This window comes from Treponema berlinense (assembly GCF_900167025.1).
In the GTDB taxonomy this organism is placed as follows: Bacteria; Spirochaetota; Spirochaetia; order Treponematales; family Treponemataceae; genus Treponema_D; species Treponema_D berlinense.
Window position 1 is genome coordinate 80,027 of record NZ_FUXC01000008.1, and the last position, 49,718, is coordinate 129,744.

The following is a 49,718-nucleotide window of genomic DNA, read 5'->3' on the forward strand; positions in this document are numbered from 1 at the left end:
CCAACCGTAGAATGTATCAAAATTCCTGATATGTCTCTTGCGGTTGCAGAACAGTTTGCTTTGCAGAATAAGGACGTTCTTGTTCTGCTTACAGATATGACTTCTTATGCAGACTCTATGAAGGAAATTGCAATTACTCAGGAGCAAGTTCCTTCAAACCGTGGTTATCCTGGCGATTTGTATTCTCAGCTTGCTGCCCGTTATGAAAAGGCCGTTGACTTTAAGGGAAGCGGTTCCATTACAATTCTGGCAGTAACAACAATGCCTGGTGATGACGTAACTCATCCGGTTCCAGATAACACAGGTTATATTACAGAAGGTCAGTACTATCTTAAGGGCGGTCGTATTGAGCCGTTTGGTTCGCTTTCACGCTTAAAGCAGAATGTAAACGGCAAGACAAGAAAAGATCACCGTGCGCTTATGGATGCTATGATTCGTCTGTATTCATCTTACAAAGACACCCTCGAAAAAAAGTCCATGGGCTTTATGATGTCAAAATGGGATGAAAAACTTTTGAAATACGGTGAGCTTTTTGAAAAAGAAATGATGGACTTGTCCGTAAATATTTCTTTGGAAAATGCACTTGATTTAGGATGGAAGATTCTTGCTGCCTGCTTTGACAAAGACGAAACAGGTATTAAATCTGAATTGATTGCAGAATTCTGGCCGAACAAATAATTCCTGCTTGGAGATAAAATTTAATGGCAAAAATTAAGCTGACTAAAAATGAGCAGAAAGCACAGAAAGACGCGCTGAAAATGTATCAGCGTTATCTTCCTACGCTCACGCTCAAAAAACAGCAGCTTCAGTCTGAAATCAGAACCATCGGCGCAAAAGCAAAAGAAGTTCGTCAGGCTAGAATTCGCCTTGAAGAAGAATTCAAGATTTGGATAGGCGTTTTTGGCGAAGAACAGGCTTTTAAAAGCGACATGGTTACGGTTCGGAACATAAAAAAGGGCACCGGAAACATTGCCGGTGTAACGATTCCAGTTTACGAAGGCGCGGATTTTTCTCGCGGAGATTACGATTTGTACGAAACTCCGCTTTGGATTGATCTTGCGGCTGACAGAATGGAAAAGGCCCTTTCGTTGGATCTTGAAGCTAGCGTGCTTGATGAACAGGTAAGATTGCTCTCAAAAGAACTGCGTACGACTTCTCAGCGCGTAAATCTTTTTGAAAAAGTAAAAATTCCTGAAGCAAAAGCAAATATTAAAAAAATTTCAGTTTATCTTGGCGACCAGCAGGTAAGCGAGGTTGTGCGTTCAAAAATCTCTAAGAAGAAGATTGATCAGCGTAACCGTGCTGCTGTTGCCGCGGCTGAAAAAGAGGGGGCTTGCTTATGATAGTCCCAATGAAAAAATTAAGCATAGTTGTTCTGGAAAAAGAAAGACGACAGGCCTTAAAGACTCTTCGCCGTCTTGGAGTGGTTCATGTTGAAGAAGTAAAAGGAGAAAGCGAAGAACTTTCATCTTTTAAGAATAAGAATTCAAAAATTGAACTTGCAATTTCTCTTTTGTCTGAAATCAAGACAAAGAAAATTCCAGAAACCTCAATGCTTTCAAAAGATGACTCCTTTGCTTTGGCAGACAAAATCATCAGTTTGACAGAAGAGAAGAAAAATCTTTTTTCTTCGATTGCGTCAGATAAAACGGAACTTGACCGTCTAAAAAAATGGGGAAATGTTGTTCCTGAAGATTTTGATTTTCTGGCAGAAAAAGGCGTTTATCTTTCAATGTACGAAATGCCGTCGTCTAAATATAATTCGATAGACGAAAGCATCGATACTTTGCTGGTTAACGACGATAAAGACATTTCGCGCTTTTTTGTGATTTCTGACCACAAATTGGCACAAAATGAGCGTCCGGAAAATCTTCCGCCTGAAGCATACCGTGTTGTTTTGCCAAAAAAATCAACGGTGCAACTGGCAGATACTATTGAACAGAATAAAAAGCGGATTACTGAAATTGATTCAGAGCTTGCAGATTCTGTGAAATATCTTCCATCACTTAAAAAAGCTGGCGAAAACTTCGGTAAAGATATTGAATTTGAAAATCTTTACAGCGGTATGGGTGTTGAAGAAAAAAATGAACAGAAGCCTGAAGCAGTGCGGCTTGCCTGGCTTACCGGTTATGTTCCCGCAGAAGAACTTGAAAAAGTCGAAAAAACAGCTGTTGAGAGCAAATGGGCGTTTGCCGCAGATGATCCTGCCGCAGATGACAATGTTCCGACAAAATTAAAGAACAATAAGTTTGTAAGTCTTATTTATCCAGTTACGGACTTTCTTGGAACAGTTCCAGGCTACAATGAATTTGACATTTCAAACTGGTTCCTTTTGTTCTTTACGATTTTCTTCGGCATGATTTTTGGAGACGGCGGATACGGCGGTCTTTTGCTTGCTGGCGGAATTCTTGCTATGGTTCCTTCTTTTAAGAAAAGACAGGCGCCTTCACCAATGGCTTTCCTGCTTTCTCTTTTAGGATTGGCAACAATGGTTTGGGGGGCCGTAACTTGTACCTGGTTCGGACTTACACCTGAGCAGCTGCCGGATTGCATAAAAATGCTTTCTGTTCCGGCCTTGTCAAACGTCACATCTGCAAAAGAAGGCGTTAAGATGGTTCTTCACAGTGCTTCCGGCGCAGTAACTGAAATATCGTATTCAGCATGGGTAAAAGAAAACCTTCAGATTTTCTGTTTTACGCTTGCTTTGATTCAGCTGGCTATTGCGCATTTGAAGGGCATTGCAAAAAATATACGTTCGCCGAAATTCTTGGGAGATTTGGGCTCGCTTCTCCAGCTTGGCGGCATGTACTATGTAGTTTTGAGTATGGTAGTTGATGGAATAAGATTCCCTCTTGGAATTACTCCTGAAAGTTACTGGCTTTTCGACAAAATTCCAGTTGCATATATTGCGCTTGGAGCAATTGCATTTGGTTTTGTCCTGAGTTTTGTATTCTCAAACTATGAAGGAAGCATAGGAAAGAGCATTCTTGAAAGCTGCAAGAACATTGTTTCTGTGCTTTTGGGCGTTGTAAACGTATTCTCTGATATTGTTTCTTACATCCGTCTTTGGGCTGTAGCCCTGGCAGGTGGAGCAATCAGTGCAACGGTAAATGAAATGGCAGGTCCAATGCTTGGTCATCTTGCAATGTTCATCTGCGCGATTTTGATTCTTACCGTAGGACATGGCCTGAATATGATTCTGAATGTTCTTTCGGTTATCGTTCACGGCGTACGTCTTAATACGCTTGAATTCTCAACGCACTTGGGAATGAGCTGGACAGGTTTTAAATACAGACCTTTCAGTGAATAAAATTTAAAAATCCAGCTGTTGTGTTGCAGCGGCTGGTTGAAATAAGAAATTGTCATAAACTTTATTAAAGGAGAAATATTATGGAATTTTTAGGACAGTTTGGTTGTGCAATTGTAATGGGTATTGCTGCTCTTGGTTCGGCAATTGGTATCATGATTTCTGGACAGGCTGCAATCGGTTCTTGGAAACGCTGTTACATGGCTAACAAACCGGCTCCGTTCATTCTTACTGTATTTGCAGGTGCTCCGTTGACACAGACAATCTACGGCTTCCTTCTTATGCAGACAATGATGGGCTCAAGTGCAGCTCCTGGTTTTAAGCTTGGTGTTGGACTTATGTCAGGTATTGCAATGTGCGCTTCTGCTATTGCTCAGGGAAAAGCTGGTGCTTCTGGTTCAGATGCTCTTGGCGAAACTGGAAAAGGCTTCTCTCAGTACATCATGGTTGTAGGTCTTTGTGAAACTGTTGCTTTGTTTGCAATGGTATTCTCAATGGTTGCACTCGGCTAAGATAAATAGTCTTTTGTAAATGGCGGTCAGATTTGAAGTTAAATGCTTTCATTTCTGACCGCTTTTTTTTGCTTTTTATGACATTTTGTATTTCCGCTAATAGTGCATTTTCATAAAGGTTCTTAAATTGCAATTTTTGCAGCTTAACATTATAATTTTAACTATGAAACAAGATTTTAAGACAGCCGGATTTAAGAAAACTAGAGAAGTTTATATAGGCGGCAATGGAAATACAGAGCGCATTACAATCGGAGGAGATTCTCCGGTTACAATTCAGACAATGTGGAAAGAGGGGATTACAGATGTAAAAGATAATCCCCAGAAAATTGAAAAAATTGTACAGCAGATAAACAGCTTAAAGCTTTTAGGTTGTGATATTATTCGTTTTGCTGTTCCAGATATGGAAAGCGCGGAAAGTTTTATTCAGATTTGCCGTGCTTCGACTATGCCGCTTGTTGCAGATATTCATTTTGATTACAGACTAGCATTAAAGTGTCTTGAAGGGCCTGTCGGTGCAATCCGAATAAATCCTGGCAATATCGGTGCCAGAGATCGTGTGGAAGCCGTTGTAAATGCCTGCCGGGATACAGGAACTGCAATCAGAATTGGTGTAAATACCGGTTCTTTGCCTCATGATTTAGCGGAGCAGGTTAACCTTGGAAAAATAAGCCGCGCTCTTGCTTTGAGCGAAACTGCCGCAAGAGAATCCGCCGTTTTTGATGAATTGAATTTCAATCAATTTGTTGTGAGTATGAAGGCAAGTTCTGTTCAGGAAACAATCGATGCAAACGAAGATTTTGCCCGCCGTTTTGAGATTCCTTTGCATGTTGGAGTTACAGAAGCAGGCCCTCTTATTACCGGTGTTGTAAAGTCGACACTTGCATTCAGCCATCTTTTAAAAGAGGGTATTGGAAATACAATCCGCGTAAGTTTGTCATCATCTCCGGAAAATGAAGTAATTACCGGACTTGAGATTTTGCGTGAATGTGGAAAAAGACAGGGCGGAATAAAACTTGTAAGTTGTCCTCGTTGCGGCCGTCTTGGTTTTGATGTGCACGGTTTTATGCAGCGCTGGCAAAATAAGCTTCTTTCTATGAAAAAAGACATTACTGTAGCAGTTATGGGCTGTGTTGTAAACGGACCTGGCGAGGGAAAACACGCAGACTTGGGAATTGCTGGTGCCGGTGGAAAGGCAATTCTTTTTAAAAAAGGCGTGATTGTCGAAACTGTGGATATAGAAAAAGCCGATGAAGTTTTTGAAAAACTTTTAAATGAATTTTAACTGCCGTTTGTGAACTTTACACAAAAAAAGGATGTTTTATGACAAAAAAATGTTTGTTATCTTTCTGTTTTCTTCTCAGTTTTTGTACATCAGTTTTTTGCGTAAGTTATTCCGAAAAATCCTGGAGAATTTTAGAGCAGGCTCAGGTGTGCTTTGATTCTGGAAATTACGGAGATGCCTTTAAATTTGCAAGGGAGGCTTTTGTTAGCCGAAAAAATGAGGCGGAAAACGAGTTTAATGTTTTGGACAAGGCTATTTCTCCGGCTCAGGTAAGAAGAGCTGGAGATGAATTTTCTGCCGTCCTTAAGGTTTTAAAAGAGCGTGAACAAAAAGAAGCTGTCGATATAATTGAAAAATACCTGAAACTTTACGGAAGCTCTTACTATAAAAACAGCATTCATAATATGCTTGACTGGCTAAAAGAACGAAACGTTTATCCTGAAGCAGATTATTTGACTGGAAAAATCTATCAGGTTGAAGGTGAATATGCGCAGGCTCTTTCTTTTTATGAGCGCGCATACAGTGAAAAAGACTATCTTGATGTTTCTGACGTCCAGTATGAAATTTTGTATTCGATTGGTTTTATTGCAAAAATAAATAGCGATTTTGAAAAATTTGAAAAAACTCTTCTTTTAATTTTGAACAGCGACGAATTTTTTAAGAACGAATTGCTGAAAAAATCGATTACAAAGGCAATTTCTGGCGATAAAAAAGAAAATGTTGACCGGATTTTTCTTCTTTATCGGGCGGATTCAAAATATTCACTTATGGCCTTGTCCGAATTGGGAGATTTATACGAAAATCGAAAAGAGTCAAAAAAGGCGCTTGAATGTTCTGCATTGGCGGCGGTCGAGTCTTTTACCCATATTTTAACTGCGATCGAACAGAGAAATTCCCAGTTTAAATACACATCGCTTGAAAAATTTTTTGAGGAATGTAAAAAATACGAGGAAATACTTGTTTGGGCTCAGAAAAATGATGTCTGGAATGTTTTTTATCAGCTTGCAAAAAGAGCTGGTGCAAATGGAAATATTATTTTCGCACAAGCCATGTATTCTGTAATGGCAGATTCGGTTCCAGATTCATATTACCGCTCTCTTTCTGCCAGCCAGTTAAACAGCGGTTTTTAGTAGAAGAGTCCGATTCCAATTGAAATTTCGAGTGCAGAAACATTTTTTCGCCATGAGTCGTCAATAAGTTTTGACACGGCTTTCTTTATGATTTTTCTTCCAACGTCAATTCCTGCGCTTGCACGTACAACAAGGCTTCGCCATTTTGCCGGATATACGAGAACTTCAAGACCTGCACCATACCATCCGTCTTTTATTGCAAATGTCTTTCCTGTAATCAGATTGTCTGCAAATGCAAAGTCGAAAAACGGCGAAATGTGCATTTCAAAATCAAAATAACGCATCCAGGTTAAGTGATTTGTAAGCCACGAATTTTCACCAAAACAGAATTTAGTGAATTCATTCCAGTCTGTCGTTAAAATGCGGATTGGAATATCTATGTTTCCGATAATTGCTGCCTGGGTGTTGAGCGCTTTTTGTGGTTCTCCAGAAAAACCTTTTGCTTCCCAGGCGTCGGTTTTATAGCGCTGGTCGTCGCGGATTCCACGGAGGTAAGAGCCAATCTGTGTATTTTGATTGTAGTTATAAAAACCGTAGAATCTTGAATTGATTCCGATCCGATTGTTAAAAGATTTGTAAAGCGAAACTGTTCCCGAGAGAGTTGCAATATATTCTTCTTTTTGGAAATTGTAGCCGACATACTGGTCAAAAGAAAGGTCAACTCCATCGCGGAAATTTTCATGCCAGTTTACGCGGCCTGTCGAAGCCGAGTGTCCGACTTTCAGAGTAGGGCTTGAAAGATCTTCGTTTTCCTTGTTTATGCCATTTTTGTCCCAATAGCAGTCATAAGAAACGTATGGCCCCCAATTTACATCTCCAAAGTTGTCAATTTTTGCAATTTTATATGGAAGGGAAAGAGTTGCTCCTTCTGTCAAAAACAGTTCATCATCGTATTCTGTGTAGTCAAAATTGCGTTCAATTCCCTGGGTTAGGTCAAGTTTCAAAGAGAAATTTTCGAAAGGAAGTTCAAAAACAAATCCTGTGTTATAAGAAAATTCCGATTTTGATTTTCCGAGCGTGTAATCAAGGCTAAAGCTGTTTTTCCATTTTGAATCGAGAACCCACATTTTAAACGGATAATCGTATTTTAAGTTTATGCCAAAGATAGTGTTATAATCGCTTGTGTCTGTGTCGCTGTCTTTTGGTTCATAGGAAAAATTAAAGTCTAAATCCAAAGTTTCGAGAGTGCCAAGAAAATTGGTGTCTTTTGCTTTTAATTTTAATACAAGACCATCGTTTGAATTGTATTTAGGATAAGGAACCATTAAAAAATGTTTTGAATCCTGGGTTGCAATATTGAGCGCGACATTTACAACTTCATCTTCGTCTGGAACCGAATCGTATTTTGCGTAAATAACAGTGGATTCAATGTTTCGTTCGTTTGCAAAAAGCTGTTTTATATTTTCGATATATGAATGCAGGTCATCGTAATTCTCAAAAATTCTTTTTTTGTCAATTTCAATGTTTCTTTCAAGGGCGTATGGCTTTGTAATTCCTGTAATATCGTAATTCACCTGATAGATTCTGTATTTTTCTGCTGCCAAAGAACCTAATGCAAGAAGAGAAGTAAAAATGAGCGAAGCCGAACGTTTCATTTAGTAAGCACCTTTTCCTTTTATAACGATGTAAATGGTCTTTATTATAATCCAGATATCAAGCCATACAGACCAGTTCTGAATATAATAAGAATCCAAGGTAATTCTCTCTTCGTAGCCTGTATCTGAACGGCCGGAAATCTGCCACATTCCGCTTAATCCCGGCTGAACGCTTAAAATAAGCTTTGCCTTGTCGCCGTATTTAGCAAGTTCTGGTGTTGTGACTGGACGCGGTCCAATAAAACTCATTTCTCCTGTAAGTACATTAAAAAATTGAGGAAATTCATCAAGACTTGTTTTTCTTAAGAATTTTCCGATTTTAGTTACGCGCGGATCATTTGTAAATTTCCGGTCTTTTTCCCATTCTGCCGCCATAACCGGATCTTTTAATATTTCATCGAGCATTTTGTCTGCATTTACGACCATTGAACGGAATTTCCAGCATTTGAATTCTTTTCCGTTTTTGCCGACTCTTTTGTGTCCATAAAAAACAGGACCAGGACTTGAAACTTTTACGCAGATTGCAGTAATCAGAATAACCGGAATAATCAGCGGAGAAGCGAGAAGAAGCAAAAAAAGGTCGACAATGCGTTTTATAAAGATGCTCAGTTTTTTTGTAAGATTGTGAGTCGAAGAAAAACCAAGAATTCCTCCAAAATCACGGACGTTTGCCGAAAGGGTGTTGAGTGCCTGTGCGTCAGGAATTGTTATCGTATAACGGAAATATGAATTTATCAGGTCGAAATTTTCTTCCCAGTCAATGATTATTGCGACTTTTATGCCAGTTTGTCTTATTACGCAGTCAAGCTCCCTTGAAGGTTTGTAGACTGGAATGTCTTTGTAAAGCGAATTTTCTGTAGCCTTGCTGTCTAAGATTATCGCCGGTTTATAACCAAGGTCTTTTCTGCTCAAAAGACGGTCTACGATAAAATAGTCTTTTTGACCGCAAAGCATTATTACGGCAGGAACGCCAAACCATTTTGTGTTTTTTAAAAGATGCCTTGCAAGCTCGCGTCCACATGGAAGAAAAACAAGGGCAAAAGGCGTAGCAAGAATAAATGCAATGACAATCGGCCATTTGTCATCGGCTTCTTCAACTGTAATAGAAAGAGCGATTCCTGTAAAAACAAAAAACGAGCAGATTGCAAATTTTTTAACTTCGTCTGCCGGTGGAAGCGAAATTCCTGGATAAAGCCCTGCTGCGTAAAAAACAGAAATCATCGGCAGAAGGTAAATCCAGTATGTTATGAATGACCGAAAGTTTATCCACGAATGGTTGATGAGGTTTATTATAAAAAATGACGTACCTATGGAAATCATAACCATAAGGCAGTCAATTACGGCGAGGGCAAATCCTGATGTAAAGGAACTTGTCTTCCAATACTTTTGATTAAAATAGGTAAGGTATTCTTTTTCGGTCATGGCAAATTTCATTATATAGAAATAACTTCTGCTAGTCTATTAAGTTACAAATGTATTAAAAATTAGTTAATTTGTTTTAATAACAGAAGTTATCTTTTGTGTAATCAAGGTTGCCGAACGTTTGTATGAATATTTTTCTTTCAGTTCGCCGAGCTCAATTTTCGCAGGATTTTTTTCAATTTCGAGCAGTTTTTCGCAAAGTTCCTGACTGTCGCCGGTTTTAAAGAACACAACAGGAAAATCGCTGTAAATTTCCTTAAAAACAGGAATATCCGAAATAATTGCAGGCGTTCCGCAAACCATGGCTTCTAGAGGAGGAATTCCAAATCCTTCGTATAAAGACGGCTGAACCAAAGCCAGAGATGATTCATAAAGTTCTTTTAAATTTTCGTTTGAAATTTTTCCTGTAAACTGAACCTTGTCTTCCGAAAAAGTTTCGAGCCTCTTGACAGTTTCTTCATCGCCAGTGCGGAAATTGTCCTTGTTTCCGACGATTACGAGTTTTGATTTTAAGCCTTTGCCGCAGGCTTTTTCAAAAGCGTCCAAAAGCGTTTTTAGGCCCTTGTGCTTTTTTATGTTGCCGACAAAAAGAATCGAATTTGTCTTTTGAGGCGGAGTTTCGTTTTTATTCGCCAAATACGATGGAAAAGAATTGTAGACAACATCAACAGGCTTTTTGCAGTTGAGTTTTTCTAGAATTCTTGATTTAGAGAATTCAGAAACCGTAAAGACAGTTTTTGATAAATTGACAGCGCGCTGATAGAAGAATTTTCGGGCAAGCCGTCCGATAAAACCCGTAAGTTCAGGAACATCAAGAAATACAATGTCGTGAATTGTCGTAAAAACCGGTACGGCTATTCCTGACGGAACATTGCAATATGGCGAAAAATAACACTGGTACGAGTTTATTTTTTTGATGATTTCTTTTGGAAACGAATAAATTTCTTTGAGAGAAAAACATGGAATGTCGCAAAAACAAAATTCAACATTTTGCATGCGCACAAAAGGCATACACTGTTCGTGAGTTCCGATTAAAAGACACTCGTTGTTTTCTAAAAAATATGGAATAAGCTCAGAAATAAAAGTTCCGATTCCTCCTGAACCAATCATGCGGCAGTCAATTGCAATTCTTAACATTTTTAACTTTCCTTATAAGAACTAAAACTTTTTTAAAGTCTGTTCAATTTCGTCTTTAATTTGGGCACAGAAACGTTCTGTCGAAAAACTTTTTGCATGAGAAGAAATCTCTGTCGGATTAAAACACTTTTGTTTTTCAAGGGTTTCAAATTCCTCAATCGCCTGCATAACGCTTTCTGTTTTTTGTTCCCTGAAAAAAACTCCGGTTTTTCCGTCGATTACAGTTTCGAGCGAGCCTCCCTTTGCAAAGGCAATTACCGGTCTGCCGCAGGCTTGAGCTTCAACAGGAATAATTCCAAAATCCTCTTCTGCGCTAAAAATCATCGCCCGGCACCGCATAAGATAATCCTGAACTTCGCTGTCGCTGATTCTACCTGTAAATTTTATGTCCGCGCCCTTGTATTTTGCGGCAAGAGCCTTGAGTTCTTTTTCCTGGCTTCCGCCGCCGATTACAACGAGTTTGCGTCCGAGTTCTCCGCAGGCAGAAATTGCAAGATCAATTCTCTTGTACGGAACAAAACGGCTAAAAACTACATAAAAATTTTCAGGCTCAAGACCATTTGGACAAAGCCTTTCAGTATCTACAGGAGGATAAATTACCTTGCTGTCGAGATTCCAATATTTTTTTATTCTGCGCTGAATATATTTTGAATTTGCAATCAGAGAATCAATTCTTTGTGAGGAAACAAAATCCCAAAGTCTTATAGAAGGCATAAATTTGTTCATGAAAAACGCAACAATTTTTTTAGAACGCTTTTGATATTCAAAAAACTGATCCCAGGCATACCGCATCGGAGTGTGGACATAGGCAATGTGCGGAACAGAAGGAGGAGTTATTACACCTTTTGCACAGCTTGAAGAAGAACACAGGACAAGATCGTACGAAGAAAAATCAAAACTTTCAAACGCTTTCGGCATAAGCGGCAGCATTTTTGTATAAAGTTTAGATGCTAAAGGAATTTTCTGCACAAAGGAAGCATGAACTTTTTCTTTAGGAAAAATTTTCCCCATCTTTTTTTCATCGTAAACAAGCGTAAAAATATCAGCGTCAGGATAAATCTTCAAAAAAGCCTCAACGACGCGTTCAGCACCGCCATAATTTACAAGCCAGTCATGAACAATCGCAACTCGGAACATAAAACCTCCGTAAAGTGTAAGACAAAATCCTAGCACAAAATAAAAAAAAAGTCGTCAATTCTTTTAGTTTTTTATTTTGGAGCGCATTCTTTTGCTAAGAAAAGGAAATAAGTTTCTGCCTTTTATTTTTCTTTTAACCCGCTCTTTCTGCAAGTCCTCCTTCGCTTTCGCTCGTCCGGTCTTTTCGTGCGATCGGGGCTATGACTGTTTTTTAGGCGTTTTGTGTTTTTTCCTGCATATTTTCAAATTTAATATTAAAATAAGCTATGCTTTTTCTCTCTGATTTTTACAAAAATAAATTCGGCTGTAAAGTTTATAAAATTGCTCTCGATGCGCATTGCACCTGTCCAAACCGCGACGGAACAAAGGGAACCGGCGGCTGTATTTTTTGCAGCCAAAGTGGAAGCGGTGATTTTATCGAAAATTCAGTTTTTCTAAAAAAACAGTTTGAAGAAGGTGTTTGCCTTGTCGAAAAAAAAGCCCATGGACGAAGCGGAAAAAACAAGGCTCTTTTTTTGCCGTATTTTCAGTCATTTACTTCAACTTATGGAAATTTTGAAAAATTAAAGGAGCTTTATCTGGAAGCCCTTTCATTCAAAAATGTCTGCGGACTTGCGATTGCAACCCGGCCGGATTGTCTTTCTTTTCAAATAGTCGAGTTGCTTAAGAAAATTTCACAAAAATTTTTTGTTCAAATTGAACTTGGTCTTCAGACTTCTTGCGAGCAGACTGGAAAATTTATAAACCGTTGCTACACAAATGATGATTATAAAAATGCGGTGGCTCTGTTAAAAAATGAAATACCAGACGCTCATATCGTAACCCATTTGATTTTTGGGCTTCCTGGAGAAAAAAAATCGGATATGCTTAAAAGCGTAGATTTTGTGCTGGATAATTTTACGGAAAAAAAATTTTTTGGAATCAAAATTACAAATCTTTATGTTGTAAAAAACACTGTTCTTGAAAAAATGTTCGCGGAAGGAAAATTTGAATGCATGGAAATGGAAGAATATTTTGAAGTTCTAAAGCTTGCTTTTGAAAAAATGCCTGAAAAAGCCGTGATTCACCGTTTTACAGGAGATCCTCCCAAAAAAATTGCCATTGCTCCTCAATGGGCCTTAAATAAAAAAAGTGTATTGAACTATGCAAATAAAATTTTAATAAACCGATGACGGAATAGTTCAAAAATACTGTTGATACAATTTTTAAATTGTTTGTTATCATTTTTATTACCTTATTCATAAGGAATTCAAAATCATTGGAGTAAAAAATGACACTTTCCGTTTTTCTGCTTTTTGCCGCGCTTTTTGCATTGGCTTATGCAGTTTTCAACTTCTTTAAGGTAAAAAATCTTGAAGAAGGAAATGAATTGATGCAGAAAATTGCATCTTATATCCGTGGCGGTGCTAATACTTTTATCAGCATCGAATATCGCATTCTTGCAATTGTTGTTTTAATCGTTGCCGTAATCGTATTTTTGGCGCTTGATTGGTATGTTGCAGTTGCGCTTCTTATCGGTTCTGTAATGTCTGCGCTTGCAGGTATGGTCGGCATGAAGATTGCCACTTATGCAAATGTCCGCGTTACAAACGAGGCGAATAAAACGCAAAATATCGGACAGACCTTAAAAGTTGCATTCCGTGGCGGTTCTGTTATGGGACTTTGTGTTGGCGGATTTGCTCTTTTGGGACTTTCAATCGTTGTGATTGTTTTTGGCTATGCATTCGGCTGGATTTCTTCAACAGAAGCTGTTCCTGCATGGCTTACAAAAATCGCCCTTGTAAGATTTCCTAACGTTTTGACAGGTTATGCCCTTGGCTGCTCGATGGTTGCCATGTTTAACCGTGTTGGCGGAGGAATTTACACAAAAGCTGCCGATATGGGAGCTGACCTTGTTGGAAAAACAGAAGCCCACATTCCAGAAGATGATCCTCGCAATCCTGCCACAATCGCAGATAACGTTGGTGATAACGTTGGCGATGTTGCCGGTCTTGGTTCTGACCTTCTTGAATCTTATGTCGCTTCAATTGTTGCCGCAATTGCGCTTGGATACAACCTTATCATCAAGACAGGTGTAAAAGGCGATTCCCTTTCTGCTTTATATACATTCCCGCTCGCATTCGCAGCTGTCGGACTTGTTGCCTGTGTTATCGGTGTCGCTTCGCTTCTTGTACGCAACCTTTCAAAATCAAAAAAGGTTCACAACCAGCTCAATGGCGCTACTTATGTCGGTGCGGCTCTTACAATGGTTGCTGGCGCAGTTCTTTCATACAAACTTTTTGGAACTGGCAATGTTGATTTTGCAAAACTCGGATTTAAATTCGGCGCGCTTTCTCCATGGATTGGCGCTACGGTTGGTATTATTGCAGGAATTTTGATTGGCACTCTTGCAGAATTTTATACATCTTCAGATTACAAACCTACAAAAATTCTTGCATCTTCTTCTAAAGAAGGTCCGGCCCTGACTATTACTTCTGGTCTTGCGCTTGGCATGCGTTCTTGCATGGCTCCTTGTGTTGTTCTTGGAATCGGCATTATTGTGGCTTATTATACTTCAGGGCTTTATGGCGTTGCTATGTCTGCAATGGGCATGCTTTCGTTTGTTTCTCTTACAGTTTCTGTAGATACTTATGGTCCTATTTCTGACAATGCCGGCGGTATTGCGGAAATGTCTGCGCTTCCGGAAGGCGTTCGCGAAATTACGGATACTCTCGATGCTGTTGGCAATACGACCGCTGCAATCGGCAAGGGATTTGCAATCGGTTCTGGCGGACTTGCTGCTCTTGCACTCATGCTTTCTTACATGTATTCTCTTCCAGGCGAGTCTGTTGGTGCAAACGGTCTTCCTACATTGAATATTATGGAGCCTATGACTCTTGCCGGCGCAATTGTCGGTGGCGCGCTGCCATTCTTCTTTTCTGGCATGCTTATTGATGCGGTTGCTATTGCCGCTAGAAAAATGGTAGAAGAAGTTCGCCGTCAGTTCAAAGAACATCCTGCAATTCTTGAAGGAAAAGAAGATCCTGATCACAACCGTTGTATTAAAATTTCTACGGAAGGTTCAATCGGTCAGATGAAAGTTCCTGCTTTGATGGCTGTTGTAATTCCTGTTGTTGCCGGACTTCTTTTTGGCGCGCATTTCGTCGGCGGTATCCTTATCGGATCAACTATCGCTTCAATTATGATTGCGATTTTTACAGGAAATGCTGGTGGCGCTTGGGACAATGGCAAGAAATTTATTGAACAGGGCGGTCTTGAAGGAATAAAAAAAGGTGGAGAAGGCTATGACACAGTTCACGATGCGGCAGTTGTCGGCGATACTGTAGGCGATCCTCTCAAAGACACTGTTGGTCCTTGTATGGACATTTTTATTAAAATTATGTCTACGGTTTCTCTCGTTGCAGTTTCTGTTTTTGCAGAATACAACCTTTGGAACTTTATTTTTAAATAATTTGCATAAAATTTTATAAGAAAGGTGGTGTGGTTAATACGTTTTGTATTGAGCACACCACTGTTTTTTACATTTTGTTGAGTGATGAAGATTTACAGGCTTTTTATTGCTTCGAGCAGTTTTTTAGCGGCATTTTCGTAGGTATAGTTTTCAAGAATTTTTTGAGGAGAATCCACTTTTTTTTCTAGAAGTTTTGCCAGATTGCAGTCTGTGCTGTCTGCGTCAATATAAACGGCGGAATCCTTGTAGATTTTTGGAAGGCTTGCTCTATTTGAAACAACAACTTTTGTTCCGCACGAAAGAGCTTCTAACGGAGGAATTCCAAAACCTTCATAATAAGATGGAAAAACGAAAGCTTTGCATTTTTTCATAAGGGCTTTTACTTCTCCATCGGTTACGTAGCCGAGCAAAACGACATTTTTAAGATTTTTTAGCGCTTCAAGTTCAGGAGGAACAAGCCCGGAAATTGCTTTTCCGCTTACTGCGAAAGTCTCGTCCTCGTGTTTTTTTGCATATTCTGCAATCCATTTGAGATTTTTTCTTTTTGAAAGAGAACCAAGCGTAAAATAAAATTCTTTTGATTTTAACTGTCCGAATTTCTCAAAAATTTTGTCGTCGGCCTGTAAATCCTTAAAGTGATCCCAGCCATTCGGAATAACCTTTATCCTGTTGTCCTGGACTTTGTAGGCTTTTTGAATTTCGTTTTTTGCAAATTCCGAAACTGTAAGCACGATTTTTGCATTTTTTGCAATGTTGTGGTACGAAAAAAGACTGTAAATTTTTATGAGCCGGTCTTTTAACGAAACAAAATCTTTCGGATAAGCTTTTGCGTAAATATCGTGCAAAAAAGAAAATCCGCATAATTTTCCGAGCGGGGCCGTGTTTGAAAAATTTAGTGCGGTTGCCTTGAATTTTTTACAGGCAAGGGCAAAAGTCCACATGTCCCAAACTGGAAAACTCTTTATTTGTTTTGTGGATTTTTCTATTTTGATTTTTTTTAAGTCTGGAATTTTTTTTGCATTTGCTGGAACTAAGAGCCTTATGTCGTCATTTTCGTCCAGAATCTGATCCATTTTTGAGCAGACTTCCCAGGCAAACCGTTCAATTCCTGTCAAATTCCGGCAGAGAAAATTTCCGTTAATTAAAATCATTTTTCCTCCATCTGTCTGCGTGCGATTGTATTTTTTCCCAATGAATTTTACAGAGAGTTTATGAAAGAATCCATCCATTCGTAACGCTTGCCGCACCAGTCGAGGACGTAATTCACTTCTGAATCGTAGGTTTTTCGCTTTTTATATCCTGGAGTGTGAGGCCATTGCTTTCTTCCGAGCGTGCGCCAAACCAAATCGTCGATTTCTGCCGAAGGAGCAAGTTTTTCTGCAAGAGTATTCATATAACTAAATGAGTTTTTAAGTTCTTCTTTTTTTTCGTTCCAGCGGTGTTTTACGGCGCTTTTAAATTCGTCATTCCGCCATAATTCCTTGTACCAGTGAAATTTATTTATCCAGGAATCTTCTGGAAGATAGTTTTTGTCCATGTGGCTTCCGCCGAACGCAATGTCAAAATCCCAAACCGGTCCCATAAAGAGCTTTTGTTTTTGTGAGTCAAAATACATAAAGCAGCTCGCTATAAAATTTGAGTCGCGGTTTTTGGAAAATTCGCTTATAAGATACCAGTCAACAAACGAATCTTTGTCGATAAAATCAAATACTTTTGAATTGTCAGGAAGATAAATCTGGTCTTCGATTGACTGAAGAATTCCTTTTTCATATAAGAATTTGTCTTCTGGAACGTAATTGTCTACCAGGCTGAACGGAACTCCCTGGGTTGAGCGGAAATTCCATTCTTTGTTCATTCTTGAGTTTACTACAAAAAGAAAACTGCCTTCTGGAAGTTTTATCCGGTTTTCCCCCTGTTCAACTTTTTCGTAGATGCAGTAAAGTCCTGAAAAATTATTGTTCAGGTAGAGATTTACGAATTTGAAAGATGGAGTCCAGACTCCGCTGTTTAAGATTTTTGCGGCAATGAAAGTGGCATAGGCGTCGCGAACTTTCGATTTGTCAGTCATAAAAGGACGAATTGTCCATTTCTGTGCGGCTGGCATTTCTAGTATGCTGCTTTCTTCGTTTAGTTTTGCAAGATACGGCTTTTTACGAAAAGTCCAGGTTGTGTTTCCTCTTCCGCGGATTTTTCCCCTGTATTTTGAGCCTTTTGAATTTTCGTAAGAGTTGTAATTCTCGTAAATAAAAAAATCTGCATCAACATATTGTTCTTTTGATTTTATTCGTTTTTCGCCGTCTGTTTCGATAAATATGACAGGCAACCCGCAATCAAATACACGCTCCTTTGTAATCTGATTTTTGCCGGACATAAAGACAAAACCAATCATAAGAAGCGAGAGAATCAAAAGATATATGTAAAGCCGTGCAGAATTTTTTTTGAACATAAACGCTTATTTGCCTTTTTTCCAGTTTGCTATGTCGAAAATATTGTCTTTAACAGTATACCATTCATCATCTTTTATAGAAAAGGTGTTTGAACTGTGCTGATCTGGCGACCATGTAGAGTTTGTTGTTACAACAGCACCTTTTTCTTTTTTGATTGAATCGTTCATCTGTTTTCCTGTAAACGGATTTACAGGATTTTCGACAAGACCGCGCAGCAGTAAGAGCGGAACATCTGCATTTGTCATAAACGAAGTGTCCGTCTTTATTTTGCCTTCGGCTCCAAAATCTTTAACCAAAAGCATTGGGTTTAAATGATCCATTATGAATCCGTCTTCCAAAGTTCCATTGTAAAGGTCTTGTACGATTTTTCTCTGACCAATTCCATGGTCGGCGGCGATTATGATTTTTGTATTGTCATAGACACCGTTTTGTTTGAGAAGTTCAATCCATTTTCCAATCAGTTTGAATGAAGCGACATTTGCGCTGTAGCCTGAAAGCTTTGCGTATTTACCGACACCTTTTCCTGTAATTTTAGTTGCAGGAACATAGTCAGGCGGATTAAGCTCAAAACCTGAATGCGTGCTGTCGTTAGTAATGTTCAAAAATGCCGGTTTATCGCTTTCAAAATCCGTTAACTGCGGCAAAAAGTAGAGAGCCGAATAATAATCGATAAATTCCTGAATATCTCCGCTTTCTTCGTCCGTGCTCCACCATTTTGAATCGTCGTAAATTGCATCGCGGAAAATAGCAGGGCTTATTCTAAAAAAGCAGACCCAAAGCATGTTGCGCCTGATTGAAGAACTTACAAGATTTGGCCTTATCTTGTCTTTGTTCAAATCCATCCAAAGACCAGTGTAAGTGTGTTCGAGCGAAAGAGGTGTAACGTTTTTCATTCCCTGGAAAATGCTCATGTCCGGAATCCACTGGTAATTCGCCCAGGAAGTGTCTGTAATTGTAACGTTGTATCCGAGTTCTTCACCAAAAATTTTCGGAAGAACTTTTAAAGCTTCGTTGTTTTTTGTGAGTTTTGAAACGTCGCTTCGTTTATTGAATTCTTCTGGAGTGTATTCATAGCTGCCAAAAAGAGGAGGCGCGCCGATAATCGTATGTCCGCCGTAAGAAATAGTATTTGGATAATAGGTAAAGCCTGTAAAAATGTCTTTTAATGACGGATCTTCCTCCAAAATCGAAGAAAGATATGCGCTTTCGCTTCGGTCGAGCATAAAAAGAACGACATTTTGCTTGTCTTTTGAAAGATGCAGAACAGGTTTAACTTCTTCGGCATTTTCCGGACTGTAAGTTGAGGCAATTTTTTCGTAATCGGCTTTTATTGATTTTGTATAAAAAATTCCGGCCGCAAAAAGCGAAATGCAGCAAATTCCAGAAATTACTTGCAAAATGCCGGAAAATTTATATTTTATTGCAAAGGCTGCGGCAATAATAAGAACCGCAATTGCCACAAGGTTTACAATAATTACAGAATATGGGACTCTTCCTGCAATGTTTTCTGAGAAGGTGAGCATTCTCGTTAAAGTTCCGTAGTGTCCGACAAAAATAAAAGTGTTGATTAGAGCGCCTGCAAACAAGGCGAAAGAAAGTCCTGAAAAAGCGGTCTGAATTCTTTTATTAAAAAGAAAATATAAAAATGTCGGCCATACTAAGAAAAGTCCGCACGACTGAACCAGTGTGTTGCGTACAAAGCAGACCGGCGAGCCTAAGTTGTCTATATTAAAAAATTCAATTACAGAAGAACTTATAATGCTTGAAGGAATAAAAAGTCCTGTCAGTAGGAAAAGTCCTATTGCAGAACTAAAAAATAGAATTCCGCGGGATTTTGAATCATTTAGAAGAGGAAAGAGCACTCTGTCAATAAGACGGGAAACTGCTTTTACAAAAATCGGGGCAAGAAGAACGAACGAAATTACAACAGCCATTAAAATTCTTCGTTTAAAACTTCCCGGATGCATAAAAATAAGATAAAAATCGCAAAAGAGAATTGCGGCGGCAACACAGCAGAAAAATACTTTGAGCGGATTTTTAAGCTTCATAAAAATATTTTTTGTAAGAGAGAAAACCTGGTTCAGAGTCCAGTAAAGAACAAGTCCGCTCGGAGAATCATAAAGCACAACTAAGAAAAGAGCCGCCATTATGTAGACCTGAAGTTTTTCCCGTAAAGAATGACCTTTTGTGTAGACAAAGCCGGATGCGCAGTTTATAAGCGTCATCAAAACCGGAAGAACATTTACAGTGAACGAGCCAATTGTAAAAAGAGCGTCACTTTTTCCCAAATCCTTTAAAATAAAAAACGAATGTCCCTGCAAAATCGACAGATGGCTTAAATATGAGTAAGCAGCCAGAAAAAAAGGAATTTGAATCAAAAGGCTAAAACTTGAGCGCAACGCCATAATCGGATGATAATGGTTCTGACGGTAAAATGTCGTAAGAATCATGTACTGCTCATCGCCCTTAAAGAATTTTTTTATTCTTTTTACGCCAGGTTCCAGCTTTTTTTGAATATCGCGTTCAAAATCCGTCCATTTTTCCGCGACAATATAAAGCGGAAGACACAAAATCGTAACGGCAAGGCTTACACCCAGAATCGCCGCTCCTGGATTTTTAAATACGTGAAAAAAAAGCGAAAATGAAAATTCAATGACTTGCTTAAGAGGGTAGATAAGAAGGTTAAAAAACAGGTCCAAGACCATGAAAGTGCTCCTGATTGTCGAATGAATTGCCGGTCATTTTTTTTACGCCGGCAAGTTCAATAAATTCTCTCTATTTTTCAATTTTTTCCATTGTTTGAATCATAAAATCCGCAGTGCGTTTTCCAGCTTCTCCAATGTGCATCCATGCTTCGTCACGCGCCTTTTTCCGTGCGGCGGCAAGTTCCGGAGAATCGCTTGCATTTTGAATTACATTTTTGATATTGGCAAAATCTTTTTCTTCGATTTTTATGCCGATTTTTTTAACTGTGGAAAACTGCCAGATTTCGTGGTCAATATCGTAAGCGTCGTAAGGACCGAGTTCCATTTCTGCATTTGCGTACATAACCGGTTTGTCGCAAAGAAATGTGTAGTCCCAGATAATTCCGGAAAAGTCCGTAATCATGATGTCCGCTTTTTTGAGCGAATAGAAATTGTCCCGGTTTGAATCCCATTCAACGTTCGGAACGTCTTTGTACGCTTCTTCCAGTTCAGAAAGCATCTGCGCTTCAGAAATTCTTGACTGAGGATGCGGACGGATAATAATTTTCCAACCGGTCGCAACGAGAGGATCAAGAAGTTTTTTTCCGTAAAGAGAGAGAAGTGCTGATTTTCCCCACGAAGGCGAAACCAAAACCGTAAACTGATGATTTTCTTCGGCAGGAATTTCTTCCATTCGTTTTTTAAAGACATCAAGATAAGTACAGCCGACGGTAACAAGCTGCTTTGCAGGAAGTTTTCTCTGTCTTTCCATTTCGCGAATGTCTTCAAATTGATAGTCACCGGTACACAAAATTGAGTCAAAATAATCGATTCCAAAAAGACGGTACATTGTCGGATCGCCAGGAGAGTGGAAAATGTGAGAATAATGCTTTACGTTTTTACTGCGCTTGAGCTGGTAAACTTGAAGACCTGGTGTTGTCATAAGAACAAAGCCTGCAGAAAGCATATTGAGTTTTGCAAAAGCCTTGTTGCCTTCGCCGATTACTTCCGGTTTTACAAATTCGTATTTTTCTTCAAAAACAGGATCTTTATCGTTTGCAACGTAATATGTAATTTCAATCTTTCGTTTTTCAAATTCATCAAGAACTGGCTTAAAAATATTCCAGTAACGTTTGTCTTCCGAATAGATTACATATTTTTTGTAAGCCTTATCGAGTTTCTGTCCTTTTCCGCCAGTAAAGAAAAGTTTAAGTTTAAGCCAGAATGCCTTTGCCAAAAAAAACAGTGTTGCACACGCTCCAATCAAAATTGAAAAGAGCATTGAGCCTGTACCCGGGTCGATATAAAGCGGTAAAAATGTCATAGTTTGCTATTTTATAGAACTGAATTGTCCGAAAGTTACGCACTAAAAAGTTTTATTTTTACACATTTTTCGGACAAATTCATTCCATCTCCATTTATTTTATTTTTCGCAGAAGTCCTTAATCAATTCCAAAACCTTGTCCATGTCCGGTTTTGGTGCGACTGTAATGCGCATTGAAAGGTGTCCGCCTTCAGTCCAAAGCCTTACAAGGTAGCCGTTTGAAGCGAGGTTGTCTTTTAGAGCCTGGACATCAATTGAGTCGTCAAAATGGATAAAGATGAAGTTTGCGGCAGATTTGAAAGCCTTGATTCCCTTTATCTTGTTGATTTCCGAAATAAACTCGTCTTTTAGGCTGATAATCGTTTTAGTAAGGTCTGAATAGTATTTTTTGTCTTTAAGGGCCGCAATGCAGACTTTCCGTCCGATGTTTGAAGTGCGGAAAGGATTCAAATCGAGCTTGAAAACCTGTTTTGCCATCGGTGTGCAAAGTCCGTATCCCATGCGGATTCCTGCAAGTCCGTAAAGTTTTGAGAAAGTACGGCAGAATACTACGTTGTTGTATGCGTTGAGAAAATATTTTGCGTCGTAAGTTACAGTCGAAAGTCCAAGGTATGCTTCGTCCACGATTACGAGTGAAGAAGGATTTTCCTTGATTACTTTTTCGAGGTCTGCCCGGCTTATTACAGCTCCAGTAGGGTTATGAGGAGTTGTAATCACGATAATTCTCGGTTTTGTCTTTTTTGCAGTTTCGAGAAGATTTTCAGTGTCGAATTCGTATGAATCTGTTCCCGGAACAACGTTGTAATATGCGGCCTTTGCATGGCGAAGCTCACAGACAGACTTATAATAGTTCCAGGCTGGAGCCGAAATCAAAACTGTGTCGTCCTTGTTGAGAACAATCGTCATGATTGTCTTGATTACGTCGGAAGAGCCTGAGTGGATAAACACAGAGTCAGTAGAAAGCTCAGTGATTTTTGAGATTTCAACCGCAAGGTCGTCTTCGCGCGTAAGGTCGTAAAGATACAAATCTTCCATTGTCGCATTGTGCAAAACCTCAAGGCATTTCGGGCTTGGTCCGAAAAGGTTTTCGTTTACATGCATGCGCCCTGTAAGTTGTTCTGTCGCAACAACCGAATACTGCTTTATGTCAGAATAGTTTGAAAGATAACTGATTCTCTGGGTTGAGTTTATGAGTTCGTCTTCCTGAAAAAACTGATCGATAAAGTCCTTAAAATTAGGGTAGAACTGGAGAATATCTTCTGTCGTGTCGAATTCCTTGCATTCAGCATCGTCATAGCGCTTTATTTTCATCAAAAGTTCTGTGATATGCTTAATCTGGAAGTCGTCCCAGAGCATGTACTTCATTTCTGGATCGTAGTATTCCTTTACCATTAAATCGACAAATTTTTTAGAGAACGATTTTGAAAAGAATGCTTCGCCGATTGTGTACCATGATTTTTCTCCGCCTTTTTTTACTTCAGTCATGTAACCGCGGTCATCAAGGCCTTTAACACAGTACTCGTTGCAGAATTCATCCGAATAAAGACAACCATAGTATGAATCGTAAACATAGTCGCGGTAAACGTTGTGTGCAAACCAGTTGTCAGAACAGCAGACATAAGAAGCCTTCAGATAGTCCTTTGCCGCATAGAGGGAAGACATGTTGTTTTTTTCTTCCCATTCTGTATTGTCAATTACGATGAGGTCAGGATATTTTTTTGCCATCTCGTAATAGCGTTCTTTTAGATATCCTACAACAAGGACAATCTGCTTGATTCCAGCGTCGTGAAGCTGCTTAATCTGGCGTTCAACCATTGTGTCGCCCTTGATTTCAAAAAGTCCTTTTGGAAGATAATTTGAAAGCGGCATACATCTTCTAGAGCGTCCTGCCGCCATAATAATTGCATTGTCAACTTTATAAGGAGCAAGAGCTTCCATTCCGTCATCTGTAACCTTGCCGTTTTTTATCCAGCCGGCCTTTTCGCAGGCAAGAACCGTATCCTTATTAAAAGATGCAGTGTCTTCATTACGACGGGTTGCCATAAGATAGTCGAATTCAATTTCTGTCATATAAAAAAATACTCCTGTAAATCTATCGTTTTATTCGTTTTGTTTATTTTAATATGCAATTATAGCATACTTTTCCGTTAAAAAGATACACTATTTATTTTTTGAACTGTCCCCAGTTTTCTTCCTTAAAAACGTCATCTTTTACAGTAAACCATTCGCTGTCTTTTACGCTGAAAGACTTTTCTTTTCTGATTCTCGTGCTTTGAGCAGGCGCATTATTTAAAATAGTGTAATCGTTTTTGTTTTCAACTTTAAGCGGTTTATGCGTAAAAGGATGAACTGCATTTTCAATGACATCTTTTGTTGCAAGATAAGGAGTGTCTGCATTTGTCATAAAAGTGTAGTCGTCTTTTATTTCTCCGTGGGAGTTAAAATCTTTTACCAAAAGAGATGCGACAAAATTTTGCGGACTCACTTTAAGGCCGTTAGGTTTTGGCAAGTCAGTTTTTGCTCCTTTACTGAAAGAGCCGTGGTCAGAAACTATGATGATTTTTGTGTTGTCGTAAACTCCATTTTCCTTCATATAATCAAAAAATTCAGAAAGCCGGTTGAAGATTCCGCAGCTTGTGCTGAAAGCATCCTCATTTTTAAGCGGGCTGTTTCCTTTATTTGTAATATCCTTGGATTTTCTAAAATCGTATTCTGGCGCCTGTAGGGCAGTCGGCTCATGCGTTGCCTCGTTGTCAAGAAGAATCAGAGACCCTTTTCCTCCATCAACCTTAGTAAGTTCCGGCAGGTAATCGATTACTGCATAGTTGTCTACAAATCTGGCAGAATTGTCCCATTTGTTGTAAGAAAGCCAGTATTTTCTGTGGTATACCCCCCCCCGTATAACCGGAGGAACCATCTTAAAGAAACTGAACCAAATGAAGTTTCTGAAAATCATTGTGCTGATGTACGGTTCTTTTTCCATTCCGTGCCGTGCATACCAATAGTTTGTGTAAGTTCCAAGAACGTGATTATGCTGAATTTCTTCGTGACCAACATATTTTACGGTATAAGGATTTACGTTCGGATCAGAAGCAGATTCAAGCTGAATTCCATTGCGTTCCAGGTCTGGATTTTTTAAATACATATTGCTTTCTGGCTGTTCAAGATAATTCTCATAAGGAAGATTTGCAACTTGTGCCCTGTAGCCGTTCGCTGTAAAAATAAGAGGAAGAGTCAGCATGGCTTCGTTGTGTTTGTCTTGAAGAGTTTTTTGCGGCTCTTCAAGCGCACGTTCGTTCATTCTATGAGGAGTATAGTCATAACCGCCGAAAAGCCCCGGTGTTCCAATCATTGTGAGTTTTCCCATCGAAACCGTATTCGGATAGTTTACAAATCCATCAAATTTTTGCCTTAAATCCGGAAGTTCATCAAAAATATATGGAATATACGGATTAAAAAGCCTGTCCTGCATTATGACAAGAACGTTTTTATGAGTTTTTGAAAGATAAAAAATAGGTTCAAGCTCATTGTTATAAGAAGGAACTGCAAGATTTTTGTAGGCTTTCTGAATTGAGGCTATATTTTTAAGAGAAACAGCACCGAGTGAAATCATTAAAATTACAGAAAGAGAATGTGCAATTTTCGGAAATTTTGAAAGCAGAAATACAAATCCTGCAAAGATTGCAAGAAGTACAGTCAGATTCAGAATAATTTCGCTTAATTTAGGAGTAAACACCTGTGGCTGCATAAACTCAAGCCAGGCTTCTACAGGACCATAATGGCCGCCAAAAATAAAAGTGTTGGTGACAGCAATAAAAGCTCCGGCCGTAAAAAGAACAGCAAGGATTTTTTTAATTCTTACAGAAAAAAGCGCATAAAAACAAGTTGGCCACAAAATAAAAAATCCTACAGCCTGAAAAAAAGTCGTAGAAAGAAAAATAAATGGAGAAGAATAGCTGTCAACAAAACAGTAATTATTCGGTTCACTTTCCATAATAGTGGACGGAATTGCAAGTCCCGAAAGAAAGGCGAGCGCAATTGCCGAAAAAACAAAGAGAGAAGCGCGAAGTTTTTTATTTGTTTCCAGAATTTTAAAAGAGCGGTCTGTCAATCTTGCCAGTCTGATTACCGCAAACGGAATTAAAGGAAGCACAATTCCCAAAACAAAAATTACTTTTTTAAAGCCATTTTTTGAAGAAGCTAAAACCGTAAAAGGCGAAAATATGCAGAAAGCGGCAAAAAGACACAGAATTACATAGAGAACTTTTTTTGGATTTTTTAACTTGTAGAAAATGTTTTTTACAAGCGAGAGAATGTTGTTCATCGTCCAGTAAACGACAAGTCCTGCCGGAGAATTGTAAAGCACGACAAGAAAAATCGCCGCAAAAGCATAAATCTGGATTTTTTCTTTTGCAGAATGACCTTTTGAGTAGATGAATCCAGACGCACAGTTAATCAAAGTCATTGCGATTGGAAGAATATTTACGGCAAAGTTTCCGATATGAAAAGTTTCATCTGGAGAACCAAAATCTTTGATAAAAAGAAATGAAACGCCTTTTAAGGTTCCAAGGTCGGAAAGAAAATGATAAGCCGCAAGAAAAAAAGGCACCTGAATCAAAAGACTAAAACTGGAACGAAGAGCCATAATCGGGCTGTAATGATTTTGACGGTAAAAAGTGTTCAAAATCATATACTGCTCATCACCTTTGAAGAATTTTTTAATTCTTTCAATTCCAGGTTTGAGCATAATTTGCGTCTCGCGCTCTTTTTCCTGCCATCCTTCGGCAACCATATAAAGTGGAAGAGTGCAGAGCGTAACGACAAAACTTAATCCAATGACAGCAATTCCAGGATTGTTTGTCGCCTCAAAAATAAACTGATAAAAAAACTCAAGAAGAGTATTAAGCGGAAGAATAATAATATTGTAAAGTGCTGAAAACATAGTTTTACTAGTTTACTGCAAATGATTTTGATTTACAATTATTCTAAGCAGTAGAAAAATTCTTAGATGCTAATTAATGAATTTTTTTTAACGATTTTGCAAATTTTCTAAGTCCTGCACAAATTCCTTCTAGCATGTTGAAAAAATGAGGGCAGTGAGCCTTCAAATCTGCAAGCGTAAAAAGTAATGGCGACTGCATTATGCTTACAATGCGCTGGTCGTTTATAAGCTGAACTTCGTTGAATTGAAATTTTGGATTATCAATCATCTCTTTTATTTCTTCTGGAATGTCACCGAATTCCTTTATTTTTTGAAGGACATTTTTATCTGCAAGTTTGTAATAAGGAATGTAACTTTTTCCAGAAAATTCGCTTGAGTAATAATGAATTATTTTTGCGTCTTTTAGAAAGACAAGTCCGCCATGGCTTAGCTGACAGTTCCATTTTCCGTCTAAAAGCTGCATTTTTAATCCAGTTTGAAAATTTGCTTCGTTTAGCGCTGACTGGTCATGTTTGTCGTGCTTTTTATAAGCAGAATATTTCCAAAGTTCATTCCATTTTTTGAACAGGGCTTTTGTCTGTTCCTTTTGTTCTGGTGTATCAGCTTTTGCCAGAAGAAGCCCCCCGTTTATGTTATATCCAGCTTCTTTTGTACCAGAAAAGCCTAATTTTTTGTCACGTTCAAGAAAATATTTTTTATGGATATGCTCGTTTAACAGACAATGACCGTCCAAAACTCCACCTGTTACGGCTTTTTCATTTTCAATTTCGCTTAAATCATCACAAATTACTGTGTCGCAGTCGATATATAGAAAACTTTCATCTATATAATCAGGAATTGAGGTTTTCAAAAGACGCGATCTGTCTATGTTTGGGATATTTTCATCAAAATTTACTGAAATAACTTGCGAAGCATATTTTTTTAAGGCAAGTCTTTTATTTTCTTCTGTAAAAGACTTTTCTGTGTTGTCGTCTACAATAAATATAATTTGAGAATTCGGCATTTTTTTTCGCAATGAATAGACTGAAATCAAGGCCTGTTCGTAATACAAATCTTTTGTAGTTGACGTTAAGACATAAACATATTTCATATTCTAGATTATAGTGTTATAATTCAATTATGTCCAAAGAAGAAATAAAAACTTTTATCGAAAAAGAAAAAAATAGTGGAAATGTATTTCATTTTTTCTGTCCGTATAGGGTTTGTCCTCTAGGCGCTCATGTCGATCATCAGCTTGGGCTTGTAACAGGATTTGCAATCGACAAAGGAACCAAGTTTTCATTTTTTGCAACAGAAGACTGTGAAATTGAAGTATATTCAGATAATTTTGAGGGCATGGCAATTGGTAATTTAAACGAAGAATACGAACGGCAGTATATATGGGCCGATTATCTTTTTGGCGCTGCTTATGCATTAAAAAAATCATACACCTTGACAAAAGGACTAAAAGGAATAGTTTCAGGAGAAGTTTTAGGAGGAGGGCTTTCTTCTTCTGCCAGTGTAATTTTGACTTATTTAAAATCACTGGCTTTTGTAAATGATATAAACCTTACTTCGGTTGAACTTGTAAATCTTGCAATTGATGCAGAACGAAACTTTATTGGTGTAAACGTTGGAAAGCTTGACCAAAGCTGCGAAGTTTTTTCAAAAAAAAACAATCTTTTGTATCTCGACACCAAAACAGATTCTGCTAAGCTTATAAAAATCCCTAAAAATATGCCGGATTTTGAAATCGCAATAATTTTTTCTGGTCTTGAGCGAAAACTTGCCGGATCGGCTTATAATATGCGCGTTGATGAATGCAAGGCTGCAAGTTATGCATTAAAAGGATTTGCTCATCTTGAATACGGAAAATTCAATGATACTTATCTTCGCGATGTTCCTGCCGGAATTTTTTTACAATATAAAGATAAACTTCCATCGAACTGGGCAAAAAGAGCAGAACATTTTTATTCTGAAAATGAACGTGTAAAAAAAGGAGTAAAGGCTTTTCAAAATGGTAATCTGGAAGAATTTGGCAAATTGATTTTTGAAAGCGGACGTTCTTCTATCGAAAAATATGAGACTGGAAGTGAAGAATTAAAAGTTTTACAGAATATAATGGAAAATACAGACGGAATTTACGGCGGTCGCTTTAGTGGAGCCGGTTTTAATGGCTGCGCAATGGCGGTTATAAATCCGGAGAAAAAAAATGAAATTGCAAAAAAAATTCGTACGGAATATTTAAAAAGTTTTCCAGAATTAAAATCAACTTTTAATATCATTTTTTGCAAAACAGCGGATGGAATCAATTAAATGAAATCGATTATACTTGCAGCCGGGTATGCAACCAGGCTTTATCCTTTGACTAGAAATTTCCCTAAGCCTTTGCTAAAAGTTGGTGAAAAAACAATTCTCGACCGTCTTATTGATGATATTGACCAATTTGAAAATATCAATGAGCATATTATTGTTTCAAACCACAAATTTGTCAGTCAGTTTGAAAAATGGAAAAACAGCCGAAGTTTTAATCATAAGGTTACTGTAATTGATGACGGTTCGACCGAAAATGAAAATCGCATAGGAGCAGTAAAAGATATTCTGTTTGCGATTGAAAAATGCAATGTAAATGAAGAGATTTTAGTTCTTGCAGGTGATAATATACTTGATTTTTCGCTAAAAAATTTTGTTGAATATGCAGAACAAAAAAAATCTCCGTGCATAATGCGTCATTACGAAAAAAGTGTTGAAAAATTGAGAAGAACTGGTGTCGCTGTGATTGATGAAAATGACAAAGTTCTAAAAATGCAGGAAAAACCTTCAATTCCAGAGAGCCATTGGGCAGTTCCTCCTTTCTATGTTTACACAAAAGACGATTTGCCATTTATAAAAGAGGCTTGTACAAAAGACGAAAATGGAAAAATTCCATGCGGAACAGATGCGCCAGGAGATTTTATTTCATGGTTTTGCAGCAAAAAGACAGTATATGCTTGGCAGATGACAGGCAAAAGACATGATATTGGAAATCTCGAAAGCCTTGAAGAAGCAAGACAGGTGTTTTTAAAATAAAAAGCGAGATTATACTGCTTGCTATTTTTTGTTGTTTCGCAACAAAGTGAGAAACAACCGATGATAAGAAAGTTTGCAACACAAACTTTTAAAGATAAAACAGACGCTATTTCGGCTGTTTTTATCTTATCTCCTCCACAATTTTCCATTCAACAAGGTTTCTTTCCTTTGTGGAAAAACTTGCGCCGATTTTTATAATCCGTTTTCCGCTTGACTTGTACGGCCCGGCGTATTTTGCAAGATATTTTTTAGACTTCGAGATTATTTTTTTTACATACTGTCTACAACTCTTTTAACATACTTTTAATTTTGTTATTTTTTTATTAAAATAATATAATATTTTTTTATACTTAGGAAGTTTGTAGGAATTAAATATCATGAACTTTTTATATTACATTGTAATTTCACCGATTGAGACCATAGTTGATTGGGTTTTTAATTTTATTATAAATAAGATTAGTTCAGTAGGAATTATGGGCGCTGTTTTTGGTGTTAGCCTTGCAATAAATTTTCTTGCACTTCCGCTATATAATATTGCTGACAGTCTTCAAGAAAAAGAAAGAAAAATATCAAAATCTCTTGAACCACGGGTTAAAAAGATTAAAAAAGCTTTTAAAGGCGATGAGCAGTTTATGATGCTTTCTGAATATTATCGCCAAAATAATTACCATCCGCTTTATGTTTTGAGGAGTTCTCTTTCCATATTGATTGAAATCCCATTTTTTATTGCTGCTTATCACTATCTTAGTAATAACGAAGTTTTGAAAGGTGCAAGTTTTTGGATTTTCAATGACCTTGGCGCTCCCGATGTTTTTTTGTCACTAAAATTAGGTTCCTTTGCTTTCGGAATTCATATTCTTCCAATTTTGATGACCATCATAAATTTCGTTAGTGGTGCGATTTACACAAAAGATGCAACATTTCGTGAGAAAGTTCAGCTTTATGTAGTCGCAATTATTTTTCTTGTTCTTTTATATAATTCTCCAAGCGGATTAGTAATCTACTGGATATTAAATAATATATTTTCTCTTTTTAAGAATATCGTAATGAAAATGAAAAATCCTGGAAAAATTGCACATATAATTATCAGTGCTATTTTCTGGGGAGTTGTTTTGTTTGTTCTTATAAAGCAAGGAAATATCTTTAAAAAAACTATAATTGTTTTGTTAGGTATTTTTGTTTCTTTATTTCCTGTTTTTTTTAAAGAAAGTCAAAAATTATTTTCTAAATTTATCGGAAAGCCTGAGAATTCTTGTTATATTCTCGTTCTTTCAGGAATTGGACTTGCCGTTTTGCTCGGTTTTACACTTTCTTCCAGTGTGATTTCTTCAAGTCCTGTAGAATTTTCTTTTTTAGGTGAAACAAAAAATCCTGTAAGTTATATTTGGTCTTCATTATTTGTTTTTACAGGATTATTTGTTTTTTGGCCTTGCACAATTTATAAAATGTTTGGAGAAAAGGTAAAAAATGTTTTACCATGTCTTTTTTTTGTTCTTTTTATTTGTGTTTTATCGAATGTCTATATTTTCAAATATAACTATGGAAATTTGAGTGTAAATTTTACTCTTGAAAATGACAAGGTTCTAAAAAATTATTCAGTCTTTTTTATGCTTTTTCCTTTAATTATTTTTATAATGGCTTTGTCTATCTATTTGTTTTCTATGAAAAAAAATAAGATGATAATTCTTCAAATTTGTCTTTTTTCCATGATATTGGCAGAAACTGGGCTTGGCTTTATAAAAATGAACTATATAAAAAAAGTATTTATTGCTCATTCTGCAAACCATGAAAAAAATATTGCAGAAACAGATTCTTTGAATAGAATTGAAAAAATATACCATCTTTCAAAAACAAAGAAAAATGTGATTGTCCTTTTTCTTGATCGTGCGATCAACTCTTTCTTTCCAGAGTTTTTAGAAGCAAATCCTGATAAAAAACACTCTTTTAAAGGTTTTACTTATTATCCAAATACATTAAGTTTTTCAACTCATACGTCTCTAGCGTCCCCTGCAATGATGGGAGGATATGAGTATTCTCCGAGCGAAATAAACGAAAGAAAAGATGAACTTCTTCGTGAAAAACACAATGAAGCTATTTTAATGCTTCCTAAACTCTTTATGGATGCAGGGTATTCAGTAACAGTTTCTGATCCGCCATGGTGCAACTATGCGCATGAACAGGATTTAACTCCATTTGAAAAATATCCTCAGATGCACGCTTATTCTACTTTTGGTAAATACACAGACCTTTATTTTAAGGAAATTGGAATGAAAGGTGGCGTTGCAAATAATGATGCTGATATTATCTGTCGTAAGGAAATAAGGAATTTTCTCGTTCTTCAGGCTTTGTATCCGCCGTTGCGTTCTACTTTTTATCGGCTTTGTATAGCATTTGATCAAAGAGATGACAGAAACTATTACAACATATTCTCAAGTCTTTATTATCTTGATAAGCAGACAGATTTTTCTTCAGAAACAGACAACTATCTCTTTATTGATTCTGATACTCCTCATGAGCCACATAATTTAACAGACGATTTATTAAAAATTTCAGAAGAAAAAGCAAGTTTTGAAAAATCTCATTATATGGTCAATGCCGCAGCTTTGACACAAGTCGCGAAATTTCTTGATTATTTAAAAGAAAATGATGTTTATGATAATACAAGAATTATAATAGTTGCAGACCATGGGGCAGGCTTAAAAACAAAAGCATTTAGGAATTTTGATAATCCTGAAATTCCTGCGTTTTATAATCCGCTTCTCATGTTTAAGGATTTTAATTCAAGAAACGATTTAATTTCAGACTCTTCGTTTATGATGAATGCCGATGCTCCTTTTCTCGCAATTCAAAATATGAAGAGTGAAAAATTTGATAAAAATCCATTTACAGGAAAAAAACTTGTTCAGAAAAAAAATGAAGGAGTTGTACTTTATCCGCTTTCAAATGGAGAACATCATGCCGACCAGCTCTTAAAAAAGACTCAGTTTACTTTAGATGAAAAAAGAGGTTGGTTTGTAAAAGATAATATTTTTAACCCAGAAAATTGGATTTCACTATCAGAATACAATAAGAAAATCAATGGAGAAAAAAGATAATGTCAGTACAGTTTTTGCCTCTTTATATTGACCCAGGTACAGGAAGTATGCTTTTTTCGCTTTTTATAGGAATTGCAGCAGCAGCTTCTTTTGCACTTCGCGCACTTTATCTAAGATTGAAATTTTTATTTTCCGGTGGAAAAACTGATAGAAATTCGGATTCGAAAAATATCCAGATTGTGATTTTTAGTGATCATAAGCGATATTGGAATGTCTTTGAGCCAATTTGTGACGAATTTGAGCAACATAAAAAAAATATTGTTTATTATACTGCTAGTCCTGATGATCCAGCGTTACTAAAAAAATATAATTATGTTCACACAGAATATTTAGGCGAAAAAAACAAGCCATTTGCAAAACTTAATTTTCTTCATGCAGATATAGTGCTTGCAACAACTCCCGGACTCGATGTCTACCAATGGAAAAGAAGCAAATTTGTAAAGTTGTATATTCATATTCCTCATTCGGTTTCTGATTTATGTGGTTACAGAATGTTTGGACTTGATCATTATGATGTTGTTCTTGGCACAGGATTGAACCAGCTTCCTTCATTGAGAAAAATTGAAAAACTTCGTCCAGCGATAAAAGAAAAAGAATTCTCTGTTGTTGGATGTACATATCTTGATTCTATGAAAAACCGTTTGGAATCTTTTTCTAAAGATGAGCCGCATCAGAAAAAAGTTGTACTTGTTGCTCCTTCTTGGGGAAAAAGTAGCATACTTTCAAAATTTGGCAATAAATTTCTTGAATCTTTAAGTAATACTGGGTATGAAATAATAATTCGTCCTCATCCTCAGTCAATTGTCAGTGAGCAGAATATGCTAAGACCTCTTCAGGAAAAATATTCTGATTTTGAATGGAATTATGACAATGACAATTTTGATGTCTTAAAAAGGGCGGACATTATGATTACTGATTTTTCAGGTGTAATGTTTGATTATGCTCTTGTTTTTGACAAACCTTTTATCTATGCTGATACAAAATTTGATAAATCACCTTATGATATTGATTGGCTTGAAGAATCTTTATGGGAACTTCAAATTCTTACTAAGATTGGTGTTCAGTTAAAAGAAGAGCAGTTCCCTCAAATAAAAGAAATAATAGCGAGTACAATAGAAAATACAGATTTGCAATCGGCAAGAAATGAAGTAAGAGATATGGCTTGGCAAAAAAGAGGCAAGGCTGCTTCTGAAGTTTATAACTTTTTACTGAAAAAATTACAGAAATTAGAAACCAATTAATTAATAATATAGGAAATGTTTATGTCAAATAAAATCAGAATATCGTTAAAAATTACAGTTTTTATTGCGATTTTTTTCTTGATAACTAATGTTCTTGCTTTTTTAATAAGAGATGAATCTAGTGCTTATACAAGAATTTGGATGCATGAACTTTTTACTGAAAAAAATGTAGATATTCTTTATTGTGGTGCTTCTCATGTAAGCCATGGTATTACACCAAAGGTTGCTGACAAGATATGGGGGAAAAACAACTTTTCTACAGGTTCTGCAGGACAAAATATAGAGGGCACTTATGCAGTTTTGCGTCAAGCGATAAAGTTGCATAAACTTCAAAGAGTTTTTCTTGAACTAGACTTTGCTGTTGCAACTTATACACCAGTAAAAGAAAAAACAGGTTTTAAATCTGAATATTCAATAGCACATTATATTCGCGATCCAAAAATAAAATTTGATTATTACAGAACTATGTCTACACCAAAATATTATATAAATACTTTGCTTCCTATAGGAAAAGATAAGCATATGTCCCTTAATCCAAAAGATTTGTTGCATAGGTACAAGTCGTTTATCAATGGAGACTATTTTAATTATGTTTATAAGGATAAGGATGCAGATTACGATGGCAAAGGTTGCCTGCTTGATAAAAGACCTGTAAAAAACGGCACTTTTTCAAATTATTATGACGAAGGAGCTATACGAATCGATAGAATAAGTGATGACTGGAAAAACACGATTGATAAAATTATAAAACTTTGTAAGGAAAACGACATAGAGCTCACAATGTATTCAATGCCTTGCTCTGATTTTTATCTTGCTGAAAAAGGAAATTATGATGAATATTATACTTTTGTAAAAAACTTCTGCAGAGAACGAGGTTTCAATTATTACGATTTCAATCTTGCAAAAGAAAAATATCTCAGGTTGTTTGATGAAGATTTTCATGACGATAATCACTTGAGCGGTCTTGGTGTATATAAATATACAAAATCAATGTGTGATTATTTTGTAGGAAATATTCCTTGCGATGATATGTTCTATGATTCTTATGCAGATAAGTTAAAGGCTCAAGAAGACAGAATTTTTGGGCTTGTAATAAAGCCTACAAATGATAAAAAAGCTGTGACAATTACCCCGATGGTAAATCATGTTTCGGAAAATAGAATTTCTTATGATATAGAAGCTTTTTATGATGGGAAAAATCATATTTTAGAAAAAGGTACTTCAAAAAATTTTATAACTCTGCCGAAGGGAAAATCTGGAGAACTTGTCGTAACTGCTTATCTTGACGGCATAATGGCAAACAAAGCGACCGAATATTTTATATCTTTTTAATTAATAGGAATTTTATATGACATTACTTTCTAATACATTTGCAATATTTATTCTAGCAACACTTGCTGTTTATTATCTTTGTCCTAAAAAAAATCAATGGATTTGTCTTCTTACGGCAAGCATCGTTTTTTATGCTTTCAGTGGTGTAGGAAATTTTATATTTATATTAGGTTCTTCGCTTGTAACATTTTTTGCCGCAAAGATTGTTGCAAAAATGAATAATGACTTAAAAACAAAAAAATTAACTTTTGATAAAGAAACTTTTAAAATAATAAAGCACAGCATTCAGAATAAAAAAAGGTTGGTTCTTGTTGGAATGTTGTTTTTGAATATTGGAATATTATTTTACCTGAAATATTGGCGTGTGCTTATTGGTTCAAAAACACTTCTTTTACCGCTTGGAATTTCCTATTATACACTTCAAGCAATCGGTTATTTTATGGACGTTTATAACGCAAAAATTGAAAAAGAAACAAATTTTGCAAAATTTTTTCTTTTCATATCATTTTTTCCTCAGCTTATAATGGGTCCAATAAATCGTTATGGAATTCAAGGAGAACAGCTAAAAAAAGAACATAAATTTGATTTTGAAAATATAAAACATGGAACTATGCTTGTTCTCTTTGGGGCCATGAAAAAATATGTGGTTGCGAATCTTTTAGTCACGAAAATTTCTGCAATTCTTGATAAAAATTATGATGGACTACCTGGATGTGTTATTTTATTTGCAATTCTTATGTATTCAGTTTATCAATACGCTGATTTTTGTGGCGGAATAGATATGTTCATGGGAGTTGCAGAACTTTTTGGAATAAAAATGCAGCCAAATTTTAAGCAGCCATATTTCTCTGTAAGTATTGCTAATTTTTGGCAACGCTGGCATATAAGTTTAGGACAATGGATGAGAGATTATGTTTTTTATCCTTTTGCCCTTACGAAAATGATGGGAAATCTTGGAAAATGGTGTGCAAGCCATCTTGGAAAACATTTTGGCCGTGTTCTTCCTGCATGTATCGCAAATATCTTAGTTTTCATGTTGGTTGGTATATGGCACGGTCCAGAACTTCATTTTTTTGTTTGGGGACTTTATAATGGTCTTTTGATTGCATTGAGTGATATTTTAAAGCCTGCCTTCAAAAAAATGAATGAATTTCTTCATATAAATGAAAAAGCTAAATGGTTTCATTTATTCAGAATTATAAGAACATTTATTCTCGTAAATATTGGATGGTATTTTGATAGAATTGAAAATGTAAAGCAGAGTTTTATATATTTAAAAGATACATTTGTGAATTTTGGAAATCCTATTATTCTTACATCAAAGTCTTATCTCAGAAGTATAATAGGGGCTATTTCAAACTTTGAATCACATATTATTCTAATATTTATAGGAACCTTAATAATTTTTGTTATCAGTCTTTTTAAAGAAAACAAGATTGATGTTTATAAGGCTATTCAGAAAAAAAATATTGCAATAAGGTGGAGCGCATACTATTTTCTGATGATTCTTGTGATTCTTTCGTTTACTTTCAGTTCTGGCGACACAGGTTTTATGTACGCTCAATATTGAAAAAAATCCCTCCAAAAAATTTATTTTTTGGAGGGATTTTGACTTTTATAATTCTACATACTAAACAGACCGTCTATTTGTTTTTTACTGCAATTTTTGAATCATAGACCAAAGTGCTTCTGCAGAGTTGAAGTTTTCTGGAAGAATTTCCGCTGGTGAAATTTCAATGTCAAAAGTATCTTGCAGTTGTCCAATAAGTTGAACTATATCGAATGAATCTAGAATTGCATTGTCAATAAGTCCTTTTTCTGTCTCAAAATCTACATCTGGTTTGAGTTCTGTTAAGATGTTCATTAATTTTTCCATAATAATTCTCCAAAATATAATTTATTACTAAAAACCATTGGTTTTTAGGAGTTTCCTAAGAGTTAAAATTAAAGGTTTCTATTGTGCTTCTGAGCAATTCATAGGAATCATTGTTTTTTAAAACTATTGCTGGAAGTGGGTGGCTTAAAAAAAGATAGATTCCTTCTGTTACAGAATATGCTCCGATGTCATTGAAAACTAGTGTATCACCGACAGCTGGAGATAAAAGCGGAAGTTTTCTAATAACAATATCTGCCGTTGTGCATAGACTTCCAGCAATAGTATAGTTCTCTATATCTGTGTCATTCAACTGAGTCTGTGCAATATGTTCAACTTTTGGTGTTTTCATTCCCATTATCTGACCATAATAGTTGATATGATTTATCCCACCATCAATTATAATATATTTATTGTTTGTTTCTTCATCAGTTTTTATATCCATTATTTGTGTGCAGTATTTTCCACATGGACTTGCAATAAAACGACCAAGTTCAATTACATAATTGTATTTTGAATTTTCTATAAGAGCAGAAAATTCTTTTAAATTTTCGAAATTTAGGATTTCTTCAGAATTTGAAAAATAATCATAGCCAAGCCCCGGACCATATTCTATTGAGTCAAAAAAAATACCTGTTTTTTTCTGCAATTCTGTACAAAATGATTCAATAAAAGTTATCTCTTCTGATATTTTCGTTATTTTTTTCTGAGTACCGGTAAAAAAATGAATTCCTCGAATCTTTATGTTAGAATAATCTTTAAGTTTTTCGATGCATTCATAGATATCTGATTGGCTCATTCCGAACTGGTTTCCGCTTGTAAGGCGAATAATAACATCTTGACTACGATATTCTTCGGTGTCTACGACGTAGAGCAAATATTCAAGATGTGCTTTTGATTCTAATGTTATCGTATTCACACCCATTTTATAGGCACGCCTTATATCATCTTCAGTTTTGCAGACTCCAGAAAAAACAATCTTTTTAGGCGCAACTTTATATTTTTGACAAATGCTCAATTCTCCAGGAGAGCAAACTTCAAATAGAATATCTTCATCTTTCAACGCTTTTAATAAAAAGGTGTTTGCTTTTATTGCATAACATAGTTTTACGTTGCAACCAAGTTCCTTTTTAATTTCTTGAACACGTTTTATAGCTTTTTGGGCATCAAAAATATACAACGGTGAGCCATATTTTTTTACAAGCAAAGAAAATTCAGAATCCATTTTATATCCTTTATAAATTTGAAATTTTTTCAATGAGCTTTCGTTTGTCAATCTTTCCATTTTTTGTAAGAGGAAATTCATCAATATAAATAAAATCTCCTGGAATCATATAAGTTGGCAAAGTCATTTTTAACATTGAAACAATGTCTTTTTTTTCAGTTTGTTTTCCAGTGTAAAAGGCTGAAATCTTATTCTTTGTAAATACACAACATGAACGAGTGATATTTGAATGTTTTGTAATTTTACCTTCAATTTCACCAAGTTCTATTCTATGTCCCATGTGTTTTATCTGAGTATCTTTTCTTCCAACATAATACAAAAGCCCATCATTTCCATATTTTGCAAGGTCGCCTGTCCGATAAATTCTTTCAAATTTTGCTTTTTGAAGTGGATTCTGCACGAAAACTTCTTCTGTTTTTATGGAATTGTAGTATCCTAAAGCAACACAAGTTCCACTTACGCATAACTCAGCTTCTGTTTCAGGTTCTGTTACAAGTTTGTTGTTTTCATCAAGAAGTAGAATTCGCTCATTTGGAAATGGAATTCCTATTGGTAATTTTTCTGGGGGGGGGAATACACCTTTTGGAATTTTATAATATGAACAATTGCAAGTTATTTCTGTAGGACCATAGAGATTTATATATTGTGCTTCAGGAATATTTTTCATCCAAATTTCAAGTTGTTTACAAGGCATTACTTCACCTGAAAAAAGTATCTTGTTTATTTTTGAGGGAATCTTGTATTCAAATCCATTTAAAGTTGAAATTATGCATAATGCGCTTACTGCCCAAATCAAAGTTGTAATTTCTCTCTCTATCAAATAATCAAGCAGTTTTGTTGGAAATGAAAAAAACAGTTTTGGTACAAGGTGGACTGTAGCACCTGTAAACACTGCACTGAAAATATCTTTTACACTTACATCAAAATCAAATGGAGCTTGATTTGCAATGTTGTCATTTGCTGTAATTTCAAAAAGTTCTGTAAAACAAGAAATGAAATCAATTACAGAACGGTGGCTTACAATAACAGCTTTTGGCACTCCAGTAGAACCTGATGTGAAATTTGCATAAACTGCGTCGGTGTCAATAATTTCTTTTCTTCTTGAGTCATTATACTTTGCTTTATTTTTTTCAGCCTGTTTTTCAATGTCATCTACAAAAAGAGCTTGTATATTTAAATTTGAAAGTTTTTTCTCGAAACGGCTGTCGGCGATAATATTTTTTACTTGCAAAGTTTGAATCATTGAATCAATACGAGAATCTGGAAAAGTCGCATCAAAATAAGAATAGAAACAACCAGAATAAAGAGCAGCAAAGAAATATTCAACAGTTTTTACACTCTTATCAATCATTATTGGAATCGCAGTTCCTGCTTCAAATTTAGCGGACAGGATTGTTGAAAGAGCTCTTGCTTTTAAAACAAGCTCTTTCCAAGTAATAGAAGTTTTCGTATCTGCAAATGCTGTTTTATCAGGATATTTTTTAGCTGTTTCTTCTAAGTAATCGAGTATGGAAAATTTCATAATTTCTCTTATAATAAATAATTTTTTATTATTATATCACAAAAAAAGGTTAAGGTACAACTTGCCGCAGTTTTCTTTTTTGTAACGTTCTTCGAGTTTTTGCGCGATTTTTATGAGTTTATTTTCTGACTCTGGATTTTCTATTATATTCAGTATTAGTTCTGCCAGTTCCTTTTCATCGGTTGCGTTTTCTACATAATTGCATAATCCTTGTGTTGCCTCAAAAAGGGATGTTTCTTTTGTTGAGATTACTGGAATTTTGCATATTGCGGCTTCTACAGGTGTGCGTCCGAATCCTTCAAATAAAGACGGAGTTGCAAACAGCGCCGCATTTGCCAGTAGCCAGTTTCTCTCTTCATCTTTTACACGGAACAGCAGCTTTATACGGCTTGAAATTTGATTAGCTTGTATGTATTCCTGCATTTTATTCCAAATGCTATCTTCTTTGTATCCGCCGCAAAACACTAGATTCAGGTCTGTCTTGTCCTTTATTAGATTGAATGCCTTTAGAAGTGTCATTGGGTTTTTCTTTTCGATATATGCATTCAAGTCAAGAATGTATTTTTTTTGTTCAATCTCAGGAACTTTCTGCTGTCTTGAGACATTAAACACAATCGAGTTTGGAATTATAGGAATATCTTTTTTACATCCTGTTGTTTTTATAATGTCGTTTTTTGTGTAATTGCTTATCGCTATAAGGGAAGTTGTGTTGTCATTTATAAACTCTGTGAATTTTGCCGCATCCTTTTTTGTTCCGTGGTGAATTCTGTAAATATCATGGATTGTTGCGAATGTCTTTAGCTTGGTTCGCACAAATGTCTCATTCATGGCATAAGGAAACCATATTGCTTTTGCTCCGCTTTTTTCTGCAATTTTTCTGAACGCACCGCATTTTTTTATAAGTTTTGCCGCTGTCTTTCTGCCTCTCGTAAGTTTGTAAAGAAGAGTTACCGGCCACCACTTTGCAACAATAATTTTATAAGCCGGAAATCTTTCCTTGAAAAAATCAACATGGTTAAAATTTACAATAAGGCAGAATTTGTCTGACTGTCCAAGCTGAACAAAAGCATCCAGCAAATCTGCTGTGAAGATTGAAGTTGAGTAGGTAAGTTTTTTGCTCTTTGCTTCTGAATGGGCAAAAAAGGTTGTGTCTATTGCAATCATGCGCATTCTCCTTTTGAGGAGAATACTTTAGACACGAAAATTACTTTACTTTTGTACCCCCCCCCGTTGTTTTTGATGCGGATTTGTAACAGGAAGAGGCGTTGTATTCCTCAAGAATTTTTTTATAAATTGTATTTTCTTTTTGAAGGTCAGAATCTTTCTTGAATTTGTATGTTAATTTGTGGATATCGGACATTCGTTTTAGCTGTTCCATTCGTTCTTTTGAATATTCTGTGAAAAGTTCACGCTGCATAATATGAGGCGGAACATCTGAAAAGAACGGAATTAAATTCCATTCTTTGTTATATTTTTCTGCGGCGAGTTTCATAAAAAAATAGAAAATAAAGTAATGAATTTGGTAGTTGTATTTTTCCCAATATTTATAATGCAACTCTCTTGTCAAACATAAAATCGGGTTGTTTTTTTCTGCTGACAAAAACCAGCTTTGAGCTGCTGTTGCCGGGTCATTTTTTTCATTTGTCTTAAATGCAAAAAGTGGTGTGTTAAAAGCATAGTTAGGCTCTGCCGTGCACAAAACAGTCGAGTCAATCCAAGTTCCGCCGTAAGTTATTAAAAGCTCAAGCCTAAGCAAGTCCGAAAAATGCGTTCGCGAGATGATTCCTTTTTTATATTTTTCCTTTATAAAGTCCGGCATTGAAACATAATCCCACATATTTGATTCGGTGATTATATTTATTTTTTTATCTGGCATATTCCTGCGGACGCTTTCAAGGCAGGCTTTTACAATATCAGGGGCATTTTCCTCTCCCTGAAACCAGCACCACCATACTATATCCGAATATTCGTGCGAGGTATTTTCCTTTGTTTTGTATTTTTTTAGAAAACTTGAATACTTAGTCTTTAGGTATGTGTAAATAATCCAGTTCTTGTTTACCTTTTTTAGTTCTGGATTGGTTTCTTTTAATGAAATTTTAAACCATGCAGAAAGAAATATATATCTGATATATGCTTTTAACGTATCAAAGAATTCTTTCTGCTTATTTTCTTTTAGCAGGATTTTTGTCTTAGTAATTAGATTTAACATTTTTTTACCTTTATTATTCTTTTTTTTATTGTTTCTGCCAGCATTAAGGCTGTATCTGTCCGTAAAACCAGAGTTGTAGCCGCGTAAATTGCAGCACCTGCAATAATTCCAAGCAGAATCTGTAAAAAGACATTTTTTATAAAATGAAGTATTGCAAAAACAGCGGCTGCCATAAAAATACAGGACACGCAAACTTTTATAAAATTATTCAGAAACCCATTGTGCTTTATATGTTTAAAACTGAAGAAAATTTTGTAGACGGTTATGATTCCTTCTACAACAAATGTTGAAAACGCTGCTCCAAAAACTCCCCATATAGGAATCAGAAGACTGTTTAAGGTAACATTCATTACGCAGCCGATAATCTGCGACTGAAGTGAAACTTTTTCCATCCTTTGAGGAATAAGAACCATATTATCTGCAAAAGATGCCACCGCTATAAACACTATCACAGGCGACATTATAAGCATTGCCGGAAGCGCGGCTAAAAATTCTTCTCCACTGAAAAGAAGTATAAGAGGTTTTGCCAAAAGCATTATTCCAATTGCGGACGGCAGCGAAAAGAATAGCGAAAAATTCAAAGCCTTTGAGACAATTTTCTGGTATTCGTCACTTTTGTTTTGTCCAAGATAATAAGAGGAGCGCGGAAGAAGTGTAGCAAGAATTGCTGTAATAAGACCTACTACAAGCCCCTTGATTTTATTCGCGGCGGAATAATAACCTACGGCACTGTCAGTCAGCATAAAGCCAAGCATCACAGAATCTAAGGCAGTGTGTACTTTTGATGCGACAGACATTCCAAAAAATGTGAATATAGGTTTTAAGTGCCGTTTAATTTCTATTGCTGTCTTTTCAAAAAAGTTTACAAACTTTCGTGCATAGAAAATATTGCATATATTTGAGCCTACGCTTGAAAACACTCCCATAAAAGCATATGCGACATAGTCATCTGGAGTGCGTACAAAAACAAAAAGAAGCACCAGACTTATGACCTGGAAGATGACAGAGCGTATCGTTACATATTTGTATTCTTCATGCACATTAAAAATCCAGTCAACTCCGATTGTTGTAAACAGAATTTTTGTGGAACACACGATAAGAAGAACCCTGTATTCAGAAAATTTGCTGACGAATACAAGTGAAATGAAAAGCAAAATGTAAGAAAATACAGTTGAAATGAGATTTATAGTAAGAATTTCGCGGAATATCTTGTTCAGCGCATGCTTGTCATCACGAACACGGACAGCCTCCCGTGCGGCATAAGAAAAAATTCCAAGACTTGCAGCAAGTATGAAGTATTCTATTACAGAATTTGCAAAATTTACTTTTCCAATTCCTGCCGGCAATAAAATTCTTGAGGCGTAAGGAAAAGATATGAGCGGAAAAGCAAGGTTCATAAGGGCTTTTATAAAACTGTAAACCGCATTCTTTTTTAGAGATTTTTGTACCATTTTTTTATATTATTTTATTTTACTCCATTTTTTTTCATATTTCTATTGCTTCTTTTTTTTGTCAAGCAAAACTGAAAATTTTAAAAGAAGCTATTCTTCCACAATTTTCCACTTAACAAGGTTTCTTTCCTTTGTGGAAAAACTTGCGCCGATTTTTATAATCCGTTTTCCGCTTGACTTGTACGGCCCGGCGTATTTTGCCTCTTCAATCTGATTCAATGCCTCATCTGCCGTTTTATCCCTCTTGAACTCAAATATAAAGACATTGTTTCCGTTTAAAAGCACGCAGTCAGCCCTGCCGAACGATGATGTCTCCTCAACAGTTGACCACTGGCCCAGCAGCGTGAACACAAGGTAGAACACATTCTGGAAATTCTGCTCTATGACACTGTCCTGTTTTTCCTTCCTTGCGGTTGTGTAGGGAAGAGTCGCAAAAAGAGACTTGAACCTTGCCATTACGCTTTCTGCGTCGCCTTTTTTTATGTCGCGGGCAAAGGAGACAACATCAAGCCCTGTGGAGCGGTTGTTGTTCAGGATTGCCGGGGCAAGAGAGTTTATGAACGCGTACTTCACCTCGTTGTTCGGGTATTTTAAAAGATAAACACCGAATTCCCTGTCGTAGCCCTTTATTGTAAGGTAGCCGGTCTGATAGAAAAGCGGAACCGGGTTAGGGTTGTCGCTCCTGTAGTCCTGAAGCTCCTGCGCGGTGGCCTCCACGCCGTTTGAAAGATCCATGTAGTTCATCGTGCTTTCCTGAAGTTTTTTTATAAGGAAAGTCGGTGTTCCTGTTGCAAACCAGTAAAGTGAGAAGTCCTGTTTTTTCAGCGCGTTCAGAAGGCTGAAAGGATTGTAGACACCCTCGCTGTTTTCATAGAAATGGTAGCCGTCATACATCTTTTCAAGCTGAGCTATGCAGTCTTCTTTTGAAAGATTGTTCTGCGCCGCAAAGCCTTCAACTTCTTGCCCGAGATTTTCGAGCATCTCTTTTTCTGTGATTCCGCAGGCTGTTGCATACTGGCTGGAAAGAGAGATGTCTTCCAGCTGGTTCAGGTCGCTGAATATGCTCACCTTGCTGAACTTTGTAACACCTGTCAAAAATACGAATTTCAGGTCTTCGTCCAATGCTTTGAGAGTGACATACAGACCACGCAAGATTTCTCGGTTATCGTTTACAAGACTTTCGTTGCTCTGGGCGTCAAGAAGAGGCTTGTCGTATTCGTCTATAAGAACCGCCGCCTGAAGACCTGTTTTTTTCCGCGCGGTCTGCACAATGTTTATGAAGCGGCCGGCAAAACGGCTTTCAATTTCTGTAATGCCGTATTCTTCCTCATATTTTTTAAGCTGCAGGTTTATGCAGTCCTCAAGTGTTCCTTTTGAAGAAAAATTGTCCTGCGCAAAATTCAGATAAATTACCGGATAAGCTTTCCAGGCGTCCGGATTGTCCTTTTCGAGCTGCTCAATCTTCAGTCCATTAAAAAGTTCCTTCTTGCCCTCAAAATATGCCTTTAAGGTTGAAAGAAAAAGACTTTTTCCAAAGCGGCGCGGCCGGCTAAGAAAGTAAACCTTTCCTGAATGCACAAGATTGTACACAAATTCCGTCTTGTCTATGTAAATGTAATTGTTTTTTCGTAAGTCTTCAAAACTCTGAATGCCAATCGGCAGTTTTCTGATATTTTGCATGGAACAATGATAGCATAGAAAAGAGGAAAAATAAATTACTATTTTTGATTACTCCAGAATGCGACTTGAGGTTTTAATTTAAAATTTTTGCTTTAGGTTAAAAAGATATTTATACAAACCTAATGCAGAAAGAAAGAATTTTATAAAATTTACGGCGGACGGATTATATTTTAAAATCATTTTCATTTCTTCCTTGGGATTTTTGCCTGTCTTGCAAACAAAAGAGGCTTTCTTTTTGAAAAAACTTTCAACAATTTCCTTGTCAGAAAGAATAGCATCCTTGTGTTTTTCAAAAAGCATTTCCATTCCCCTGACACCCTTTTGAGGATTTTTCGTTATGGAATCTTTTTGCTGGTAGACATCAACAAGAACAGCCTGTTGATAATAAAACTTGTATTTTTTTACTAAATCAAGGGAAAGAGCCCAGTCAGTGAATCTTGGCTGATTTTCATCGAATAAAATATCCTTAAAGCATTCAGCCTTTCCAATGATTGTCTGAGTTGTAGTGCAGTTGTATTTTAATAATTGCTTATATGAAATAAGACCTTCCTTTACTAATTTCTCATTTGGATGATTATATAAATATTTGTGAGTATCTTCATCGTTTACAGCAGTTTGACAGCACAGAACATCAGCGTTGACTTCTTTCAACTTATTTATTTGAACTTTTAGTTTATTTAAACGCCATATATCATCGCTGTCGTGGTGGGCAATATATTCTCCCGTACTTGCCTTTATGCCTGTGTTTCTTGCTGCATTTTGCCCTTTATTTTTAGAATGTCTGATAATTTTCAGTCTTTTGTCATTGATTTGTTCCAAAATGCTGATTGTATCATCGGTCGAGCAGTCGTCTACGACAATCAATTCGATATTCTTGAAAGTCTGATTCAAAACTGAGTTTACCGAGGCTAAAATTGTATTTCTTCTGTTATAAGTCGGAATAATTCCAGATACTAAAGGTTCGTTTTGCATGGTCAATTTCCAAATTGATTTTACTGGGACTTCTCGTCACTTATATGAGAGTGCAACATGAAAAGGCTGTTTTGCGTCATTGCCATTCTAAAAAATATCCGTAAACAGTTTCTTTGCCGTTTATCTCTTTTTTATAGTCTCTTTTCCAGTTAAGCTTGAAAAAAGTCGATTTTGACAGAATGCTATCTAAAAGTTCTTTTGAATATTTATCATTAAAATGTCTGTCGAGTTCTTTTATTCCTTGATTATTGAGTGGCACGGCATCTACAAGCTTCCTGAAATTTGGAATATAATTATATCCGGCAAGCATTGCATAGTCAATGAAAAAATAGTCAATCAGCTTGTTGTATTTTTCCCAATATGAGAAGAATATGTCGCGGCAAAAACTGTGTATAATCGAATTTTTTTGTCCGGCTTGGCAGAAACCTGTCCATTTTCCCTTTGTGATCTTGCTTGTTGAGGTTTCATAATGAATTGAAAAATACGGAAGCGCAAAGCAATTCTCAGGAATATTCCTAGATACAAAGATTGTTGCATCTAACCAAAGCCCGCCATGCTTGGAAATAAGAGCCATACGGAGAATATCAGAAAAATGGGTAAGGGTGATAATGCCTTTTTCAACTTTTTCTATTATGTAATCGGGAATGTCTGCGTAATTTTTCCAATTTTCTTCTGTGATTAAAACCACCGGGTGATTTTCTGCATTTTTTGTTATGCTATCAATGCATTTTTTTACAAGGATAGGTGCAACGTCATAGCCTTGCCACCAGAATATCCATATAATTCCATTATTTTCAGAGAATTTTTCTTTTTTGGAATATAGTATTTCTTCTGCATGACTCTTGTATTTTTCTATAATTCCTGAAAAATCTTTTTCAATAAACCTTTCTATTACAGAATTTGGATTTATGAACTTGAAGAGTTTAGAAAGTTTGTTAAGAATTTTTTTTGTGATAATTAGAACGAAAATTTTCATAATTTTTTATTAATCCTTCTTTTTAGTTTTACAGTAAAAACCAAAAAAACTGCAAATGCTACAACTGTTACAACAATTCCTAATAAAAAATAAGTATTCGTATAACGCAATTCTATATGATGATTTCCTTTTGGTATAACTAATTCCATAAAAGCTGTTTTTGCAAGCTTTGTATCGGTTTGTTTTCCATCGATTTTTGCCTTCCAGAATTTAGAATATGGGATAGAAAGAAAAATACTGCTGTCGTTTGAAAATTTTGAATCCGCAGCAAGAGTATTGCAGCCTAGTTTCACATTCTCAATATGTTCTCCGTTCCCAGTTGAGCCAAATGGCAAAAATTCTGTGTTTTGAAATATCTTATATTCAAGATATTTTTCTCCTGTGTCCTTAAAAAATTGCGGAATTTCATTTTCTTTGTCTTCAGGAGCAAGATAATATTTTACATTGAAAAGCTGGAAAAGTTCTGAATGCAATTTAAGACCGTGTGAACTTAATGCATTCCCAGTTAAATTCTTTTCTTTATAAAAATCATATGAGCCGTCATTTACAAACATAAGCTCAAAGTCAGCATCATTTATCCCCCCCTGTATATATTTCCATTATGGCATTGTAAAATGGCTTTATGTTTGCTTCCTCATTGTAGCAGGGAACTATAAGCGAGATTTTATTCATTTTTTTTCTTCCTCCGTTTTGTCTAGTTATCTATAGAAACATCTTTTTTCTCTTTGAAAATCACAAGAAAACTGAACAGAAAGTTGAATGCGCTGACTAAAATTTCATCAGTGACTTTAGAAAAGACTTCATTCCATCCCAAAACATCAACAAAAAGCGACATTATAAGAACATCAGCGATTCCAGAAAAAAGCCTTGAGCCGTAAAAGTAAGCAATTTCTCTGACAAAAGCCTTCGCAGAAGTGCTAGTTCCCTTGAAAACATATTTTTTGTTGGTGATAAATGCAAAAAGCACGCATAAAAACCATGCGAGCACGGTTGAGATTTGCACTGAAAGTTTTATGTATCTGAACAAATAATAAAGAACCACATTCAGTGCAGTTGTAATAATGCCCCAGAATGTGAATGAGATTATTTTTTTTATAAGCGGAATGTGTTTGGATAATAATTTCATAGCCTAAACTTTTTATATACTTATATTATTTATAAAATTACATTTGTTCAACTTTAATTAAAAACTTTCGTCTCCTATAAATTAAAAATCATAGAAAATTTCTAGCCATCAACTTCAATTTCATCCGTTGAATTCGTGCTAGGATACAGCCCTTCGCCGTTTTTCTTAACGAACGAAAGCCTGTATATCCCGCTTTCAATCCCCTGTGGAACCACGGCATCTATCGTTCTTCTGGTGCGCCGGATGAACCTTGTGACTCTGGCGCTCTTTGTCCTGTCGCTTTTCAATGTAAGGAATACGCCCTGTTTTTCGTCCTCAAAGTCAAACTCCAGGTTTTTTCCATGGATTCTAAAGCAGCTTCCGCGTTTTAGAAGAAGCTCGCTCGAATATTCAGCTGTGTCAGTGACTGAGAAAACATGGTAGATTGCAGGATCCATCGCAGGCGCTGATGATTTTGTCTTATAGGACACTTTGCCGCTGGCCTCCGCCTCGAACTTCTTGTTGACCGCGGCCTTGAGAACAAAGCAGTTGTCGCCTTTCTTGTTCTGGAATTTTACAGAGACAGACTCCGCCGTTCCATGCGCCGCAAGCTGCAGGTCAACCCACGGAAGCCTCACTTTGCATCCCTCCTGAAGCAGCCTTCTGACCGCCGTGTCCAAAACGGCAAGCGCCGCGCGCGTATCCGCCTCAGTGAGGGTTGAATTGTAGCCGACCATTTCCTTCACAATTTCCTCAAGCCCGGCATCAGTGTCGGCTATGCTCTGGAAGCAAAAGCCGCTCTTGCTTTTCCCTGTGTTGTTAGGCACTGTCTTTATGTTAATCATGCGCTTTCTCCGTGTCTTTTTATGCCTGTAATGGCTTCATGCAACGCCTGTCTATGGTTCTAGGATAGGCGAAACTAGATATAATTTTAAATCAACATTGTTGATAAATCAAGCTGAAATTAAACAGATGTTAAATTAATTTCATTTTGAACTCAACTTGGTTTCACTTTGAACTCAACTTGGTTTCACTTTGAACTCAACTTGGTTTCACTTTGAACTCAACTTGGTTTCATTTTGAGCTTAAATTAGGTTAAATTTTAAGTAAATTTGAGTTTGAAACAATGTTATGTTTATTCTTAAATAAAAACAGGTTTATTATATTGAATAGTCAAATTGAATCTTATGAAAAACACTGTTGATTTCGTCTCTTAGATAAGGCTTCTAAGACTTTAAGAAATGCTATATGGAGACATTCGGAGACAGTGCGGCAAAGCCATAATAAAATGAGTGCGTAAAACGATACAGAAAAAGGAGCAGATTTAAGGTGCAAACAGCCGATAAATTAAACAGGGCGGTTAGCACATGGCAAAGAAACGACAGTCATTCAGCAAGGATTTCAAGGCAAAAGTTACACTTGAAGCATTACGAGAAGAATCTACAATTCAGGAAATTGCAGTAAAGTATGGCATTCATCCGAATCAGATTTCCCAATGGAAAGCACAGGCAATTGCAGGACTGGCTGACATTTTTGAACGACCGAATAAGAAATCAGAAGAAACGAGAAAACAGGAAGAGGAAAAAGACAGTCTTTTGAAAACAATCGGTGAACAAAAA

General features: G+C 36.5%; 38 protein-coding genes (1 of these 38 cut by a window edge). 15 read left to right on the forward strand and 23 right to left on the reverse strand.

Annotation, left to right across the window (positions count from 1 at the left end; all coding sequences use genetic code 11):
- The 6 genes from B5D47_RS07585 to B5D47_RS07610 all read left to right on the forward strand — a co-directional run.
- Positions 1-678, forward strand: the 3' portion of a protein-coding gene (locus B5D47_RS07585) for a V-type ATP synthase subunit B (protein ID WP_078931230.1). 618 nt of this gene lie to the left of the window's left edge; only the last 678 of its 1,296 coding nucleotides appear in the window; the start codon falls outside the window, past its left edge; it ends in the stop codon at positions 676-678.
- A gap of 23 nt (positions 679-701) precedes the next feature.
- Complete coding sequence (locus B5D47_RS07590) at positions 702-1,343, forward strand: V-type ATP synthase subunit D (protein WP_078931231.1); 642 nt, start codon at positions 702-704, stop codon at positions 1,341-1,343.
- A gap of 8 nt (positions 1,344-1,351) precedes the next feature.
- Positions 1,352-3,310 (forward strand): V-type ATP synthase subunit I, encoded by a 1,959-nt coding sequence (locus tag B5D47_RS07595; protein ID WP_234969966.1) that lies wholly within the window; start codon positions 1,352-1,354, stop codon positions 3,308-3,310.
- 80 nt (positions 3,311-3,390) lie between these two features.
- Positions 3,391-3,819, forward strand: a complete 429-nt coding sequence (locus B5D47_RS07600) for a V-type ATP synthase subunit K (RefSeq protein ID WP_078931233.1) — start codon at positions 3,391-3,393, stop codon at positions 3,817-3,819.
- A 163-nt stretch (positions 3,820-3,982) separates the two neighbouring features.
- Entirely contained in the window at positions 3,983-5,101 is a 1,119-nt protein-coding gene (gene ispG / locus B5D47_RS07605) for a flavodoxin-dependent (E)-4-hydroxy-3-methylbut-2-enyl-diphosphate synthase (RefSeq protein WP_078931234.1), read from the forward strand.
- A 38-nt stretch (positions 5,102-5,139) separates the two neighbouring features.
- A complete protein-coding gene (locus B5D47_RS07610; RefSeq protein ID WP_078931235.1) occupies positions 5,140-6,231 on the forward strand; it encodes a hypothetical protein in 1,092 nt (363 codons plus the stop codon).
- On the opposite strand, the gene B5D47_RS07615 is transcribed toward B5D47_RS07610, so the two are convergent.
- From B5D47_RS07615 to B5D47_RS07630, 4 genes are all read right to left on the reverse strand, one after another.
- A complete protein-coding gene (locus B5D47_RS07615) occupies positions 6,228-7,826 on the reverse strand; it encodes a BamA/TamA family outer membrane protein (RefSeq protein WP_078931236.1) in 1,599 nt (532 codons plus the stop codon). The two genes, B5D47_RS07610 and B5D47_RS07615, sit on opposite strands and share 4 nt — an antisense overlap.
- Positions 7,827-9,248, reverse strand: a complete 1,422-nt coding sequence (gene wbaP / locus B5D47_RS07620; protein WP_078931268.1) for an undecaprenyl-phosphate galactose phosphotransferase WbaP — start codon at positions 9,246-9,248, stop codon at positions 7,827-7,829.
- A 66-nt stretch (positions 9,249-9,314) separates the two neighbouring features.
- Positions 9,315-10,385, reverse strand: a complete 1,071-nt coding sequence (locus B5D47_RS07625; RefSeq protein WP_078931237.1) for a glycosyltransferase family 4 protein — start codon at positions 10,383-10,385, stop codon at positions 9,315-9,317.
- A gap of 21 nt (positions 10,386-10,406) precedes the next feature.
- Positions 10,407-11,522, reverse strand: coding sequence for a glycosyltransferase (locus B5D47_RS07630; RefSeq protein WP_078931238.1), 1,116 nt, complete (start codon positions 11,520-11,522; stop codon positions 10,407-10,409).
- 266 nt (positions 11,523-11,788) lie between these two features.
- On the opposite strand from B5D47_RS07630, the gene B5D47_RS07635 reads away from it, so the two are divergent.
- Positions 11,789-12,694 (forward strand): tRNA modification radical SAM protein MnmL/YtqA, encoded by a 906-nt coding sequence (locus B5D47_RS07635; protein ID WP_078931239.1) that lies wholly within the window; start codon positions 11,789-11,791, stop codon positions 12,692-12,694.
- A 98-nt stretch (positions 12,695-12,792) separates the two neighbouring features.
- Positions 12,793-14,973, forward strand: a complete 2,181-nt coding sequence (locus B5D47_RS07640; RefSeq protein ID WP_078931240.1) for a sodium-translocating pyrophosphatase — start codon at positions 12,793-12,795, stop codon at positions 14,971-14,973.
- 92 nt (positions 14,974-15,065) lie between these two features.
- Here B5D47_RS07640 and B5D47_RS07645 read toward each other — a convergent pair whose 3' ends face one another.
- From B5D47_RS07645 to B5D47_RS07675, 7 genes are all read right to left on the reverse strand, one after another.
- Positions 15,066-16,124 carry a glycosyltransferase family 4 protein gene (locus tag B5D47_RS07645; protein WP_078931269.1) on the reverse strand — a complete coding sequence of 353 codons (1,059 nt, stop codon included), beginning with the start codon at positions 16,122-16,124 and terminating at the stop codon, positions 15,066-15,068.
- Between the two features lie 47 nt (positions 16,125-16,171).
- Positions 16,172-17,419, reverse strand: coding sequence for a CotH kinase family protein (locus B5D47_RS07650; protein ID WP_078931241.1), 1,248 nt, complete (start codon positions 17,417-17,419; stop codon positions 16,172-16,174).
- A gap of 6 nt (positions 17,420-17,425) precedes the next feature.
- The gene (locus tag B5D47_RS07655; protein WP_078931242.1) at positions 17,426-20,125 is read right to left on the reverse strand and encodes a YidC/Oxa1 family membrane protein insertase; all 2,700 of its coding nucleotides are present in this window, start codon (positions 20,123-20,125) and stop codon (positions 17,426-17,428) included.
- Positions 20,126-20,195: 70 nt separating this feature from the next.
- Positions 20,196-21,428 (reverse strand): CDP-glycerol glycerophosphotransferase family protein, encoded by a 1,233-nt coding sequence (locus B5D47_RS07660; RefSeq protein ID WP_078931243.1) that lies wholly within the window; start codon positions 21,426-21,428, stop codon positions 20,196-20,198.
- 99 nt (positions 21,429-21,527) lie between these two features.
- A complete protein-coding gene (locus B5D47_RS07665) occupies positions 21,528-23,498 on the reverse strand; it encodes an aminotransferase class I/II-fold pyridoxal phosphate-dependent enzyme (RefSeq protein WP_078931244.1) in 1,971 nt (656 codons plus the stop codon).
- A gap of 94 nt (positions 23,499-23,592) precedes the next feature.
- Positions 23,593-26,370, reverse strand: a complete 2,778-nt coding sequence (gene yidC, locus B5D47_RS07670; protein WP_078931245.1) for a YidC/Oxa1 family membrane protein insertase — start codon at positions 26,368-26,370, stop codon at positions 23,593-23,595.
- Between the two features lie 73 nt (positions 26,371-26,443).
- The gene (locus tag B5D47_RS07675) at positions 26,444-27,460 is read right to left on the reverse strand and encodes a glycosyltransferase (RefSeq protein WP_078931246.1); all 1,017 of its coding nucleotides are present in this window, start codon (positions 27,458-27,460) and stop codon (positions 26,444-26,446) included.
- A gap of 29 nt (positions 27,461-27,489) precedes the next feature.
- Here B5D47_RS07675 and B5D47_RS07680 point away from each other — a divergent pair, with 29 nt between their 5' ends.
- From B5D47_RS07680 to B5D47_RS07705, 6 genes are all read left to right on the forward strand, one after another.
- Positions 27,490-28,665, forward strand: a complete 1,176-nt coding sequence (locus B5D47_RS07680; RefSeq protein ID WP_078931247.1) for a GHMP family kinase ATP-binding protein — start codon at positions 27,490-27,492, stop codon at positions 28,663-28,665.
- Positions 28,666-29,418 (forward strand): nucleotidyltransferase family protein, encoded by a 753-nt coding sequence (locus B5D47_RS07685; protein ID WP_078931248.1) that lies wholly within the window; start codon positions 28,666-28,668, stop codon positions 29,416-29,418.
- Positions 29,419-29,795: 377 nt separating this feature from the next.
- Entirely contained in the window at positions 29,796-32,513 is a 2,718-nt protein-coding gene (gene yidC, locus B5D47_RS07690; protein WP_078931249.1) for a membrane protein insertase YidC, read from the forward strand.
- Positions 32,513-33,754 (forward strand): CDP-glycerol glycerophosphotransferase family protein, encoded by a 1,242-nt coding sequence (locus B5D47_RS07695; RefSeq protein ID WP_078931250.1) that lies wholly within the window; start codon positions 32,513-32,515, stop codon positions 33,752-33,754. Before yidC (B5D47_RS07690) ends, B5D47_RS07695 begins: the two co-directional genes overlap by 1 nt.
- Before the next feature lie 21 nt (positions 33,755-33,775).
- On the forward strand, positions 33,776-35,086 hold the full coding sequence (locus tag B5D47_RS07700; RefSeq protein WP_200806563.1) for a hypothetical protein: 1,311 nt from the start codon (positions 33,776-33,778) through the stop codon (positions 35,084-35,086).
- A 16-nt stretch (positions 35,087-35,102) separates the two neighbouring features.
- Positions 35,103-36,656 carry an MBOAT family O-acyltransferase gene (locus tag B5D47_RS07705; RefSeq protein WP_234969968.1) on the forward strand — a complete coding sequence of 518 codons (1,554 nt, stop codon included), beginning with the start codon at positions 35,103-35,105 and terminating at the stop codon, positions 36,654-36,656.
- Between the two features lie 84 nt (positions 36,657-36,740).
- On the opposite strand, the gene B5D47_RS07710 is transcribed toward B5D47_RS07705, so the two are convergent.
- From B5D47_RS07710 to B5D47_RS07765, 12 genes are all read right to left on the reverse strand, one after another.
- Positions 36,741-36,950 (reverse strand): acyl carrier protein, encoded by a 210-nt coding sequence (locus tag B5D47_RS07710; protein WP_234969970.1) that lies wholly within the window; start codon positions 36,948-36,950, stop codon positions 36,741-36,743.
- A 67-nt stretch (positions 36,951-37,017) separates the two neighbouring features.
- The gene (locus B5D47_RS07715) at positions 37,018-38,184 is read right to left on the reverse strand and encodes a diaminopimelate decarboxylase family protein (RefSeq protein WP_078931271.1); all 1,167 of its coding nucleotides are present in this window, start codon (positions 38,182-38,184) and stop codon (positions 37,018-37,020) included.
- A 10-nt stretch (positions 38,185-38,194) separates the two neighbouring features.
- A complete protein-coding gene (locus tag B5D47_RS07720; protein ID WP_078931252.1) occupies positions 38,195-39,706 on the reverse strand; it encodes an AMP-binding protein in 1,512 nt (503 codons plus the stop codon).
- A 36-nt stretch (positions 39,707-39,742) separates the two neighbouring features.
- A complete protein-coding gene (locus B5D47_RS07725; RefSeq protein ID WP_159443509.1) occupies positions 39,743-40,870 on the reverse strand; it encodes a glycosyltransferase in 1,128 nt (375 codons plus the stop codon).
- Between the two features lie 40 nt (positions 40,871-40,910).
- Positions 40,911-41,915: a capsular polysaccharide synthesis protein gene (locus B5D47_RS07730; protein WP_078931254.1), complete on the reverse strand. Its 1,005-nt coding sequence runs from the start codon at positions 41,913-41,915 to the stop codon at positions 40,911-40,913.
- On the reverse strand, positions 41,909-43,366 hold the full coding sequence (locus B5D47_RS07735) for a flippase (RefSeq protein ID WP_078931255.1): 1,458 nt from the start codon (positions 43,364-43,366) through the stop codon (positions 41,909-41,911). Before B5D47_RS07735 ends, B5D47_RS07730 begins: the two co-directional genes overlap by 7 nt.
- 90 nt (positions 43,367-43,456) lie before the next feature.
- Complete coding sequence (locus tag B5D47_RS07740; protein WP_078931256.1) at positions 43,457-45,046, reverse strand: ATP-binding protein; 1,590 nt, start codon at positions 45,044-45,046, stop codon at positions 43,457-43,459.
- A 78-nt stretch (positions 45,047-45,124) separates the two neighbouring features.
- Positions 45,125-46,018, reverse strand: coding sequence for a glycosyltransferase family 2 protein (locus tag B5D47_RS07745; protein WP_078931257.1), 894 nt, complete (start codon positions 46,016-46,018; stop codon positions 45,125-45,127).
- Positions 46,019-46,094: 76 nt separating this feature from the next.
- Positions 46,095-46,994 carry a capsular polysaccharide synthesis protein gene (locus B5D47_RS07750; protein ID WP_078931258.1) on the reverse strand — a complete coding sequence of 300 codons (900 nt, stop codon included), beginning with the start codon at positions 46,992-46,994 and terminating at the stop codon, positions 46,095-46,097.
- Positions 46,991-47,548: a YfhO family protein gene (locus B5D47_RS07755; RefSeq protein WP_078931259.1), complete on the reverse strand. Its 558-nt coding sequence runs from the start codon at positions 47,546-47,548 to the stop codon at positions 46,991-46,993. The genes B5D47_RS07750 and B5D47_RS07755 overlap by 4 nt, the downstream gene beginning before the upstream one ends.
- A 140-nt stretch (positions 47,549-47,688) precedes the next feature.
- Positions 47,689-48,120, reverse strand: coding sequence for a GtrA family protein (locus B5D47_RS07760; protein WP_078931260.1), 432 nt, complete (start codon positions 48,118-48,120; stop codon positions 47,689-47,691).
- Positions 48,121-48,221: 101 nt separating this feature from the next.
- Positions 48,222-48,944, reverse strand: a complete 723-nt coding sequence (locus B5D47_RS07765; RefSeq protein WP_078931261.1) for a DNA-binding domain-containing protein — start codon at positions 48,942-48,944, stop codon at positions 48,222-48,224.
- A gap of 522 nt (positions 48,945-49,466) precedes the next feature.
- Between B5D47_RS07765 and B5D47_RS07770 the strand changes: the two genes are divergently transcribed.
- Positions 49,467-49,718, forward strand: a 252-nt coding sequence (locus B5D47_RS07770; RefSeq protein WP_143592637.1) for a transposase, incomplete at its 3' end; no start/stop codon positions are given.

Bases quoted from the DNA above. Each gene is read 5' to 3' on its own strand.
- B5D47_RS07675 (WP_078931246.1), bottom strand. From the start codon at position 27,460: ATGAAATATGTTTATGTCTTAACGTCAACTACAAAAGATTTGTATTAC.
- B5D47_RS07650 (WP_078931241.1), bottom strand. From the start codon at position 17,419: ATGTTCAAAAAAAATTCTGCACGGCTTTACATATATCTTTTGATTCTC.
- B5D47_RS07710 (WP_234969970.1), bottom strand. From the start codon at position 36,950: ATGAACATCTTAACAGAACTCAAACCAGATGTAGATTTTGAGACAGAA.
- B5D47_RS07725 (WP_159443509.1), bottom strand. From the start codon at position 40,870: ATGATTGCAATAGACACAACCTTTTTTGCCCATTCAGAAGCAAAGAGC.
- wbaP (WP_078931268.1), bottom strand. From the start codon at position 9,248: ATGACCGAAAAAGAATACCTTACCTATTTTAATCAAAAGTATTGGAAG.
- B5D47_RS07645 (WP_078931269.1), bottom strand. From the start codon at position 16,124: ATGATTTTAATTAACGGAAATTTTCTCTGCCGGAATTTGACAGGAATT.
- ispG (WP_078931234.1), top strand. From the start codon at position 3,983: ATGAAACAAGATTTTAAGACAGCCGGATTTAAGAAAACTAGAGAAGTT.
- B5D47_RS07640 (WP_078931240.1), top strand. From the start codon at position 12,793: ATGACACTTTCCGTTTTTCTGCTTTTTGCCGCGCTTTTTGCATTGGCT.
- B5D47_RS07740 (WP_078931256.1), bottom strand. From the start codon at position 45,046: ATGCAAAATATCAGAAAACTGCCGATTGGCATTCAGAGTTTTGAAGAC.
- B5D47_RS07720 (WP_078931252.1), bottom strand. From the start codon at position 39,706: ATGAAATTTTCCATACTCGATTACTTAGAAGAAACAGCTAAAAAATAT.
- B5D47_RS07700 (WP_200806563.1), top strand. From the start codon at position 33,776: ATGTCAAATAAAATCAGAATATCGTTAAAAATTACAGTTTTTATTGCG.
- B5D47_RS07765 (WP_078931261.1), bottom strand. From the start codon at position 48,944: ATGATTAACATAAAGACAGTGCCTAACAACACAGGGAAAAGCAAGAGC.
- B5D47_RS07750 (WP_078931258.1), bottom strand. From the start codon at position 46,994: ATGAAAATTTTCGTTCTAATTATCACAAAAAAAATTCTTAACAAACTT.
- B5D47_RS07715 (WP_078931271.1), bottom strand. From the start codon at position 38,184: ATGGATTCTGAATTTTCTTTGCTTGTAAAAAAATATGGCTCACCGTTG.
- B5D47_RS07600 (WP_078931233.1), top strand. From the start codon at position 3,391: ATGGAATTTTTAGGACAGTTTGGTTGTGCAATTGTAATGGGTATTGCT.
- B5D47_RS07685 (WP_078931248.1), top strand. From the start codon at position 28,666: ATGAAATCGATTATACTTGCAGCCGGGTATGCAACCAGGCTTTATCCT.
- B5D47_RS07615 (WP_078931236.1), bottom strand. From the start codon at position 7,826: ATGAAACGTTCGGCTTCGCTCATTTTTACTTCTCTTCTTGCATTAGGT.
- B5D47_RS07590 (WP_078931231.1), top strand. From the start codon at position 702: ATGGCAAAAATTAAGCTGACTAAAAATGAGCAGAAAGCACAGAAAGAC.
- B5D47_RS07665 (WP_078931244.1), bottom strand. From the start codon at position 23,498: ATGACAGAAATTGAATTCGACTATCTTATGGCAACCCGTCGTAATGAA.
- yidC (WP_078931249.1), top strand. From the start codon at position 29,796: ATGAACTTTTTATATTACATTGTAATTTCACCGATTGAGACCATAGTT.
- B5D47_RS07705 (WP_234969968.1), top strand. From the start codon at position 35,103: ATGACATTACTTTCTAATACATTTGCAATATTTATTCTAGCAACACTT.
- B5D47_RS07745 (WP_078931257.1), bottom strand. From the start codon at position 46,018: ATGCAAAACGAACCTTTAGTATCTGGAATTATTCCGACTTATAACAGA.
- B5D47_RS07625 (WP_078931237.1), bottom strand. From the start codon at position 10,385: ATGTTAAGAATTGCAATTGACTGCCGCATGATTGGTTCAGGAGGAATC.
- B5D47_RS07680 (WP_078931247.1), top strand. From the start codon at position 27,490: ATGTCCAAAGAAGAAATAAAAACTTTTATCGAAAAAGAAAAAAATAGT.
- B5D47_RS07635 (WP_078931239.1), top strand. From the start codon at position 11,789: ATGCTTTTTCTCTCTGATTTTTACAAAAATAAATTCGGCTGTAAAGTT.
- B5D47_RS07760 (WP_078931260.1), bottom strand. From the start codon at position 48,120: ATGAAATTATTATCCAAACACATTCCGCTTATAAAAAAAATAATCTCA.
- yidC (WP_078931245.1), bottom strand. From the start codon at position 26,370: ATGTTTTCAGCACTTTACAATATTATTATTCTTCCGCTTAATACTCTT.
- B5D47_RS07610 (WP_078931235.1), top strand. From the start codon at position 5,140: ATGACAAAAAAATGTTTGTTATCTTTCTGTTTTCTTCTCAGTTTTTGT.
- B5D47_RS07695 (WP_078931250.1), top strand. From the start codon at position 32,513: ATGTCAGTACAGTTTTTGCCTCTTTATATTGACCCAGGTACAGGAAGT.
- B5D47_RS07730 (WP_078931254.1), bottom strand. From the start codon at position 41,915: ATGTTAAATCTAATTACTAAGACAAAAATCCTGCTAAAAGAAAATAAG.
- B5D47_RS07660 (WP_078931243.1), bottom strand. From the start codon at position 21,428: ATGACATTTTTACCGCTTTATATCGACCCGGGTACAGGCTCAATGCTC.
- B5D47_RS07630 (WP_078931238.1), bottom strand. From the start codon at position 11,522: ATGTTCCGAGTTGCGATTGTTCATGACTGGCTTGTAAATTATGGCGGT.
- B5D47_RS07755 (WP_078931259.1), bottom strand. From the start codon at position 47,548: ATGTTTGTAAATGACGGCTCATATGATTTTTATAAAGAAAAGAATTTA.
- B5D47_RS07655 (WP_078931242.1), bottom strand. From the start codon at position 20,125: ATGGTCTTGGACCTGTTTTTTAACCTTCTTATCTACCCTCTTAAGCAA.
- B5D47_RS07735 (WP_078931255.1), bottom strand. From the start codon at position 43,366: ATGGTACAAAAATCTCTAAAAAAGAATGCGGTTTACAGTTTTATAAAA.
- B5D47_RS07595 (WP_234969966.1), top strand. From the start codon at position 1,352: ATGAAAAAATTAAGCATAGTTGTTCTGGAAAAAGAAAGACGACAGGCC.